At 70.8% G+C, this 57,671-nt stretch carries 44 protein-coding genes, 1 pseudogene and 1 riboswitch (2 of these 46 cut by a window edge); of the genes and pseudogenes, 34 read left to right on the top strand and 11 right to left on the bottom strand.

Annotated features, from left to right (window positions below):
* The 4 genes in view from ACIP63_RS25410 to ACIP63_RS25425 are tightly spaced (at most 60 nt apart) and all read left to right on the top strand, a layout consistent with a single transcriptional unit that may run on beyond the window.
* Positions 1 to 1,291, top strand: the 3' portion of a protein-coding gene (locus tag ACIP63_RS25410) for an IucA/IucC family protein (protein ID WP_401519707.1). It extends 632 nt beyond the left edge of the window; 1,291 of the gene's 1,923 nt are visible here — the last part of the coding sequence; the start codon falls outside the window, past its left edge; the stop codon is at positions 1,289 to 1,291.
* Between the two features lie 31 nt (positions 1,292 to 1,322).
* Complete coding sequence (locus ACIP63_RS25415; protein ID WP_401519710.1) at positions 1,323 to 2,042, top strand: GNAT family N-acetyltransferase; 720 nt, start codon at positions 1,323 to 1,325, stop codon at positions 2,040 to 2,042.
* Positions 2,043 to 2,102: 60 nt separating this feature from the next.
* Positions 2,103 to 3,953 carry an IucA/IucC family protein gene (locus ACIP63_RS25420; RefSeq protein ID WP_401519713.1) on the top strand — a complete coding sequence of 617 codons (1,851 nt, stop codon included), beginning with the start codon at positions 2,103 to 2,105 and terminating at the stop codon, positions 3,951 to 3,953.
* A 50-nt stretch (positions 3,954 to 4,003) separates the two neighbouring features.
* Positions 4,004 to 5,971, top strand: coding sequence for an ATP-dependent DNA helicase (locus ACIP63_RS25425; RefSeq protein WP_401519715.1), 1,968 nt, complete (start codon positions 4,004 to 4,006; stop codon positions 5,969 to 5,971).
* Between the two features lie 69 nt (positions 5,972 to 6,040).
* Here the strand turns inward: ACIP63_RS25425 and lexA are convergent, their stop codons facing one another.
* Positions 6,041 to 6,838 (bottom strand): transcriptional repressor LexA, encoded by a 798-nt coding sequence (gene lexA, locus ACIP63_RS25430; protein WP_104789571.1) that lies wholly within the window; start codon positions 6,836 to 6,838, stop codon positions 6,041 to 6,043.
* Between the two features lie 533 nt (positions 6,839 to 7,371).
* On the opposite strand from lexA, the gene nrdR reads away from it, so the two are divergent.
* Complete coding sequence (gene nrdR, locus ACIP63_RS25435) at positions 7,372 to 7,887, top strand: transcriptional regulator NrdR (RefSeq protein ID WP_401519720.1); 516 nt, start codon at positions 7,372 to 7,374, stop codon at positions 7,885 to 7,887.
* Between the two features lie 156 nt (positions 7,888 to 8,043).
* Positions 8,044 to 10,953: a vitamin B12-dependent ribonucleotide reductase gene (locus ACIP63_RS25440; protein ID WP_401519723.1), complete on the top strand. Its 2,910-nt coding sequence runs from the start codon at positions 8,044 to 8,046 to the stop codon at positions 10,951 to 10,953.
* Positions 10,954 to 11,082: 129 nt separating this feature from the next.
* Here ACIP63_RS25440 and ACIP63_RS25445 read toward each other — a convergent pair whose 3' ends face one another.
* Complete coding sequence (locus ACIP63_RS25445) at positions 11,083 to 11,616, bottom strand: TerD family protein (protein WP_401519726.1); 534 nt, start codon at positions 11,614 to 11,616, stop codon at positions 11,083 to 11,085.
* A 202-nt stretch (positions 11,617 to 11,818) separates the two neighbouring features.
* Between ACIP63_RS25445 and ACIP63_RS25450 the strand changes: the two genes are divergently transcribed.
* The 6 genes from ACIP63_RS25450 (at position 11,819) to ACIP63_RS25475 (ending at position 18,053) form a co-directional block, all read left to right on the top strand.
* Entirely contained in the window at positions 11,819 to 12,424 is a 606-nt protein-coding gene (locus ACIP63_RS25450; RefSeq protein ID WP_401519729.1) for a YdbC family protein, read from the top strand.
* 92 nt (positions 12,425 to 12,516) lie between these two features.
* Complete coding sequence (locus ACIP63_RS25455; RefSeq protein WP_401519732.1) at positions 12,517 to 13,176, top strand: histidine phosphatase family protein; 660 nt, start codon at positions 12,517 to 12,519, stop codon at positions 13,174 to 13,176.
* Between the two features lie 12 nt (positions 13,177 to 13,188).
* Positions 13,189 to 14,100: an ADP-ribosylglycohydrolase family protein gene (locus ACIP63_RS25460; protein WP_401519734.1), complete on the top strand. Its 912-nt coding sequence runs from the start codon at positions 13,189 to 13,191 to the stop codon at positions 14,098 to 14,100.
* Positions 14,101 to 14,345: 245 nt separating this feature from the next.
* Positions 14,346 to 16,163, top strand: a complete 1,818-nt coding sequence (locus tag ACIP63_RS25465) for a DUF4153 domain-containing protein (protein WP_401519737.1) — start codon at positions 14,346 to 14,348, stop codon at positions 16,161 to 16,163.
* 482 nt (positions 16,164 to 16,645) lie between these two features.
* Positions 16,646 to 17,356, top strand: coding sequence for a ribonuclease HII (locus tag ACIP63_RS25470; RefSeq protein WP_401519740.1), 711 nt, complete (start codon positions 16,646 to 16,648; stop codon positions 17,354 to 17,356).
* Between the two features lie 58 nt (positions 17,357 to 17,414).
* Positions 17,415 to 18,053, top strand: a complete 639-nt coding sequence (locus ACIP63_RS25475) for a hypothetical protein (RefSeq protein ID WP_401519743.1) — start codon at positions 17,415 to 17,417, stop codon at positions 18,051 to 18,053.
* 62 nt (positions 18,054 to 18,115) lie between these two features.
* Here ACIP63_RS25475 and ACIP63_RS25480 read toward each other — a convergent pair whose 3' ends face one another.
* Positions 18,116 to 18,748: a hypothetical protein gene (locus ACIP63_RS25480; protein ID WP_401519746.1), complete on the bottom strand. Its 633-nt coding sequence runs from the start codon at positions 18,746 to 18,748 to the stop codon at positions 18,116 to 18,118.
* A 216-nt stretch (positions 18,749 to 18,964) separates the two neighbouring features.
* Positions 18,965 to 21,136: a RecQ family ATP-dependent DNA helicase gene (locus ACIP63_RS25485; RefSeq protein ID WP_401519749.1), complete on the bottom strand. Its 2,172-nt coding sequence runs from the start codon at positions 21,134 to 21,136 to the stop codon at positions 18,965 to 18,967.
* A gap of 124 nt (positions 21,137 to 21,260) precedes the next feature.
* Here ACIP63_RS25485 and ACIP63_RS25490 point away from each other — a divergent pair, with 124 nt between their 5' ends.
* The 6 genes from ACIP63_RS25490 to ACIP63_RS25515 all read left to right on the top strand — a co-directional run bounded on the left by ACIP63_RS25490 (position 21,261) and on the right by ACIP63_RS25515 (position 29,277).
* A complete protein-coding gene (locus ACIP63_RS25490) occupies positions 21,261 to 22,610 on the top strand; it encodes a DUF4192 domain-containing protein (protein ID WP_401519752.1) in 1,350 nt (449 codons plus the stop codon).
* A 130-nt stretch (positions 22,611 to 22,740) separates the two neighbouring features.
* A complete protein-coding gene (locus ACIP63_RS25495; RefSeq protein ID WP_401519755.1) occupies positions 22,741 to 23,505 on the top strand; it encodes an NUDIX hydrolase in 765 nt (254 codons plus the stop codon).
* Positions 23,506 to 23,638: 133 nt separating this feature from the next.
* The gene (locus tag ACIP63_RS25500; protein ID WP_401519758.1) at positions 23,639 to 25,399 is read left to right on the top strand and encodes an ATP-binding cassette domain-containing protein; all 1,761 of its coding nucleotides are present in this window, start codon (positions 23,639 to 23,641) and stop codon (positions 25,397 to 25,399) included.
* Between the two features lie 160 nt (positions 25,400 to 25,559).
* Positions 25,560 to 26,447, top strand: coding sequence for a FadR/GntR family transcriptional regulator (locus ACIP63_RS25505; RefSeq protein WP_401519761.1), 888 nt, complete (start codon positions 25,560 to 25,562; stop codon positions 26,445 to 26,447).
* Positions 26,448 to 26,770: 323 nt separating this feature from the next.
* Entirely contained in the window at positions 26,771 to 28,318 is a 1,548-nt protein-coding gene (locus tag ACIP63_RS25510) for an RNA polymerase sigma factor (protein ID WP_401519764.1), read from the top strand.
* A 128-nt stretch (positions 28,319 to 28,446) separates the two neighbouring features.
* The gene (locus ACIP63_RS25515) at positions 28,447 to 29,277 is read left to right on the top strand and encodes a S1 family peptidase (RefSeq protein WP_401519766.1); all 831 of its coding nucleotides are present in this window, start codon (positions 28,447 to 28,449) and stop codon (positions 29,275 to 29,277) included.
* Positions 29,278 to 29,482: 205 nt separating this feature from the next.
* On the opposite strand, the gene ACIP63_RS25520 is transcribed toward ACIP63_RS25515, so the two are convergent.
* Positions 29,483 to 29,716, bottom strand: coding sequence for a hypothetical protein (locus ACIP63_RS25520; protein WP_104789587.1), 234 nt, complete (start codon positions 29,714 to 29,716; stop codon positions 29,483 to 29,485).
* A gap of 433 nt (positions 29,717 to 30,149) precedes the next feature.
* Here ACIP63_RS25520 and ACIP63_RS25525 point away from each other — a divergent pair, with 433 nt between their 5' ends.
* From ACIP63_RS25525 to ACIP63_RS25535, 3 genes are all read left to right on the top strand, one after another.
* On the top strand, positions 30,150 to 32,273 hold the full coding sequence (locus tag ACIP63_RS25525) for a type IIA DNA topoisomerase subunit B (protein ID WP_401519768.1): 2,124 nt from the start codon (positions 30,150 to 30,152) through the stop codon (positions 32,271 to 32,273).
* A gap of 287 nt (positions 32,274 to 32,560) precedes the next feature.
* On the top strand, positions 32,561 to 33,025 hold the full coding sequence (locus ACIP63_RS25530; protein WP_401519771.1) for a DUF485 domain-containing protein: 465 nt from the start codon (positions 32,561 to 32,563) through the stop codon (positions 33,023 to 33,025).
* Positions 33,022 to 34,614 (top strand): cation acetate symporter, encoded by a 1,593-nt coding sequence (locus ACIP63_RS25535; protein ID WP_401519774.1) that lies wholly within the window; start codon positions 33,022 to 33,024, stop codon positions 34,612 to 34,614. Before ACIP63_RS25530 ends, ACIP63_RS25535 begins: the two co-directional genes overlap by 4 nt.
* A 34-nt stretch (positions 34,615 to 34,648) precedes the next feature.
* Here the strand turns inward: ACIP63_RS25535 and ACIP63_RS25540 are convergent, their stop codons facing one another.
* Together ACIP63_RS25540 and ACIP63_RS25545 are read right to left on the bottom strand one after the other, a co-directional pair.
* On the bottom strand, positions 34,649 to 35,326 hold the full coding sequence (locus ACIP63_RS25540) for a response regulator (protein ID WP_401519776.1): 678 nt from the start codon (positions 35,324 to 35,326) through the stop codon (positions 34,649 to 34,651).
* Positions 35,323 to 37,047 (bottom strand): ATP-binding protein, encoded by a 1,725-nt coding sequence (locus tag ACIP63_RS25545; RefSeq protein WP_401519779.1) that lies wholly within the window; start codon positions 37,045 to 37,047, stop codon positions 35,323 to 35,325. The genes ACIP63_RS25540 and ACIP63_RS25545 overlap by 4 nt, the downstream gene beginning before the upstream one ends.
* A gap of 157 nt (positions 37,048 to 37,204) precedes the next feature.
* Here ACIP63_RS25545 and ACIP63_RS25550 point away from each other — a divergent pair, with 157 nt between their 5' ends.
* Positions 37,205 to 38,215, top strand: a complete 1,011-nt coding sequence (locus ACIP63_RS25550) for a LacI family DNA-binding transcriptional regulator (RefSeq protein ID WP_401519782.1) — start codon at positions 37,205 to 37,207, stop codon at positions 38,213 to 38,215.
* A gap of 27 nt (positions 38,216 to 38,242) precedes the next feature.
* Here ACIP63_RS25550 and ACIP63_RS25555 read toward each other — a convergent pair whose 3' ends face one another.
* Entirely contained in the window at positions 38,243 to 39,571 is a 1,329-nt protein-coding gene (locus tag ACIP63_RS25555; protein WP_401519785.1) for a citrate/2-methylcitrate synthase, read from the bottom strand.
* Positions 39,572 to 39,713: 142 nt separating this feature from the next.
* Here ACIP63_RS25555 and ACIP63_RS25560 point away from each other — a divergent pair, with 142 nt between their 5' ends.
* Positions 39,714 to 40,877 (top strand): citrate synthase/methylcitrate synthase, encoded by a 1,164-nt coding sequence (locus ACIP63_RS25560; protein WP_401519788.1) that lies wholly within the window; start codon positions 39,714 to 39,716, stop codon positions 40,875 to 40,877.
* 20 nt (positions 40,878 to 40,897) lie between these two features.
* Positions 40,898 to 41,959: a CobW family GTP-binding protein gene (locus tag ACIP63_RS25565; protein WP_401519791.1), complete on the top strand. Its 1,062-nt coding sequence runs from the start codon at positions 40,898 to 40,900 to the stop codon at positions 41,957 to 41,959.
* A 24-nt stretch (positions 41,960 to 41,983) separates the two neighbouring features.
* Here ACIP63_RS25565 and ACIP63_RS25570 read toward each other — a convergent pair whose 3' ends face one another.
* The gene (locus ACIP63_RS25570) at positions 41,984 to 44,434 is read right to left on the bottom strand and encodes a DNA topoisomerase (ATP-hydrolyzing) subunit A (RefSeq protein WP_401519794.1); all 2,451 of its coding nucleotides are present in this window, start codon (positions 44,432 to 44,434) and stop codon (positions 41,984 to 41,986) included.
* 246 nt (positions 44,435 to 44,680) lie between these two features.
* Between ACIP63_RS25570 and ACIP63_RS25575 the strand changes: the two genes are divergently transcribed.
* From ACIP63_RS25575 to ACIP63_RS25590, 4 genes are all read left to right on the top strand, one after another.
* Positions 44,681 to 46,033 (top strand): pitrilysin family protein, encoded by a 1,353-nt coding sequence (locus ACIP63_RS25575; RefSeq protein ID WP_362940958.1) that lies wholly within the window; start codon positions 44,681 to 44,683, stop codon positions 46,031 to 46,033.
* Positions 46,034 to 46,059: 26 nt separating this feature from the next.
* Positions 46,060 to 47,442 (top strand): M16 family metallopeptidase, encoded by a 1,383-nt coding sequence (locus tag ACIP63_RS25580; RefSeq protein ID WP_401520719.1) that lies wholly within the window; start codon positions 46,060 to 46,062, stop codon positions 47,440 to 47,442.
* Positions 47,443 to 47,633: 191 nt separating this feature from the next.
* Positions 47,634 to 47,802: riboswitch (cyclic di-AMP (ydaO/yuaA leader) on the top strand.
* Between the two features lie 12 nt (positions 47,803 to 47,814).
* Positions 47,815 to 48,606: a M23 family metallopeptidase gene (locus ACIP63_RS25585; RefSeq protein WP_401519798.1), complete on the top strand. Its 792-nt coding sequence runs from the start codon at positions 47,815 to 47,817 to the stop codon at positions 48,604 to 48,606.
* Between the two features lie 223 nt (positions 48,607 to 48,829).
* The gene (locus tag ACIP63_RS25590) at positions 48,830 to 49,528 is read left to right on the top strand and encodes a GntR family transcriptional regulator (RefSeq protein WP_401519801.1); all 699 of its coding nucleotides are present in this window, start codon (positions 48,830 to 48,832) and stop codon (positions 49,526 to 49,528) included.
* A 171-nt stretch (positions 49,529 to 49,699) separates the two neighbouring features.
* Here ACIP63_RS25590 and ACIP63_RS25595 read toward each other — a convergent pair whose 3' ends face one another.
* On the bottom strand, positions 49,700 to 49,981 hold the full coding sequence (locus ACIP63_RS25595) for an HPr family phosphocarrier protein (protein WP_356710256.1): 282 nt from the start codon (positions 49,979 to 49,981) through the stop codon (positions 49,700 to 49,702).
* A gap of 165 nt (positions 49,982 to 50,146) precedes the next feature.
* Here ACIP63_RS25595 and ACIP63_RS25600 point away from each other — a divergent pair, with 165 nt between their 5' ends.
* The 6 genes and pseudogenes from ACIP63_RS25600 to ACIP63_RS25625 form a co-directional block, all read left to right on the top strand.
* On the top strand, positions 50,147 to 53,029 hold the full coding sequence (locus tag ACIP63_RS25600) for a GNAT family N-acetyltransferase (protein WP_401519804.1): 2,883 nt from the start codon (positions 50,147 to 50,149) through the stop codon (positions 53,027 to 53,029).
* Positions 53,030 to 53,090: 61 nt separating this feature from the next.
* Positions 53,091 to 53,687, top strand: coding sequence for a DUF5998 family protein (locus ACIP63_RS25605; RefSeq protein ID WP_401519807.1), 597 nt, complete (start codon positions 53,091 to 53,093; stop codon positions 53,685 to 53,687).
* Complete coding sequence (locus tag ACIP63_RS25610; protein ID WP_401519809.1) at positions 53,687 to 54,874, top strand: alkaline phosphatase family protein; 1,188 nt, start codon at positions 53,687 to 53,689, stop codon at positions 54,872 to 54,874. Before ACIP63_RS25605 ends, ACIP63_RS25610 begins: the two co-directional genes overlap by 1 nt.
* A gap of 57 nt (positions 54,875 to 54,931) precedes the next feature.
* Positions 54,932 to 55,582 carry a thymidine kinase gene (locus ACIP63_RS25615; protein WP_401519811.1) on the top strand — a complete coding sequence of 217 codons (651 nt, stop codon included), beginning with the start codon at positions 54,932 to 54,934 and terminating at the stop codon, positions 55,580 to 55,582.
* A 205-nt stretch (positions 55,583 to 55,787) separates the two neighbouring features.
* Positions 55,788 to 56,240: an aldo/keto reductase gene (locus ACIP63_RS25620; RefSeq protein ID WP_401519814.1), complete on the top strand. Its 453-nt coding sequence runs from the start codon at positions 55,788 to 55,790 to the stop codon at positions 56,238 to 56,240.
* Positions 56,241 to 56,462: 222 nt separating this feature from the next.
* Positions 56,463 to 56,667, top strand: a pseudogene (locus ACIP63_RS25625) (IS110 family transposase); the annotation flags it as partial.
* Between the two features lie 225 nt (positions 56,668 to 56,892).
* Here the strand turns inward: ACIP63_RS25625 and ACIP63_RS25630 are convergent.
* Positions 56,893 to 57,671, bottom strand: partial view of a helix-turn-helix transcriptional regulator gene (locus ACIP63_RS25630; RefSeq protein WP_401519817.1) — the 3' portion only. Its footprint extends 178 nt past the window's final position; only the last 779 of its 957 coding nucleotides appear in the window; the start codon falls outside the window, past its right edge; the stop codon is at positions 56,893 to 56,895.

The raw sequence follows: 57,671 nt of genomic DNA on the forward strand, positions 1-57,671 counted from the left end.
CCCCACGCCCAAGAGCCGCGAAGGCCTCTCCGAGTCGGAGACGCTGCTCTACTCACCCGAGCTGCGCGGCTCCTTCCCGCTCCACTGGATGGCCGTGGACCGTTCCGTGCTGGCCACGGAGTCGGCGTGGACGAAGGCCGGCCGGCCGGTCTCGGCGGAGGCGCTCCTCGCACCACACTCCGAGGGGCTGGACCTCCCCGAAGGAACCGCGGCCCTCCCGCTCCACCCCTGGCAGGCCGCGGAGGTCCTGCGCCGCCCCGAGGTCGTCGCCCTGTGCGAGAAGGGCCTCCTGCACGACCTCGGCCCGTACGGCGAACGCTGGCACCCCACCTCGTCCGTCCGTACCGTGCACCGCCCCGGCTCCGACCTCATGCTGAAGCTGTCCCTGGGCGTACGCATCACCAACTCCCGCCGGGAGAACCTCCGTAAGGAGCTCCACCGCGGAGCCGAGGTGCACCGGCTGCTGCGCACCGGCCTCGCCGACCGCTGGCAGGAGGCGCACCCGGGCTTCGACATCGTCCGGGACCCGGCCTGGCTCGCCGTCGACCAACCGGACGGCAGCCCCGTCCCCGGCCTCGACGTGATGCTCCGCCACAATCCCTTCGGCCCCGCCGACGATGCCGTGTGCATCGCCGGACTCACCGCCCCGCGGCCGTGGCCCGGCCGTCCCGGCACGCACTCGCGGCTCGCCGACACGGTCTTCTCGCTGGCCGCGCGTACGGGCCGGACGACCGGGGCGGTGTGCGCCGAGTGGTTCCTGCGCTACCTCGACCGCGTCGTCCTCCCCGTCCTCTGGCTCGACGCCCACGCGGGTGTCGCCCTGGAGGCCCACCAGCAGAACACGCTCGTACTCCTGGACCCGGACGGCTGGCCCGTGGGCGGCAGGTACCGCGACAACCAGGGCTACTACTTCCGGGAGTCCCACCGGACCGCACTCGAGCGCCGGCTCCCGGGCATCGGTGCCGTCAGCGACACCTTCGTCACCGACGCCGTCACGGACGAACGGCTCGCCTACTACCTCGGCATCAACAACGTGTTCGGGCTGATCGGCGCCTTCGGTGCCCAGCGGCTCGCCGACGAGCAGCTGCTCCTCGCCGCGTTCCGCCGTTTTCTCGAAGGCACGGTCAAACTGGGATCCTCCCTGCCCGCCTACCTCCTGGAGACCGGCCAGCTCCGCTGCAAGGCCAACCTGCTGACCCGGATGCACGGCCTCGACGAACTCGTCGGCCCGGTCGACACCCAGTCCGTGTACGTCACCATCGCCAATCCGCTGACCAGCGGCACGGCATGACGGTCTGAACCAGCGAGAGGAGAGCGCCACGGTGCACCAAGCCGATGCCCACACCGGGACCGGTGCCGTCCCGCCCGACGGCACCGGCACCGAGGACACCCTTGAGCTGCGGCTCACCGAGGAGCTCCTCGCCCTGCTCGGTGACGGCTCGGCGGCGGCCGCCGCGAGGACCGACGCCTTCGCCCTCGTGGGAGACCCCGGCGGGTGGAGCCCCGTCACCACTCCCGCCGGGGCGTTCCAACTCGTCCCGGTGGAACCCGAACGCGACCTGGCGGTGATCAGCCGCTGGATGAACGACCCTGCGGTCGCCGCCTTCTGGGAGCTCGCAGGACCGGAGCAGGTCACCGCCGCGCACCTCCGCCGGCAGCTCGAAGGGGACGGCCGCAGCGTCCCCTGCCTCGGAGTCCTCGCCGGTACCCCCATGAGCTACTGGGAGATCTACCGCGCGGATCTGGACCCGCTCGCCCGCCACTACCCGGCACGGCCCCACGACATGGGAATCCACCTTCTCATCGGCGGTGTGGGCGACCGAGGACGGGGCATCGGCACCGTACTGCTCAGGGCCGTCGCCGATCTCGTACTCGACAACCGGCCGCACTGCGGACGTGTCGTCGCGGAGCCGGATCTGCGCAACACCCCTTCCGTTTCCGCATTCCTGCGCGCCGGCTTCCGCTTCTGCGCGGAAGTGGACCTTCCCGACAAGCGAGCCGCCCTGATGGTCCGCGACCGAGCGCACCGTGACCGCCTGTGAACAACTCGCCGCACCGCACAGCCTGCTCGAACCCCATCGGTCCCACCCGGAGGAGTCCCCGTGCCGACATATCCTGCGAGCCATCATCCGGCGAAGCCTCATACGCCGCTCGACACTCCGGAACTCAACCGGACCGACTGGGACCGGGCTGCGGCGAGGCTCCTCGCCAAGATGCTCGGTGAGTTCGCCTACGAGGAAGTCATCGAGCCCGTACCCGGGACGGACGACCGAGCGGGGCGGACCGGCGACTACACCCTGACGCTCGACGACGGCGCGACCCTGGGCTTCCACGCCCGGCGTGGTGTCTACGGAAGCTGGCGTGTCGACCCGGCGACGATCCGCGAGTTCTCCGCCGGGGGCACCGGGGCCGGCGGCACCCCCTTCCGGGACCCCCTGAGATTCCTCGCCCGAGGACGCCGTCTACTCGGTCTCGACGGTGCCACGCTCGGCCACCTCATCCGCGAGCTCACCGCCACTCTCACCGCCGACGCCCGCCTCGACCACACGGCGCTCACCGCGGCGCAGCTCGCCGAGCTCCCGTACGCCGAGCTCGAAGGACACCAGACAGGACACCCCTGGCTCGTGGCGAACAAGGGCCGTCTCGGATTCTCCGCCACCGACGCCGCCTGCTTCACACCGGAAGCGCGGTCCGCGACAGCGCTGCCCTGGATCGCCGTCAGCACCCGCATAGCGGGTTACCGGGGAGTGGGCCGTGTCGCCGCCCCCGGGGACCTCTACGACCAGGAGCTGGACCCGGGTATCCGGGAATCCTTCGCCGCGATCCTGCGCGGACGGGGGCTCGACCCCGCGGAATACCTGTTCCTCCCCGTGCATCCATGGCAGTGGGACGAATGGATCGTCCCCCTCTTCGCCCCCGCGATCGCGGACGCCGAGATCGTTCCTCTGCACACCGACGACGACCTCCGGCTGCCGCAGCAGTCCATCCGCACCTTCACCAACGTGGGACGGCCCGACCGGCACACGGTCAAGCTGCCCCTGTCGATCCTCAACACCCTGGTCTGGCGGGGCCTGCCGACCGAACGCACGCTCGCCGCCCCGGCCGTCACGGCGTGGGTCCAGGGGCTGTGCGAAGGCGACCCGTACCTCCGGGACACCTGCGGTGTCATCCTGCTCGGCGAGGTCGCCTCGGTGGCCGTCGAGCACCCGCTCTACGACCACCTCCCCGAGTCTCCGTACCAGTTCAAGGAGATCCTCGGAGCGATCTGGCGGGAGCCCCTCCAGCCGCGGCTGGCACCCGGCGAACGCGCCCGCACGCTGGCCTCGCTGCTGCACACGGACCCCGACGGCCGTTCCTTCACCGCCGAGCTCGTCGACCGCTCGGGGCTGGCCCCCGCCGCCTGGCTGGCCCGGCTCTTCACCGCGCTGCTGCCACCGCTGCTGCACTTCCTGTACCGCTACGGCACGGTCTTCTCCCCGCACGGCGAGAACGCCATCGTCGTCTTCGACGAGCACGACGTACCTGTGCGGCTCGCGATCAAGGACTTCGTCGACGACGTGAACGTCAGCGCCCGGCCGCTGCCGGAGCACGACACGATGCCCGCGCACGTCAGGGACATCCTGCTCACGGAGGACCCCTCCTTCCTCACCCAGTTCATCCACTCCGGTCTCTTCGTGGGCGTCTTCCGCTATCTGTCGCCTCTGTGCGAGGAACAACTGGACGTACCGGAGGGTGAATTCTGGTCACTCGTCCGTGCCGAGATCCTGAGGCACCATGCCCGGTTCCCCGACCTCAAGGAGCGGTTCGAGATCTTCGACATGCTGACGCCGACGATCGAGCGCCTGTGTCTCAACCGCAACCGTCTGCATCTGGACGGTTACCGCGACCGCCCGCAGCGCCCGCACGCCGCCGTCCACGGCTCCGTCCCCAATCCGCTCCACCCCTCCGCGTGAGTCCGGGAGCGATCGATGGTGTCAGTGGGGCGCCGTAGGGTGGACGGGCTATGACGAAGCCATCTCTCCCCGAGCTCCTCCACGCCGCCGTCACCGCCGTCGGCGGTACGGAACGCCCCGGCCAGGTCTCCATGGCCGAGGCCGTCGCCGAGGCTGTCGACGACAACGCCCACCTGCTCGTCCAGGCCGGCACCGGCACGGGCAAGTCCCTCGGCTACCTGGTGCCTGCACTGGCCCACGGCGAGCGGGTCGTGGTGGCCACGGCGACCCTGGCCCTCCAGCGCCAGCTGGTGGAGCGGGACCTTCCGCGTACGGTCGACGCGCTGCACCCGCTGCTGCGCCGTCGGCCTCAGTTCGCGATGCTCAAGGGCCGGTCGAACTACCTCTGTCTGCACCGGCTCCACGAAGGGGCACCGCAGGACGAGGAGGAAGGGCTCTTCGACCAGTTCGAAGCGGCGGCGCCGTCGAGCAAGCTGGGCCAGGACCTGCTGCGTCTGCGGGACTGGTCGGACGAGACGGAGACCGGCGACCGGGACGACCTGACGCCGGGTGTCTCGGACCGCGCCTGGTCCCAGATCTCCGTCTCCTCGCGCGAGTGCCTCGGCGCCACCAAGTGCGCGTACGGCGCCGAGTGCTTCGCTGAGGCGGCCAGGGAGAGGGCCAAGCTCGCCGATGTCGTCGTCACGAACCACGCCCTGCTCGCGATCGACGCCATCGAAGGCGCCCCGGTGCTCCCCAAGCACGAGGTGCTCATCGTCGACGAGGCCCATGAGCTGGTCTCCCGGGTCACCGGGGTCGCCACCGGTGAGCTCACCCCTGGCCAGGTCAACAGGGCGGTGCGCCGAGCGGCGAAGCTGGTCAACGAGAAGGCGGCCGACGCCCTGCTGACCGCGTCCGAGGGATTCGAGCGGGTCATGGAGCTGGCGCTCCCCGGACGCCTCGAAGAGGTGCCCGAAGACCTCGGCTACGCACTGATGGCCCTGCGTGACGCCGCGCGTACGGTGATCTCCGCTCTCGGGGGGACCCGCGACAAGAACGTCCAGGACGAGGACGCGGTACGCAAGCAGGCCATGGCGTCGGTCGAGTCCATCCACAGTGTCGCGGAGCGCATCACCCAGGGCTCCGAGTACGACGTCGTCTGGTACGAGCGCCATGACCGCTTCGGGGCGTCGGTGCGGGTCGCGCCGCTGTCCGTGTCCGGGCTGCTGAGGGAGAAGCTGTTCGCCGACCGCTCGGTGGTGCTGACCTCGGCCACCCTCAAGCTCGGCGGCGATTTCAACGGAGTGGGGGCCTCACTCGGTCTCGCGCCCGAGGGCACGGCGGGTGACGACATCCCGCAGTGGAAGGGGCTCGACGTCGGCTCGCCCTTCGACTACCCGAAGCAGGGCATTCTGTACGTCGCCCGGCACCTGGCCACGCCCGGCCGGGAGGGCTCCCGCACCGACATGCTCGACGAGCTCGCGGAGCTGGTGGAGGCGGCGGGCGGCCGCACCCTGGGCCTGTTCTCGTCCATGCGGGCGGCCCAGGCCGCAGCCGAGGAGCTGCGTGGCAGGCAGGACAAGCCGATCCTGCTGCAGGGCGAGGAGACACTCGGCGAGCTGATCAAGAATTTCGCGGCGGACCCCGAGACGTGCCTGTTCGGGACGCTGTCCCTCTGGCAGGGCGTCGATGTCCCCGGTCCGAGCTGTCAGCTCGTGATCATGGACCGGATTCCGTTCCCCCGGCCGGACGACCCGCTGATGAGCGCCCGGCAGAAGGCGGTCGAGGACGCGGGCGGCAACGGGTTCATGGCGGTGGCGGCGACCCATGCGGCGCTGCTGATGGCACAGGGCGCGGGCCGGCTCGTGCGGGCCATGGGCGACAAGGGCGTGGTCGCGGTGCTGGACCCCCGGCTGGCCAACGCGCGGTACGGGAGCTATCTCCGCGCCTCGCTGCCCGACTTCTGGTACACCACGGACCGCAACCAGGCGCGGCGCTCGCTCGCGGCCATCGACGCGGCGGCCAAGACCGCTCAGTGAGCACCGCGGACGCGCCAGGGCCCCGGGATCGGCGCAGGGATCCCGGGGCCCAGTCCGAACCGGCGGAACTCACACCCGCCGCAGCACCGCCACGACCTTGCCCAGGATCGTCGCCTCGTCACCGGGGATCGGCTGGTAGGCGGAGTTGTGCGGGAGCAGCCATACATGGCCGTCCTCGCGCTTGAACCGCTTGACCGTGGCCTCGCCGTCCAGCATGGCTGCCACGATGTCGCCGTTCTCCGCGACCGGCTGGCGCCGGACCGTGACCCAGTCCCCGTCCATGATCGCCGCCTCGATCATCGAGTCACCGACGACCTTCAGCACGAAGAGCTCGCCGTCACCGACGAGCTGGCGGGGGAGCGGGAAGACGTCCTCGACGGACTCCTCGGCGAGGATCGGCCCGCCGGCGGCGATCCGGCCGACCAGCGGCACGTACGACGCCGCGGGCTTCCCGGTGGTGTCGGTCGGCTGGGTGCTGGGCTGGTCCGAGCCCCGGACCTCGTAGGCGCGCGGCCGGTGAGGGTCGCGGCGCAGGAAGCCCTTGCGCTCCAGAGCCATCAGCTGGTGGGCGACGGACGAGGTGCTCGAGAGCCCCACCGCCTGGCCGATCTCGCGCATCGACGGGGGATAGCCCCGCCGCTGCACGGAATCCCGGATCACCTCGATCACACGCCGCTGCCGGTCAGTGAGCCCGGAGCTGTCCGCCCGGATTCCAGGAGGTCGGCCGGGCAAGGAGCGTGCGGGGCGTGTGGGCTCCGGCCCCTCCGCGTTCATGACTGAGTCATTCATGGCATGCACCGGCTCAAGTCGGCTCTGGGAGCGGTGGTCCTGGGCAGTGATGGTGGCACTGTCTGCGGTGGTGGTCACGTCGGCCCCTCTCGAATGGTCTCCCTAGTTAGGCAACGGTAGTAGCTTTCGAAAGGTTGCGCCAAACACACGTTCGAGTGAAAAACAAATAAAGGGCTGTCGCGCGCTTGCCGAGAGGTGTATGAGCTGAATGCGGCGGACCGGAATCGTGCGCGGTTCCCGGGAGCCACGCTAGCGTTCCGCCGGTCCGTTCCCGTGCGCGGGGGTGGGTCCCCGGCGTGCCGCGGTGGGCCCTCCGGGGCTCGTCCCGGGCTGCCTGCCGGACGGCCCCCGCAGCCCGGGCGTGTGTGCGTTTCCCGTACCCTCGTGCCGGGCCGTAGGCTGCCACCCGGCCTCGGGGGAGCGCGACACGCGCGGGGGTGAAGGTGGAGCAAAACCCTAGATGTAGTGGTCGCCTTGCTGTCGCCGCCCATAAGTAGTGGTCCCCGGTCCGCCGGGGTCGAGTTCATCGCCTATGCTGGTGACTGTCCTCAGGGGCCCTGAACAGGGCACGGAGGGCTATTCAGTCGTGCTGTGAGGGAGGGTTCGGAGACATGCACTGCCCCTTCTGCAGGCACCCCGACAGTCGGGTCGTGGACAGTCGCACGACGGACGACGGGACGTCGATCCGACGGCGCCGTCAGTGCCCCGACTGCTCCCGTCGCTTCACGACGGTGGAGACCTGCTCGCTGATGGTGGTCAAGCGCAGTGGCGTGACCGAGCCCTTCAGCCGCACCAAGGTCATCTCGGGGGTCCGCAAGGCATGCCAGGGCCGGCCCGTCACCGAGGACGCACTGGCGAAGCTCGGCCAGCGGGTCGAGGAAGCCGTGCGGGCCACGGGGAGCGCCGAGCTGACGACGCACGACGTGGGTCTGGCCATACTCGGTCCCTTGCAGGAGCTCGACCTCGTCGCGTACCTGCGTTTCGCATCGGTGTACCGGGCGTTCAACTCCCTCGAAGACTTCGAGACCGCGATCACGGAGCTCCGTGAAGAGCGGCCCCGCGCAGAGCAATGCGGGAGCGGCGAGACCCTCGAGGTCCCCGCGCCCGCCGCAGTCGCCGCTGATTGATCACCGAGCCGGCCGCCAGGGGCGGCGGAGCCGGCGGCAGGCGGCACCAGACCTGTTCCGAGACGCCCCGCGTGGCGTCAGGAGCATCAGACACACACTGTGCCCTGGGAAGAACTGGGCACTTCAGGGCGTTTTTGCCCACATATGGGAGGCGGCATGACAGAGACGGCGAGCGGCCCGGCACGAGGTTCCCGCACCAAGGGAACCAAGTCGACTGCGACCAAGCAGGGCCTGCGCATCGAGCGCATCCACACGACTCCCGGCGTGCATCCGTACGACGAGGTCGCGTGGGAGCGCCGTGACGTCGTCATGACCAACTGGCGCGACGGCTCGATCAACTTCGAGCAGCGTGGCGTCGAGTTCCCCGACTTCTGGTCGGTGAACGCGGTCAACATCGTCACCAGCAAGTACTTCCGGGGTGCTGTCGGCACGCCGCAGCGCGAGACCGGTCTGCGACAGCTGATCGACCGGATCGTGAAGACGTACCGGAAGGCCGGCGAGGACTACAACTACTTCGCCTCTCCCGCCGACGCCGAGATCTTCGAGCACGAGCTGGCGTACGCCCTCCTGCACCAGATCTTCAGCTTCAACTCCCCGGTCTGGTTCAACGTCGGAACGCCCCAGCCGCAGCAGGTCTCGGCCTGCTTCATCCTGGCCGTCGACGACTCCATGGAGTCGATCCTCGACTGGTACAAGGAAGAGGGCATGATCTTCAAGGGCGGCTCCGGTGCCGGCCTGAACCTGTCCCGCATCCGCTCCTCCAAGGAGCTGCTCTCCTCCGGCGGCAACGCCTCCGGCCCGGTCTCCTTCATGCGGGGTGCCGACGCCTCCGCGGGAACGATCAAGTCGGGTGGCGCCACGCGCCGCGCGGCCAAGATGGTCATCCTCGATGTCGACCACCCCGACATCGAGAACTTCATCGAGACCAAGGTGAAGGAGGAGGAGAAGATCCGCGCCCTGCGCGACGCGGGCTTCGACATGGACCTGGGTGGCGACGACATCACGTCCGTCCAGTACCAGAACGCCAACAACTCGGTCCGCGTGAACGACGAGTTCATGAAGGCCGTCGAGTCCGGCGGGAAGTTCGGCCTGCGCGCCCGTATGACCGGTGACGTCATCGAAGAGGTCGAGGCCAAGTCCCTCTTCCGCAAGATGGCCGAGGCGGCCTGGGCCTGCGCCGACCCGGGCATCCAGTACGACGACACCATCAACCAGTGGCACACCTGCCCGGAGTCCGGCCGGATCAACGGCTCGAACCCCTGCAGCGAGTACATGCACCTGGACAACACCTCGTGCAACCTCGCCTCGCTGAACCTGATGAAGTTCCTCAAGGACGACGGTGAGGGCCACCAGTCCTTCCAGGCCGAGCGCTTCGCCAAGGTCGTCGAGCTGGTCATCACCGCGATGGACATCTCGATCTGCTTCGCGGACTTCCCGACCCAGAAGATCGGCGAGAACACCCGCGCCTACCGCCAGCTGGGCATCGGCTACGCCAACCTGGGCGCCCTGCTGATGGCCACCGGGCACGCGTACGACAGCGACGGCGGCCGTGCGCTCGCCGGCGCGATCACCTCGCTGATGACCGGTACGTCCTACCGGCGCTCCGCCGAGCTCGCCGCGGTCGTCGGCCCGTACGACGGCTACGCCCGCAACGCCGAGCCGCACCAGCGCGTCATGAAGCAGCACTCGGACGCCAACGCCGTGGCCGTCCACGCCGACGACCTGGACTCGCCGGTCTGGGCCGCCGCCACGGAGGCCTGGCAGGACGTGCTCCGCCTGGGCGCGAAGAACGGCTTCCGCAACGCCCAGGCGTCGGTCATCGCCCCGACCGGCACCATCGGTCTCGCGATGTCCTGCGACACCACCGGCCTCGAGCCCGACCTCGCCCTGGTCAAGTTCAAGAAGCTCGTCGGCGGCGGCTCGATGCAGATCGTCAACGGCACGGTCCCGCAGGCCCTGCGCCGTCTCGGCTACCAGCCGGAGCAGATCGAGGCGATCGTCGCCCACATCGCCGACAACGGCAACGTGATCGACGCCCCCGGTCTCAAGACCGAGCACTACGAGGTCTTCGACTGCGCGATGGGTGAGCGTTCCATCTCGGCCATGGGCCACGTCCGGATGATGGCGGCCATCCAGCCGTGGATCTCCGGCGCGCTGTCCAAGACGGTGAACCTGCCGGAGACGGCCACCGTCGAGGACGTCGAGGAGGTCTACTTCGAGGCGTGGAAGATGGGCGTCAAGGCGCTCGCGATCTACCGCGACAACTGCAAGGTCGGCCAGCCCCTCTCCACCAAGAAGTGGGAGGAGAAGAAGGACGACGTGACCGCGAAGACCGAGGACACCATCCGTGCCGCGGTCGAGAAGGTCGTCGAGTACCGCCCGGTCCGCAAGCGTCTGCCCAAGGGCCGTCCCGGCATCACCACCTCCTTCACGGTGGGCGGAGCCGAGGGTTACATGACCGCCAACTCCTACCCGGACGACGGTCTCGGTGAGGTCTTCCTGAAGATGTCCAAGCAGGGTTCCACCCTCGCGGGCATGATGGACGCCTTCTCGATCGCGGTCTCGGTCGGTCTGCAGTACGGCGTGCCGCTGGAGACCTACGTCTCCAAGTTCACCAACATGCGCTTCGAGCCGGCCGGTATGACGGACGACCCGGACGTGCGGATGGCGCAGTCGATCGTCGACTACATCTTCCGCCGCCTGGCGCTCGACTTCCTGCCCTTCGAGACGCGCTCCGCTCTCGGCATCCACTCGGCCGAGGAGCGTCAGCGTCACCTGGACACCGGTTCGTACGAGCCCGCTTTCGGGGAGGGCGACCTCGACCCGGAGAGCCTGGCCCAGTCCGCTCCTGTGCACGTGGAGCCGCTGAAGGCCGTCGCGTCGCCCGAGGAGAGCGCCGCGGAGAAGCCGGCCCCCAGGACCGCGCACACCTCGGCCGAACTGGTCGAGATGCAGCTCGGCATCAGCGCGGACGCGCCGCTGTGCTTCTCGTGCGGTACGAAGATGCAGCGCGCCGGGTCCTGCTACATCTGCGAGGGCTGCGGCTCGACCAGCGGCTGCAGCTGAGGGTGAGCGGAGCCGTACCGGACGGGATGTCCGGTGCGGTCCGCCCGGGCAGCTGACCAGCAGCTCACGAGGGGGACCGGCCGGTGGCCGGTCCCCTTCGGGCTGCCGGCCGTGGCGAGCGGGACCCGGTCATGCGCCCGGGCGGTTCCCCATCTCCGTGGCGAACGAGCCGGGATCGCCGTCGAACCCGCGGACGGAGCCGTGGAAGCCCCAGGCCCCGGAGGTGTCCCGGACGAATTCCGCGACGACAGCCGCGGTGGCTGCCGGCACCGCGGAGAAGTCGTCCTCCGCCAGGTTCGTGTAGCCCTCGCGGATCTGTACGGCCGTGTGCTCTATCTGACCGAAGGTCTTGTGTCCGTCGCGCTGCTGGATGGCCACGCCGACCACCACCCTGGCGTACGCGTCCGACAGCCGGTCCAGTTCGAGGGTCATGACCTCGTCGAAGCCGAAGCCCTGTCCCGTCCGGCTGTCCCGGTTCAGCGTGATCGTCCCGTCCGGTGACCTGCTGTCGAAGTGCACGAGATAGACGGGACTGCCGTAGGGCGCTTCCGCCCCGTAGGTGGCCGCGATGATGTCGAGGTCGTTGGCGGGCTCACCGAAGTCGCTGGGGTCCCATTTGACCCTCACCTCGACCTTCTCTATGTCCTTGTTGGGAGTGCTCATCGGACGTGCCTCCTCGCTGCTGGACCGACGGACCGCTTGCCTCCTCAGATCATGTCCGTAACTGTCCGTGGAACCAACCGCGTTGCAAACGGGCGTCGTATTCGGGCCATCGTGTGGCCGGAGTTGTGCGTTGCCGGTGCCGACGGGCCCTTGCCGCCCCGGAGCGTGACCCGCGCCACGCCGAGCGCCGTACGATGGCGCGGTGCTGGTCAAGTGGATTCGCTGCACCGTGGTGGACCGCCGCGGTTTCGAGCGGGGGCAGCGGAAGTGGGCGGCGCTGCTCGGTGAGCCGGGATTCCGGAGTCAGAGCGGCGGGTGGAGCCGAGGGCAGCCCGAAGTCGCCCATGTGTTCGCGTTCTGGGAGAACCGGGTCTTCTACGACTCCTTCATGGCCCGCGGGCACGACCGGCTGGCCGCCGCACAGTCCGGCATGTACAAGGACATGCAGGTCAAGCTCTTCGAGTACCGCTTCGACGTGAAGACCGGATTCGTGCCGGACTTCACCGACGCGGATGTGGTCAGGGTCGCGCACAGCCAGGTGCACGAGGACCGCGTCGACCATTTCGCGCTCATGCAGCAGCGGGTGTGGAACCCGGCCATGGCGGGTTCTCCCGGGATGCTGCGGGGAGTCTTCGGCCAGGCCCCGGGGCACGAGTTCCTGGTGCTGTCGATGTGGCAGTCGAGCGCCGAACGCGGCAAGTACCGGCCGGAGAGCGTCGCCCGGCTCTCGGCACGGGCGGAGACCGAGCGGGACGTCGAGTCGCTGACGGGTGACGTGGTGCAGCTCGAACCCTCGTGGACGGTCTGACCCGGCCCCGTACGGCCGTTTCCTTGGTCACATACGCCCGATGGAGCCCGCACAATTGCTCGATCGGGCCGGACGGCATCTAGGGTCGGTACATGGCACGACCGCAACGCATCGTTCTCGTCCGGCACGGTGAGTCCGAGGGCAATGCCGACGACACGGTCTACGAACGTGAACCCGACCACGCGCTCAGGCTCACGGCGAGAGGGCTGCGTCAGGCAGAGGCGGCGGGCTCCCGGCTGCGTGAGACGTTCGGCGACGAGCGTGTCAGCGTCTACATCTCGCCCTACCGGCGCACCCACGAGACGTTCCGGGCCTTCGGCCTCGAACTGGAGCACGTGCGTGTCAGGGAGGAGCCCCGGCTGCGCGAGCAGGACTGGGGCAACTGGCAGGACCGTGACGACGTCAGGCTCCAGAAGTCATACCGGGACGCGTACGGGCACTTCTTCTACCGCTTCGCGCAGGGCGAGTCCGGCGCCGACGTGTACGACCGGGTCGACGCGTTCCTGGAGAGCCTCCACCGCAGCTTCGAGGACCCCGGGCACCCGCCGAACGTCCTGCTGGTCACCCATGGGCTGACCATGAGGCTCTTCTGCATGCGCTGGTTCCACTGGTCGGTCGCCGAATTCGAGTCACTGTCCAATCCCGGGAACGGCGAATCCAGGACGCTGCTGCTGGGTGAGGGCGGCCGCTATACGCTCGACCGGCCCTTTCAGCGGTGGCGCACCCCTGAGCCGTACGGCATCACCGGTTAGAGTGGCAGAGCGATGACCGCTGACTCCGCTTCCGAACGTTTCGAACGCGCTCTGGCCAGCCTGCGTGGACTGTCCGTGGGAGATGCCCTCGGCTCCCAGTTCTTCGTCCCGGCCCATTACCCCCTGCTCAAGAGCCGCGACCTGCCGCCCGGCGACTGGCAGTGGACCGACGACACCGAGATGGCCTGCTCCGTGCTCGCCGTGCTGGCCGCGCACGAACGCGTCGACCAGGACGAGCTCGCCCACTCCTTCGCCCGGCACCACGACTTCGACCGGGGCTACGGGCCCGCGGTGAACAGGCTGCTCAGGCTGGTGAGGGAAGGCGGCGACTGGCGGGAGCTGGCATCGGCGCTCTTCCAGGGCCAGGGCTCCTGGGGGAACGGTTCGGCGATGCGTATCGCACCGCTCGGCGCCTGGTACGCGGACGATCCGGAGCAGGCCACCCACCAGGCCGAGATCTCCTCGTACACCACCCATCAGCACCGCGAAGCCGTCGTGGGGGCCATGGCCGTCGCGGCGGCCGCCGCCCTCGTCGCCGCGCCGGGAGGGCCGCCGACACCGGAGGACCTGATCGACGGCGTCGTCGCCCTCGTCCCGCGCAGCGCTGTCGGCGCCGGGCTGCGCAGGGCGCGCGACATGCTCGACTACCGGGACGCCGGGACGGTCGCGGCAGTGCTCGGCAACGGCCGCCGTACGAGTGCGCACGACACCGTGCCCTTCGCCCTCTGGTCGGCGGCCCGGAGCCTCGGTGACTTCGAAGAGGCCTTCTGGGTGACGGCACAGGCAGGCGGCGACGTGGACACCACCTGCGCCATCGTCGGCGGGATCGTCGCCGCTCGGCCCGGCGGCACCCCTCCGGCCGACTGGCTGGCCCGGACGGAACAGCTGCCCGACTGGATGCCCCTCGCTCCGGCGCGCCGCTGACCGAACGCGGGATGTGCGCTCAGCGGCTTTCGCGGCCGGCGTGCCCCCTTCACGCCACGGCATGTCACTCCTACTGTCACGGTCCTGCCACAGCAGCGGCCCCGAACGGTTGAACCGGCCGGGCGCGACTTACTCTTTCGGCCACGCCGCCCTCATCGATCTTGGTGGGCGTGCGCCTGGAGATGCCGGGGCAGGCGCGCCGCGATGTGGCGGCGCGAGCGGGCCCCGGTGGGGGGAGGGGTCCGATGTCCGATCAGTCGTCCGAAGCGTCCAGCCGGTCCGATGCGTCCAGCCGGTCCGAGGCGTCACCGGAGTCCGGCGACGCGGCGGAATCCGTTGCGGCCGGCGGCTCCGGCGCGTCCGGGGCGGGGAGCGAGGCGCCCCGCACGGCGCCCGGGAGTCCCGGACGGGCCGACGTGGCGGGCAAGCCTGCGAGGGCTTCCACGCAGGTGCCGCCGCAGCAGGCGGGCCCCGATGTGCCGAAGGTGCCCTCCTATCTCCAGCCGCCGTCCCCGGCGGACGTCTGGCGGCGCCCCGGACGGCATCAGCCGGTCGGCGTGCTGTCGCGGCTGAGGCCTCCGTCCCCGCGCGCGATCGGGCCCGCCACGCTCTGGGCGGTCCTCGCCACGGGCCTGCTCAGCGCCCTGCTGCTCGGTGACGGCCTCGGGCCCAACCTGCTGATCGTGGCCGTGCCCGCCGCCCTGGGGGCGTTCTTCGCCGCACGCTCGGCGGGACGCAGGCTGCGACCCTGGACCGCGGTGTGGGCGGTGGGCGGCCTGGCGCTGCTGGCGATTCCGGCGCTCCGGGAAGCGGGGTGGCCGGTCTTCCTCGCCGTGGTGTCGGCGCTCGCCCTCGGCTCGCTCGCCCTGCACGGAAGCCGCAGCTGGCCGGGCGTGCTGCTCGGTTCGCTGGGGCTGTTCCCCTCGGTCGCGGCCGGTGTGCGATGGGGGTGGCACGGGGTACGTGACCGAGCGGACGACTCCCGGGGGCGGGTGCGCACCGTGGTGCGCAGCACGGCGGTGGCGGTGGTCCTGCTCGTCGTGTTCGGCGCGCTCTTCGCCTCCGCGGACGCCGCCTTCGCCGACCTCCTGGGCAGCCTCACCCCCGACGTGTCCGTCGGTGACAGCCCCTGGCGGCTCTTCCTCTTCGCACTCGGCCTCGTCGGAGCACTCGCCGCCGCGTACAGCGCTGCGGCGCCGGTGCGCTGGGACGGGATCACCGTACGGCCGGGAAAGGCCAGGAACAGGGCGGAGTGGGCGCTTCCCCTGATCGTGCTCAATCTGCTCTTCGCCGCGTTCATCACGCTTCAGCTCGTCGTCCTGCTCGGCGGGTACGACAAGGTGCTCGACGAGACCGGCCTGCTGCCCGCCGAGTACGCCCGGCAGGGCTTCTGGCAGCTCCTCTGGGCGACCGTGCTGACCCTGCTCGTCATCGCCCTCGCCCTGCGCTGGGCCCCGCGGGGCGGACCGCGCGACCGGGTCCTGGTCCGGAGCGTCCTCGGCGCACTGTGCGTGCTGACGCTCGTAGTCGTGGCCTCGGCCCTGCGCCGCATGGACCTCTACGTGGACGCCTTCGGGCTGACCCGGCTGCGGATCTCCGTGGCTGCTGTGGAGCTCTGGCTCGGAGTGGTGCTGGTCCTCATCCTCGCGGCCGGAGTCTTCGGCGCCAGGCTGCTGCCGCGTGCGGTCGCCGCGAGTGCGGCCGTCGGCGTGCTCGCCTTCGGCCTGCTCTCGCCCGACGGACTGATCGCCGAACAGAACGTCGAGCGGTACGGCAGCCACAGGACGATCGACCTCGAATACCTCGAAGGGCTCTCCGCGGACGCCGTACCGGCCCTGGACGGGCTGCCGGAACCTCTGCGGTCCTGTGTGCTGGAGAAGTACCAGCGCGACCTCGCCCTCCTGGACACCCCGTGGTACGCCTCCAGCTGGGGAGAGGTCAGGGCCCGGGACATCCTGGAGGAACATCCCGTACAGGACCGTGGGGCCGACTGCCGCGGCCTCGGGACGGAGACCGACGAGCGGGACGCGTACGAGGAGGAGGACTCCTACGACCCGTACTGAGTATGTCCGCCCCGAACACCTGGTCGCGGCAGGGGTGTTCGGGGAGCGCGCCCGTGCCGGTGAGGCAGGTGACGCGTCGGCGCACGTCGCAGTGCCGTGTGTGTCGTGCGTGCCGCTCCCGGGGCACCTTTCGCTCCGGTGTGCCAGGGGATGATGTTCGCGTTTGCGCAGTTCTCCTGTGAGGCGGCCTGGTCGACAGTGGAGCATGGGGCGGCTCCAGCCCCGTTCAGATGTCGTGAGTGGTGACGCGGCCGGGCGCCGAGGATGTTCGCAGCGGAATGTGCGGAAGTGAAGATCGCTGTAGGTGTGCCACCCTGCGCGACCGGCCTGTACGTGCGGCCGCTCCTCCGCTCCCGGCCCCGCCGCCGGCCCTCGTCGCGCACCGCACGGGGTGTTCCGGACATGGCCGGACACGTGCCGAAGCGCTGCACGGTGCCCCGGGGTGTTCTTGCCGTGCCCATCGGCGTAACCTGGCAGGCGCCATGCCGTACGAACCACCCACGCACACCGTCGAGCGCTCACTGCGCGCTACGTCCGGTGCCAGGACCGTCGCCGGTGTCGACGAGGTCGGACGCGGAGCGTGGGCCGGCCCCGTCACCGTGTGCGCGGCCGTCACCGGTCTCCGTAGAGCCCCTGAGGGACTCACCGACTCCAAGCTGATCAGTCCCAAGCGCCGGGCGGAACTCGCCCCGTTGCTCCAGAAATGGGTCACTGCCTACGGACTGGGGCAGGCGTCACCACTGGAGATCGACGACCTCGGCATGACCGCGGCGCTCCGTCTCGCGGCCGTCAGGGCGCTGGACGCTCTGCCCGTGCGGCCGGACGCCGTGATACTCGACGGCAAGCACGACTACCTCGGAACGCCCTGGAACGTCCGTACCGTGATCAAGGGCGACCAGTCCTGCATCGCCGTGGCCGCGGCCTCGGTGATCGCCAAGGTCCACCGGGACACGATGATGGCCGAACTGGGCGCGGACACCGGGGAGTACGCAGACTTCGCCTTCGGCGCGAACGCCGGTTATCCGTCACCGGTACACCGGGCCGCGCTGGAGGAGCGGGGACCTACGCCTCACCATCGCCTCAGCTGGGCCTACCTCGACGCGCTGCCCAGATGGCAGCACCTGAAGAAGGTCCGATTCTCCGCCGAGGCGGCGGCACTGGAAAGCGGGGGCCAGCTCGGCTTCGACTTCTGATCGCACAGGCGCACCCCACCGCCGACGTGTTCGCGTCGGCTGCGAAAGACAACCATTCATGCCTCTCATCCCCGAGGAGCCTCAGATTCCCGAGAGCGCCCAGGGTCCCCGCGTCACTCCGGCCGCCGGCCGTACCGCGCCGACCCCCCGTCCCGTACCCGGCCCGCGTTCCGCGGCCACACCGCGTCCCGGAAGCCCGGGCCGTGGTCCCGCGAGGCCCGCGCCCCCGGCGCAGCGCCCGCACCCCGCAACCGCCTCACCCGCTGCGCCGGCCCCTGCCGGGCAGAAGCTGTCCGAGGAACGTCCGGCAGCACAGTTCCAGCTGATCCCGGCCCCGGCCGGCGGTGCGGTCGACGCCGCCGACGAGGCCGTCGACCTGCTGCTCGACTCCGGGCGGGCACCTGGCGACATCCTGGTGCTCACCACCGGCGAACCGCACCCCTGGGCCGCGCACGAACTCTCCTTCGGAGAAGCCAGGTACTGGGCCCAGCACGACGCGGGTGACGACGTCTTCTTCGCCCGCACGGCCGACGCCGGCCGTTACACCAACCGTCCCGTCGTCGTCGTCGCGGTCAACGGTGACCTCGACGACGCGGCTGCCCGGGAGCTGTCCGGCGTGCGGGAGCGCGCCGGCGCGCTGCTGATCGTGTGCGGAGACCCGCAGCAGGTCAACTCCGCACTCGGCGCGGGAGTCTGAGGCGTACGTCCGTGGGTCCCGGCCGTCCGAGAGGGCGGCCGGGACCCACGTCCCGTTTCAACTCAACGGGCGGCGCTCCGCAGCAGTGCCTCGGCCGCACCGCCCCCGGTGCGGAGCGGACCGGGCTCCTGGTCGGCGGAGGCGTCCGCCAGCGCCGACGGCGTCGACAGCAGCGTCGGCCTGCGGCCGCCCCGGCCCTCACCGAGGACCTGCCAGCCTCCACGCGTCAGAGTGATGTAGGCCCCGCAACGGAGGCCGTGCAGCGTGCAGGCGTCCCTGAGCCCCCACATCCACGCCCCGTCCTCCTCCGTCCAACGCTCGTCGCCCTCACGGCAGTAGAGCAGCACGGCGGTACGCACCGGGGTGCGGCGGCGCAGATCGTGCGGGATCACCCGGCGCAGGTGCGCCAGGAGGGCGTTGCGGAACTCCCAGCCGTCCGTGGCCACGGTGGACCGCCGGGCGAACGAGGCGCTCGCCGTGAGCCGTTCCTCATGATCGAGGACGGCGACGACGGCAGTGGCCGGAGTCGGCCGGTGCCGGGCGTGGAGGCCGCTGACGACCTCACGCGGACTGCGCAGCAGAGGTATGCCCGCCGCGGCCCACTCGGCCGGTTCGAGCATCCTGGCGACGTGGTTGACGGAGCCCGCGGACGCCGACAGTGAAGTGGCTGCGGACGGAGCGAATCCGAAGGTCACGGTCCTCCCTTCGCTACGCGCCCACGGTGCGGGCAGGGTCGAGTGAGGGCGCGCCGCGGCACAGCCCTTCCGGGCCCGCGAAGAGACCGTGCGGGGAGCGATTCCAATTCTTCCTGTCGCATCGGCAGGCGGCAACGAGCAATTGGCGCGGCTGACTGGTATCTGACGGAATGACACAGATATCCCTGCCCGTTCGGCGACGAACGAAGCCAATCGTCAGGCCTGGACTGCGAGGACCAGCGGAAACACTCCCTCCGCCCCCGCGCGCCGGAGCAGCCGCGCCGCGACGGCGAGGGTCCACCCGGTGTCGGAGAGATCGTCCACGAGCAGGACGGGTCCTCCCGCGGACGCGAGCGACTCCGCCAGCGCGGGCTCCACGACGAGGGCCTCGTGCAACGCCCTCACCCGCTGCGCGCTGTTGGTCTGGGACATGCGCAGGTCCTCGCTGCCCGGAGCGTAGGTGACCGTGCCCAGCAGGGGCATCCGGCCGACCTCGGCGATACGGCTGCCGAGTGAGTGGACCAGCTGGGGCCTGCGGCGTGAGGCGACCGTGACGACCCCGACCGGCCGGGGTGCCGCGTCCGGGGCTCCGGAGGCCCAGCCGCCGGGGCCTTTCGCCCAGTCGGTGATCACCGTGACGACCGCGCTCGACACGTCGTCGGGGACCGGGGAGTCCTGTGCCTGCGCCGCCAGCAGCGGACGGAGTCTGTTGCCCCAGCCGATGTCCGAGAGCCTGCCGAGCGCGCGGCCGGGGAGGGCCAGTTCGCCGGCGGGGATGCGGCCCTTGAGATCGATCCCCACCGCGGAGAGCCCCGTGGGCCACATCTTGCGCGGCTCCACCTCCACACCCGGCCTGCCGAGCTCGCCGCGCGCCCCGTCGAGGGCGGCGGTGGAGACCTTGTCGTCGAACCGCGCACCCGCGCAGTTGTCACAGCGCCCGCACGGCGCGGCCTCCTCGTCGTCCAGTTGGCGCCGGAGGAACTCCATGCGGCATCCGGTCCCCGACGCGTAGTCGCGCATCGCCTGCTGCTCGGCCGACCGCTGCCGCGCGACCCAGGCGTAGCGCTCGGCGTCGTACACCCACGGTTCGCCCGTGGAGATCCAGCCGCCCTTCACCCGCTTCACCGCGCCGTCGACGTCCAGCACCTTGAGCATCGTCTCGAGACGGGTGCGCCGCAGGTCGACCAGCGGTTCCATGGCGGGCAGCGACAGGGGCCGGCCGGCCTGGGCGAGGACGTCGAGGGTCCGGCGGACCTGCTCCTCCGGCGGGAAGGCGACCGAGGCGAAGTACTGCCAGATGGCCTCGTCCTCCCTGCCCGGCAGCAGCAGGACCTCGGCGTGCTCGACCCCACGCCCCGCGCGCCCGACCTGCTGGTAGTAGGCGATGGGCGAGGACGGCGACCCCACGTGCACGACGAAGCCGAGGTCGGGCTTGTCGAACCCCATGCCCAGCGCGGACGTGGCCACCAGCGCCTTGACCCGGTTGGCCAGGAGGTCGTCCTCGGCCTGCTGCCGGTCGGCGTTCTCCGTCCGGCCGGTGTACGACACGATCGTGTGTCCGCACTGGCGGAGGTAGGCCGTGATCTCCTCGGCGGCCGCGACCGTGAGCGTGTAGATGATGCCCGAGCCCGGCAGCTCCCCGAGATGGTCGCCCAGCCAGGCCAGACGGTGCGCCGCGTTGGGCAGTTGGAGCACCCCGAGGCTGAGGCTCTCCCGGTCCAGGGCGCCCCGCAGCACCAGCGCGTCCGTGCCCGCCCCCGTGCCGAGCTGCTCCGCGACGTCCGCGGTCACGCGTGCGTTGGCGGTGGCCGTCGTGGCGAGCACGGGAACGCCCGCCGGAAGATCGGCGAGCATGGTCCGCAGCCTTCGGTAGTCCGGCCGGAAGTCATGGCCCCAGTCGGAGATGCAGTGCGCCTCGTCGACCACCAGCAGACCCGTGGCCGCGGAGAGGCGCGGCAGCACCTGGTCCCGGAAATCGGGGTTGTTGAGCCGCTCGGGACTGACCAGCAGCACGTCCACCTCGCCCGCCGCCACCTCCGCCTGGACGGTGTCCCACTCCTCGGTGTTGGAGGAGTTGATCGTGCGGGCGGTGATACCGGCCCTGGCCGCCGCCGCCACCTGGTTGCGCATGAGGGCGAGCAGGGGCGAGACGATGACCGTCGGCCCGCTGCCCTGGGCCCGCAGCAGCGATGTCGCCACGAAATACACCGCGGACTTGCCCCACCCGGTCCGCTGGACGACCAGGGCTCTGCGCCGGTCGGCGACGAGGGCCTCGATGGCCCGCCACTGGTCCTCGCGCAGCCGGGCGGTGCCGGTGGCGTCCCCGACCAGACGGGCGAGTACGGAGTCGGCCGAGGCCCTGAGGTCTGCGCGGTCTGCGTTGGTCATGCCCCCATGCAACCCGATGCCTACGACAAACCGCGAACGGTGGTCCGTGCCTGTGGACAAAGCCCTGTGGACAAAGTTATCCACAGGGGTCGCGGAAATCCGCGGCCCGCGGGACGGTCGTGCCATGAACAAGCACGACGAAACCACCGGACCGTCCGAGGCTCAGCAGGTCACCCTGCGGGGTCCCGCCGAACTCGCCGACGCCCTTCCGTACCTGATGGGTTTCCATCCGAACGACAGCGTGGTCATGGTGGCCCTGCACGGCGGCCGGGGCCGCTTCGGCGGCCGGCTCAGGCTGGGCATCCCGCGGGAACCGGAGGAGTGGGCGCCGGTCGCCGACCAGCTGGCGCGATGCCTGATCGCGGGAAGCGAGAGGCGCGAATCCCGCCCTGACGCGATTGTCGTCTTCCTCTGCCAGGACCCGGCGGAGGGAGAGAGCGCACCGCAGACCATGGAGCGGCTGAGGCCGCTCGCCCAGCGCCTGCGTACGGCCTGCGGGGCGCTCGACGTTCCCGTCCTCGAAGCGCTCTGCATCTCCGACGGCCGCTACTGGTCCTACTGCTGCCCCGACGACCGCTGCTGTCCGCCCGAGGGCAATCCGCTGGCGCTCCCGGGGACCACGGTGATGGCGGCCGCAGCCGCGTACGCCGGTGTCCAGGTGCGTGGGTCGCTGCGGGACATGGAGGCGCGCCTCGTGCCGTGGGACTCCGCGGCGGCACAGGAGCAGGAGCGGGCCCTGGACTCGGCGGGTGCCGTCCTGGTCTCCCGCATCCTCGACGCCGACGGGCGCGGGGAGGTGGCGCGGGAGACTCTCGCGCTCGCGCGGGACCTCATGGATCGCATGGGGAACGCACCGCCCTCCGGCCCTGCGGGGACGGACGGCGGTGACGACGTCCTGATCGCGCCCGACGAGGCGGCGGCGCTGATTCTGGGCCTCCAGGACCGCGAGACCAGGGACCGGGCCGCCGAGTGGATGGAGGGTCCCGAGGCGGAGACGGCACTCCGGCTGTGGCGCGCTCTCGCCCGCCGGTGTGTCGGGCCGTACGTGGAACACGCCGCGGCGCCGCTCACGCTGGCCGGCTGGGTCTCGTGGTCCACCGGCGACGAGGCGGGCGCCAGGGTGGCACTCGGGCTCGCTCTGCGCGCGGACCCCGACTACACCTTCGCCCAGCTGCTGCACCAGGCGTGCAATCAAGGACTGGATCCGGAGACGCTGCGTCGCTGTCTCCGTGGGGAGCGCACGCTGCGCGAGAGCGGAGGCGCCGGCGCCCCGCAGGAACGCGGCAGCGGGCGCCGTCCGGAGCGAAGGACCGAGTCCCGGCCCCCGCGCACTCCGGCCGTGAGGCGCAAACGGAGGGCGACGGAGCGGCCGGCGCCAGGCGTCGCCTCCCGTCCGGGCTCGTCCGTGAGCCGGGGCCGGGCCCGTGACACCACCCGGCGGCTGGGTCAGCGTGGTGCCAGGAGCCGCGACTGAGGGACATGCCGTGAGGGTGGACGGAAGCCCTCTGCCGGACCGGCCACCGGGGGAGGCAACAGGGAGCCGGGCGCGGAACCGATGTCACGAAGGGAGTGTTTATCGTCAGGAAGACGACTATGATTTGCGCATGCCGCCCTACGACCCGTCGACCTTCCCGCCCTTCGCTGTCACCGTCGACCTGGTTGTCCTCACGGTGCGACGTCACGCCCTCTGCGCGTTGGTGGTACGCCGTGGCGAATCGCCGTTCCGGGGGCGGTGGGCACTACCCGGCGGATTCGTCAGGGCCGATGAGGACCTCGCTGCCGCGGCGGCGCGTGAACTCGTCGAGGAGACCGGGCTCTGTGCTCACGATCCGGCCGCCCCCGACCTCGGGAACGGCGCCCATCTCGAGCAGCTCGCCACCTACGGCGACCCGGGGCGCGACCCCCGGATGAGGGTCGTCAGCGTCGCGCACCTCGCGCTCGCGCCCGACCTCCCGGCTCCTCGTGCGGGCGGGGACGCGAACAGCGCCCGCTGGGCACCGGTCGAGGACCTGCTCGGGCCGGGGGGCGGCTTCGCCCGCGACGGCGAGCAGTCAGCGCCGCTGGCCTTCGATCATGCGAGGATCCTCGACGACGGTGTGGAGCGGGCCCGTTCGAAGATCGAGTACTCCTCACTGGCCACGGCGTTCTGCCCGCCGGAGTTCACGGTCGGGGAGCTGCGCAGGGTGTACGAGGCGGTGTGGGGTGTCGTCCTGGACCCCCGGAACTTCCATCGCAAGGTCACGGGCACGCCCGGCTTCCTGGTGCCGTCCGGCGGCACGACCACGCGCCAGGGGGGCCGGCCCGCCCAACTGTTCAGGGCCGGTGCGGCGACCGTGCTCAATCCTCCGATGCTGAGGCCGGAAGTCTGAGCGGGGGCCCGCGCCGCGCGCACGTGCGGAACGCCATAGAAGCACCGGTGCGCAAAAAGTCTGAAATGTCGCGTTATCTTGCTGGGGTAATCCACCCTGCCGCCGAGCGGTCTCACCCTCAGCGAGAGAAGCGATGCTCCAGGCCATCGGACTCACCAGCGCCCCCCACCGCGACCGTCCACCCTTCGTGGACGACCTGACCTTCGAAGCCCCGCCCGGCAGCGTCACCGCACTCCTCGGCGCACCTGGCTCCGGCAAGACCACCGCCCTCCGGCTGATGCTCGAACTCGAAGCGGGCAGGGGCGTCACCTACTTCAAGGGCCGCCCGCTGCACCGCATCGGTCATCCCGCCCGCGAGGTCGGGGTGCTGCTCGGGGACGTGCCGGGGCACCCTGCGCGCACCGCGCGCGGCCAGCTCCGCATGCTCTGTGCCGCAGCGGGAGTTCCCGCCTCCCGGGCGGACGAGCTGCTCGAAGTCGTCGGCCTCGCAGGGTTGGGGGACCAGCGCATCGGAACCCTCTCGGCCGGCATGGACCGGCGGCTCGGTCTTGCCTCGGCGCTGCTCGGCGACCCCCATACGCTCGTACTGGACGAGCCCACCAAAGGCCTTTCGCCGCGCGAGAGGAGCTGGCTCCACGGTCTGCTCCGCGCACACGCGGCCGAGGGCGGCACGGTCCTGCACACGACCGGCGATCCGAAGGAGGCCGCTCGCGCGGCCGACCGCGTGGTCACCATCGACGAGGGGCGCCTCGTCGCCGATCAGGCGGTCGCCGACTTCTCCCGCACCCGTCTGCGGCCCCGGGTCGCCGTGCGGACGCCGCACGCGGCCCGGCTGGCCGCAGTGGTGAGCCGCGAAGCCCGCGCCGCCCAGCGCTCCGTCGAGGTGGTCGCCGAGGACGGCAGCCGGCTCTCGGTGTACGGCAGCAGCTGCGCGGAGGTCGGGGACACGGCGTACCGGCACGGTCTCCCCCTCCATCAACTCGCCGACGAGACCGGGGACGCGGGCCCGGTGGCCGCCCCGGGCCGAGGGCCGGGCGGCGGCCAGGTGAGGGCCGTCCTGCCGGGTCCCGCCTCGGCCGTGGCGGTCTCGAAGCTGCCGCCCCCGATCCCCGTGCGTCCGGCCCGCGGTCCGCTCCGGCCCATGCGGTACGAGCTGCGCCGCCTCTTCGGCGTCAGGACAACCGTCCTGATCATGGCGGCCGTTCTGCTCGTGTCGGCGGCCCTCTCCGTGCTGCTGGCCCGCTCCGGGAGGACGCCCCTGCCGGATCTGCTGGTGGCCTGGCCTGACCTGCTGCCGCTTCCGCCGGCCGCGTTCGCGGCCGGGCTGCTGGGCGCCCTCTCCTTCGGCGACGAGTACCGCTACCCGGCGCTCGCGGCCGGGCGGGGGACGGTCCCGCGCCGTCTCGGGCTCCTGGTGGCCAAGCTGGTGGTCTCGGCGGGCGTCGCGCTGCTCCTCGCCCTGCTCTCCGTACTGGCGGACGCCGAAGCCCTGCGCCTCGTCTACGGCGGCGACTTGGTGACCGTGCCGGCAAACGCGCCGCAGCTCGCCGCCAGTTGGGCGGGCCTGTCGGTCGGGTGCGCCTGGGCGGGGCTGCTCGGGGCGGGGGTGTTCCGGCTGACCGCCGCCGGAGTCGCTGCCGTACTGGCGGTCCCGGTCCTCGTGGTGCCGCTGATGCAGAGGCTTCTCTCGGGACCGTCCGCGCGTTCGATCACAGGACTGCCGGGCCGGCTGCGTGAACTGGGCTGGGCGCAGTGGCCGTACGAGACGGACCGCTGGGCCATGGCCGCGGTGCGGGTCGTGGCCCAACCCGTGGGGCTGGCGCTTTCCCTGTCGTTGTCTGCCTTGATCTGCGCGTATGTGTTCACCAGCCTTCGAGGGAGAGCTCGTTGGTGATCGTTTGGCCCGACGCCTGCGGCTACTTACAGGCAACTCTCCTGAAAAGATGCGATTTCTACCGATAACGCGTCAATTGAGAGGCGGGTGCCGATCACCCTTTCGTGTGCTTTTCAGCAAAGACCTCAAGGGGCGGGTGAGCCGCGCCGACAAAGGATGCGTGAGTACCCTTGCGCACACCATGATGACCGCCGCCCGCTCCGCCGACTCCGGCCTCGCCGGTCCGGGCGAACTCGACCGCTACCCGTACACGGAGGCGCCGGCCGGCGAGCGCGCCGCCCTCCGTTCCTGGGGTGGTGCCGAATCCGAACTGGGGCGGGCGAGCCGACGCGGCGCGGCCAGTCGCGGCCGTGGACTTCACGGCCAACTGGTCCAGCAGCTGGGCCAGATGATCGTTTCCGGTGACCTCGGTGCCGACCGGCCGCTCGTCCCGGAGGAGATCGGCCAGCGATTCGAGGTGTCCCGCACCGTGGTGAGGGAGTCCCTGCGCGTTCTCGAGGCCAAGGGCCTGGTGAGCGCCCGGCCCAACGTGGGCACGCGGGTCCGCCCCGTGAGCGACTGGAACCTGCTGGACCCCGACATCATCGAATGGCGCGCCTTCGGCCCGCAGCGTGATGACCAGCGCCGCGAACTGGAGGACCTCCGCTGGACCATCGAGCCGCTGGCCGCCCGGCTGGCCGCCGGTCACGGGCGCGAGGACATTCAGCAGCGCCTCGGCGACATGATCGAGATCATGGGGCACGCGATGGGGCAGGGAGACGCCATCACGTTCTCCAGGGCCGACGCGGAGTTCCACGCCCTGCTGATCCAGGCGGCGGGCAACCGCATGCTCGAACACCTCTCCGGGATCGTGTCGGCGGCCCTGCACGTCTCGGGCGGGCCCGTCACGGGCTGTGACCGGCCCGCCGAGGCGTCCCTGGGGCACCACGCACGGATCGTGGAAGCCCTCGCGTCGGGCGATTCCGCCGGCGCCGAGGCCGCCATGCGACAGCTGCTGGTCGGCCACACCGATGGCGAGCGAGTGGTTCCCGCGCCTCGCGAGCACTGAACGCGCCAGGCCGGGGTATGCGGACCATGTGCTGCCGGGCCCAGGCGGTTCGGCGGCAGGTTCGAGCGGAGATGTGACCTCTGGGTCTGTTTGTCGCGAATGAGGTGTGACTGGGGCCACGCGAATTGGGCGTAACACTCCTCGAAACAGTGCGATGACTTAAGAGGTGACCGCCGCGGAAGGAATACAGCAGCCACGCAGTGCGCTGTGCAGTTCTGAGGCCAAGCCCGCGCCGTCGGCGACATCCCCAGCCGACGGTCGTCGGTTCCAGCCCTCTCCAGGGCCGGGCCGGAAGCCGTTTCCATCGTTCCGAGAGGTTGTTCGTGTCGGCCAGCACATCCCGTACGCTCCCGCCGGAGATCGCCGAGTCCGAGTCTGTGATGGCGCTCATCGAGCGGGGAAAGGCTGATGGGCAGATCGCCGGCGATGACGTGCGTCGGGCCTTCGAGGCTGACCAGATTCCGCCAACCCAGTGGAAGAATGTTCTGCGCAGCCTCAACCAGATCCTCGAGGAAGAGGGTGTGACGCTGATGGTCAGTGCCGCGGAGTCGCCTAAGCGCGCCCGCAAGAGCGTCGCAGCGAAGAGCCCGGTCAAGCGCACCGCCACCAAGACTGTCGCGGCCAAGACCGCCGTGACGCGGACCGTCGCGGCATCTGCCGCCCCGGCGGCCGAGAGCGCGGATGTGGCGGCCGACGACATTGCCGTTGCCGCTCCTGCGAAGAAGACGGCAGCCAAGAAGACGGTTGCCAAGAAGACCGCCGCGAAGAAGACCGCGGTCAAGAAGACCGCCGCCAAGAAGTCCGGCAAGCAGGACGACGAGCTCCTCGACGGTGACGAGGCGGTCGAGGAAGTCAAGGCCGGCAAGGGTGAGGAAGAGGAGGGCGAGGGCGAGAACAAGGGCTTCGTCCTCTCCGACGACGACGAGGACGACGCGCCTGCGCAGCAGGTGGCCGTCGCCGGCGCCACGGCCGACCCGGTCAAGGACTACCTGAAGCAGATCGGCAAGGTCCCCCTCCTCAACGCCGAGCAGGAGGTCGAGCTCGCCAAGCGCATCGAGGCCGGCCTCTTCGCCGAGGACAAGCTCGCGAACTCCGACAAGCTCGCGCCGAAGCTCAAGCGCGAGCTGGAGATCATCGCCGAGGACGGCCGCCGCGCCAAGAACCACCTGCTGGAGGCCAACCTCCGCCTCGTGGTCTCGCTGGCCAAGCGCTACACCGGTCGCGGCATGCTGTTCCTGGACCTCATCCAGGAGGGCAACCTCGGTCTGATCCGCGCGGTCGAGAAGTTCGACTACACCAAGGGTTACAAGTTCTCCACGTACGCCACGTGGTGGATCCGCCAGGCGATCACCCGCGCCATGGCCGACCAGGCCCGCACCATCCGTATCCCGGTGCACATGGTCGAGGTCATCAACAAGCTCGCGCGGGTGCAGCGCCAGATGCTCCAGGACCTGGGCCGTGAGCCCACCCCGGAGGAGCTGGCCAAGGAGCTCGACATGACCCCCGAAAAGGTCATCGAGGTCCAGAAGTACGGTCGCGAGCCGATCTCCCTCCACACCCCGCTGGGTGAGGACGGGGACAGCGAGTTCGGAGACCTGATCGAGGACTCCGAGGCGGTCGTGCCGGCGGACGCGGTGAGCTTCACGCTGCTCCAGGAGCAGCTGCACTCCGTGCTCGACACGCTCTCCGAGCGTGAGGCGGGCGTCGTCTCGATGCGTTTCGGTCTCACCGACGGCCAGCCGAAGACGCTGGACGAGATCGGCAAGGTCTACGGCGTGACGCGTGAGCGCATCCGCCAGATCGAGTCCAAGACAATGTCGAAGCTGCGCCACCCGTCGCGTTCGCAGGTCCTGCGCGACTACCTCGACTAGATCGCGGACACACATGGCCGGGGCCCGGAACCTGAAGAGGTTCCGGGCCCCGGCCATGTGCGCATGCGGTCGGCACCGGGGCGGATGACGCTGAGTGGGCACTGTTCACCTCGGCGTCAGGAGTCTCCATGCCCCGCCTTCTCGTCCGTGTCCTTCCCGCCGCGTTCGCCCTTGCGGTCGCGGCGGCGCTGATACCCCTCGGCCCTCCGGCGCCCGCCGCGGCGGACAGCATCATCGTGGGCGGGAGGCCGGTGGCCGTCGCGGACAGCCCGTGGACCGTGGCCCTGTCGAGCCGTGACCGGTTCGGAGGAACCCGCGCGGGCCAGTTCTGCGGGGGAGTGGCGGTCGCACCCACCAAGGTGCTCACGGCGGCGCACTGCCTCAGGGAGGACGTCCTGGGGGCCGCCGTCCCGGAGGTCCGGGATCTGCGGGTCATCGCCGGACGGGACGAGCTGAGCGGGCCGGGCGGCCAGGAGATCCCCGTGCGATCGACGTGGGTCAATCCGGGGTACGACCCGCACACGAACGCCGCCGACCTGGCGGTCCTCACCCTGGCCGGGACGTTGCCCAAGGGCAGCGTCATCCCGATGGCCGGGGCCGGGAACGCGGCGTACGAGCCGGGCACCGAGGCCACCGTGTACGGCTGGGGGGACACCACCGGGTACGGCGCCTACGCCTCAGGGCTGCGCGCGGCCACGGTGCGGGTGCTGGCGGACACCGACTGCGCCCGCGCTTACCCAGGCGGCACGCAGGGCGCGTACGACGCCTCATCGATGCTCTGCGCCGGTGACAGGGCCGGGGGGCGGGATGCCTGCCAGGGGGACAGCGGAGGCCCGCTGGTGGCCCGTGGGCGCCTCATCGGGCTGGTCTCGTGGGGCAGCGGCTGCGGGAGCCCCGGCAGCCCCGGGGTGTACACCCGGGTGTCCGCGGCGATCCGGTGGATGGCCGACCGGAGCTGAACCGCGCAAACCGGACCGCACTGAAACCGCAAAGCGGACCGCACTGAACCGCGCAGACCGGACCGCACCGAACCGCGCAGACCGCACCACCACGGTCACCGCCACATCGCGTCGGAGCACATGAGAACGGGCGGCTTTCCCCGAGGGGAGGCCGCCCGTCGGCCGGTCCTGGACCGTGCCCATAGCTCGTCGTGGATGCGAGGTGTCAGTGTTGATCCTCGTCGGCGGCACTGGCCTGCACGGCAGTGAGCCGATCTGTCTCATCCTGTATTTCCGCGGCGATCTTCTTGAGTTCCGGCTCGAACTTGCGCCCGTGGTGGGCACAGAAGAGCAGTTCACCGCCGCTGATCAGGACGACGCGCAGATATGCCTGGGCGCCGCAACGGTCACAGCGGTCTGCTGCGGTCAGCGGGCTCGCGGGGGTCAGAACAGTAGTCACGTCGCCTCTTCTCTAGCTCGACGAGCTGTCGTACCAGGGTCAACATCCAACCAGGCCGAAAACGTTCCCGCTCGTGGCATTTCTTCGAAACTTCTTCTCAGGATGGCTGTCTGTTGCCGGTTGGCGGCGAATGTGCCGTATTGCGTAGCGCTACGGTTTCGCGTTGCTTGTGTGGGCCGGTCCGCCGGCTGGCTTGCCGGTTGTTCATGAGGACGTGCCCGGAGCCTAAATGGTTCATGCCTCGAAGGGAACGTGATGTGCACGTCACCCTAACGAATGATCGAACGCGTATGCGAGGCTGGACTAGCATAAGGATTCCCCCTGGGTGGCGTTACAACCGCTCTACCAGGCCTCGGTAGGCTCTCAGCGGCTACCGAGGCCGAGCCCGATACCCACCGGGCCCCCAAATGAAATTCAGCGAGGAGCGAACCGCGTGACCGCCGATTCCGTGCCGTCCACTGCGCTGCTGACCGGAGCAGGCGGCTCAGACAGGGACAGCTCCAACTACACCGCGCGGCACCTCCTCGTCCTCGAGGGGCTCGAAGCGGTTCGTAAGCGCCCCGGGATGTACATCGGGTCCACGGACAGCCGCGGACTGATGCACTGCCTCTGGGAGATCATCGACAACTCGGTCGACGAGGCTCTCGGCGGTTACTGCGACAGCATCGAGGTCATCCTCCACGACGACTCCTCCGTAGAGGTCCGCGACAACGGCCGGGGCATCCCGGTCGACGTGGAGCCCAAGACCGGGCTGTCCGGCATCGAGGTCGTCATGACCAAGCTGCACGCCGGCGGAAAGTTCGGCGGCGGGTCCTACTCGGCGTCGGGCGGCCTGCACGGTGTCGGCGCCTCGGTCGTGAACGCGCTCTCCGCCCGGCTGGACATCGAGGTCGACCGCGGTGTCACCCACTCCATCAGCTTCCGTCGCGGTGTCCCGGGCATCTTCACCGAACAGGGGCCGGACAGCCCCTTCGACCCCGCCAACGGCCTCCGTAAGGGCAAGCGCGTCCCCAAGACGCGTACGGGTACCCGTACGCGGTACTGGGCGGACCGGCAGATCTTCCTCAAGGACGCGAAGCTCGACCTGGAGACCCTGTACCAGCGGGCACGCCAGACCGCGTTCCTCGTGCCCGGCCTCACCATCGTCGTACGCGACGAGCGGGGCATCGACGGCGAGGGCAAGACGGAGGAGACGTTCCACTACGACGGCGGGATCAGCGAATTCTGCGAGTACCTGGCGCAGGACAAGGCCGTCTGCGACGTCCAGCGCCTCAACGGAACGGGAACCTTCAAGGAGACCGTGCCGGTCCTCGACGACCGGGGGCACATGACGGCGACCGAGGTCACCCGTGAGCTGAGTGTCGACATCGCCCTGCGCTGGGGCACCGGCTACGACACCACTCTCAGGTCCTTCGTCAACATCATCGCCACCCCCAAGGGCGGCACCCACGTCAGCGGATTCGAGCGCTCCCTCACGAAGACGGTGAACGAGGTCCTGCGGTCCTCCAAGCTGCTGCGGGTGGCCGAGGACGACATCGTCAAGGACGACGCCCTGGAGGGCCTGACCGCCGTCGTCACCGTACGGCTGGCGGAGCCGCAGTTCGAGGGCCAGACCAAGGAGGTCCTGGGCACCTCGGCGGCCAACCGGATCGTGGCCAACGTGGTCGCCAAGGAGCTCAAGGCATTCCTCACGTCCACGAAGCGCGATGCCAAGGCTCAGGCCAGGGCGGTGCTGGACAAGGCGGTGGCCGCGGCACGCACCCGCATCGCGGCCCGCCAGCACAAGGACGCTCAGCGCCGCAAGACGGCGCTCGAGTCCTCCTCGCTGCCCGCGAAGCTCGCGGACTGCCGGAGCGACGACGTGGAGCGCAGCGAGCTCTTCATCGTGGAGGGCGACTCGGCCCTCGGCACCGCGAAACTGGCCCGCAACAGCGAGTTCCAGGCGCTGCTGCCGATCCGGGGCAAGATCCTCAACGTCCAGAAGTCGTCCGTCTCGGACATGCTCAAGAACGCCGAGTGCGGAGCCATCATCCAGGTCATAGGAGCAGGCTCCGGGCGCACCTTCGACATCGACGCGGCGCGCTACGGCAAGGTCATCATGATGACGGACGCCGATGTCGACGGTTCGCACATCCGCACCCTGCTGCTCACGCTCTTCCAGCGCTACATGCGGCCGATGGTCGAGGCAGGGCGGGTCTTCGCGGCCGTGCCCCCGCTGCACCGGATCGAGCTCGTCCAGCCGAAGAAGGGCCAGGACAAGTACATCTACACCTACTCCGACAACGAACTCCGGCAGACCCTGCTGGAGCTGCAGCGGAAGAACGTGCGGTTCAAGGACTCGATCCAGCGGTACAAGGGCCTCGGCGAGATGGACGCGGACCAGCTCGCGGAAACCACGATGGACCCGCGCCACCGCACCCTGCGTCGGATCAACATCGGCGACCTGGAATCCTCCGAGCAGGTCTTCGACCTGCTGATGGGCAACGAGGTCGCCCCGCGCAAGGAGTTCATCACCAGCTCCGCCGCCACCCTGGACCGCTCGCGTATCGACGTCTGAGGTTCCGCGCTTCCGTGGGTGGAGACCGTTCTCCACCCACGGTCAGCCCCTCCGAGCCGATCCCTGCCCGCCGTGCCTCCGTAGCGTCGAAGACACCGGAATCTCCACGCCGTGCACGCGCCGGGGCCGGAGCCGTGGGCTATGCCTACGGCCGGTGACTCGCACACCCACCCGGCACTTCCGTCACCTGAAATGGTGAAGCACGGCGAATGAAGTGCCCGGGATCTTCCCGGTCTGCCCATTCTTGGCTACGCGGCCGAAGAGGCTCGTGGACAAGGGAGTTGTCGGTGGAGAAGGAAGCAGGGCCGGGCGCCGCAGCGATGCGGCTCGACGACCCGTGGTACGAGGCGTCGGGCACGGTGTGGGGCGAGCCGGACGGTGCGGGGGCCGTCGAGGCCGACGGGCGGTCCCAGGAGCGGGACCGGAGCGCGGCAGAGATCTATCTGGAGGTGCAGGACAGTCCCGCATTCCGCGAAGTGCGCCGTCGCTACCGGCGGTTCGTGGTTCCCGCCGCAGCCGCCTTCCTGCTCTGGTATCTGGCCTATGTCGTCGCGGCCACCACCGCCCACGACCTGATGGCGCGTCCCGTCGCCGGCGCGCTCAACGTGGCCATGGTCGCCGGGCTCGGGCAGTTCCTCACCACCTTCCTGCTCACCTGGGCGTACGCCCGGCACGCGCGTCTGCACCGGGACCGTGCCGCTCTGGAACTGCGCTGGGACACACAGGAGATGACAAGAGGGATCAGCCGGTGAGGGGGGACCATCAGACGCTGGCGCTCCTGCTGTTCAGCGTGTTCATCGCCGTGACGCTCGGCATCACCACCTGGGTCAGCCGCAACAGGCAGGGGTCCGCCGAGGAGTTCTACGCCGGCGGACGGCTGTTCTCCTCCATGGAGAACGGATTCGCCATCGCCGGTGACTACATGTCCGCGGCGTCCTTCCTCGGCATCTCGGGGCTGATCGCCCTGTTCGGGTACGACGGCATGCTCTACTCCGTGGGGTTTCTCGTCGCCTGGCTCGTCGTTCTGCTCCTCGTCGCCGAACTCGTACGCAACTGCGGGCGGTTCACACTCGCCGACGTGGTCGCCGCCCGGATGGCGGAGCGCCCGGTGCGCACGGCGCTGGGCACCTCGTCGGTCACCGTCTCGGTGCTCTACCTGGTGGCCCAGATGGTGGGCGCGGGGAGCCTCGTCGCGCTGCTGCTCGGAGGCACGAGCGATACCGCCCGCTCCTGGACGGTGGTCGGGGTCGGAGCGCTGATGGTGGTCTACGTGACGCTCGGCGGCATGCGCGCCACGACCTGGATCCAGATCGTCAAGGCCGTCCTGCTCATGGCCGGTGCCCTCGCGCTCACCGTGCTCGTCCTTCTCCGCTTCCACGGCGACCTCAACGCCCTGCTGACCTCCGCGGCCGAACGCAGCGGCCACGGCAGGGACTTCCTCTCGCCGGGCCTGAGGTACGGGGGGAGCTGGACGGCGCGCTTCGACTTCATCAGCCTCGGGCTGGCGCTCGTCCTCGGCACGGCCGGGCTGCCGCATATCCTGTCGCGCTTCTACACCGTCCCCACGGCCCGGGCGGCCCGGCGCTCCGTCGTCTGGTCCATCGGGCTCATCGGCAGCTTCTACCTGATGACCATCGTCCTCGGGTTCGGAGCCGCCGCGCTCGTCGGATCGGCGGACGTCCGGGCGTCCAACGCCTCCGGGAACACGGCTGTCCCGCTCCTGGCGCTCGTCCTCGGAGGCGGTGAGGGCTCCACGGGCGGCACGGTGCTCTTCGCCGTCGTGGCCGCCATCGCCTTCGCCACGATCCTCGCCGTGGTCGCGGGGATCACCCTCGCCTCCTCCGCCTCCGTCGCCCACGACCTGTACGCCTCGTTCCGGAGGCCGGGCGCCAAGCAGCGCAGCGAGGTCGGCGTGGCCCGGGTGGCCGCTGCGGGCGTCGGGGTGGTGGCCATCGGACTCGGCCTCCTGGCCCAGAATCTGAACGTCGCGTTCCTCGTCGGCCTGGCCTTCGCAGTTGCCGCCTCGGCCAACCTCCCGGCGCTGCTCTACTCGTTGTTCTGGCGGAACTTCACCACCCGGGGCGCCGTCTGGGCGGTCTACGGCGGCCTGATCCCCGCTGTCCTGCTCGTCCTGCTCTCGCCGGTCGTCTCGGGGAGCGCCACCTCGCTCTTCCCCGGCGTGGACTTCGCCCTCTTCCCCTTGGAGAACCCGGGACTGGTGTCGATCCCGGCGGGCTTCCTGGCCGGCTGGATCGGCACGGTCACCTCACCCGAGCCGCCGGACCCGGCCAAGCACGCCGAGACGGAGGTCAGGTCGCTCACCGGGGCGGGGGCGGCATAGGCGGGACCTCCTTCGGGAGGGCGGGGCCGCACCCTCAGGAGCCGGTGGCCCAGATGTACCGGTGTTCGGGGCGGCCCGTCTCGCCGTACTTGAGCGAGAGCCGCACGCGGCCCGTGCGTTCGAGCAGCTTCAGATAGCGCTGGGCCGTCTGTCGGCTCATTCCGGCGCTCTCCGCGACCTCCTGAGCGGAGAGCGGCCCCTCGGCAGCCCGCAGGGCCTGGCGGACCAGCTCCGCGGTCGTCGTCGAATGGCCCTTGGGGAGGTCGGACCCGCCCGTGGCCCACAGGGCCCCGAACAGCCGGTCCACCTCCGTCTGCTCGGCTTCGCCGCCGCCCTCGAAGGTCCGGCGCAGCGCCGCGTACGCCTCCAGTTTGGTCCGAAGCCCGGCGTAGGCGAACGGCTTGACCAGGTACTGGAGGGCGCCGTGCCGCATCGCCGCCTGTACGGTCGCCACGTCGCGGGCGGCCGTCACCATGATCACATCGGCGTGATGACCGAGTGCCCGAAGCTCACGCACCACGGCCAGGCCGTTGCGGTCCGGGAGGTAGTGGTCGAGCAGGATCAGATCGATGGGCACGTCGCCGATCCTCGCGAGAGCCTCTGTCGCGGAGTGGGCCATGGCCGCCACCCGGAATCCGGGCACCTTGGCGACATAGGCCGCGTTGATCCGGGCGACCCGCACATCGTCGTCCACGACCAGAACCTCGATCACGGGGCGTCTCCTGACGTCGCGGGCCGTACGGGGGCCGACGGGCCGCCCGCGGCGGGGGAGCCGAGCCGTTCCGGGTTTGCGGGCGCCGGGACGCCCAGCCGTTCCGTGCCGCCCAGAGCCTCCGGAAGGACGACGGTGAACACCGCGCCGCCCTCGGGGGCGCTCGACACGAACACGCTGCCGCCCTGTCGCTCGGCGAGCCGCCGCACCAGCGGCAGCCCCAGGCCCCGCTTGCCGTGGGCCGGGAGCTCCTTGGTCGACCAGCCCTCCGTGAAGATGGACTCGTGATCACCGGCCGGAACGCCGGGGCCGCTGTCGCGCACCCGCAGTACCACCGTACGGCCCTCGGCCCTCAGTCCGACCTCGATCCGTGCGTCGGGCGTCCCCGCGGCCGCGTCCAGCGCGTTGTCCACCAGATTGCCGAGGACCGTGACGAGTCCGCGTGGGTCCACCAGCCGGTCCGGCAGGAGGGTCCCCGCCGCCATGCGCAGAGCGACACCGCGCTCGGCGGCCACGGTCGCCTTGCCCACGAGGAGCGAGGCCAGCAGGGGGTCGTGGACCTTCTCGGTGACCTGCTCGGCCGTGGCCCGGTGGACGCCGACGACTTCCGTGACGAACTCCACCGCTTCTTCGTGCATCTCCAGCTCCAGCAGCCCCAGGAGGGTGTGCAGCCGGTTGGCGTGCTCGTGGTCCTGGGCGCGCAGGGCGTCGATCAGGCCATGGGTGGAGTCGAGTTCACGGCCGAGGTACTCCAGTTCCGTACGGTCGCGCAGCGTGGCGACGGCCCCGCCGTCGTCGGTCGGCATCCGGTTGGCGAGGAGCACGCGGTTGCCGCGGACCGTCACCAAGTCGTCACCGACCACCCGCCCGGCCAGGACGTCGGTGGTGCGCCCCTCGCCCAGTGCCTCGTCGAGCTGCTTGCCCGAGGCCTCTGGGCCGATCCCGAGCAGCCGCTGGGCCTCGTCGTTCAGGAGCCTGATGCGCCCTGTGCGGTCGAGCGCGACGACGCCCTCACGGATGCTGTGCAGCATGGCCTCGCGCTCGGTGAGCAGCGCCGAGATGTCGGAGAACGCCAGGTCGTGCGTCTGCCGCTGGAGACGGCGGGAGATCAGATAGGCGGCGAGGGCTCCCACGGCCAGTGCCCCGCCCGCGTAGGCGAGCAGTCCGGGGATCGTGGCGAGCAGCCGGGCGCGGACACTGTCGTACGCGATGCCCACCGAGACGGCACCGACGACCCGGTCCGATCCGTCGAGCAGCGGCACCTTGCCGCGCGCCGAACGTCCGAGCGTGCCGCTGTCGATCTCCATCACGGACCGGCCGGCGAGCGCCGCACTGGGGTCGGTGGAGACGACGTCGCCGATGCGGGAGGAGTCCGTGTGCGACCAGCGCACCCCCTGCCGGTCCATGACCACGACGTATTCGGCACCGGTCGCGCGCCTGATCCGCTCAGTCGCGGCCTGGACGGCGCCGTCCGGGCGCGGCTCGGTGGTGAGCAGGGACGCGGAGATCTGCGGCTGTGCCGCCGTGGACTGCGCGATCGCCAGGGCGCGGCGCATCGCCTGGTCGTCGAGCTGGGCGCTGAGCGGTGCCAGGAAGAGGCCCGTGACGAGGACCGTGACGCCGGTGATGATGGCCAGCTGCATCAGCAGGACCTGCGAGAAGACCCGCCGCGGCCAGCCGAACCGGCGCGGTCCCCGTGGGGTGGTCCGTGGGGCGCTCATCGTACGAACGGTAAGGGGCAATCCGCGCTCACCGAAATCCCGGACGCCGATCGCCGGCCAGGCCGGGCTCTTGCCGTCCCGCCCTCCATCTGTGAGCGTTCTATGGGTATCCGTCTGGACGCAATATTCTTGCGGTTCTTGCGCTAATCTTGCGCTTATGACGCGACGACTTGCTCAGGTTGCCCAGAAAGTAGGAGTCAGCGAGGCGACGGTCAGCCGCGTGCTGAACGGCAAGCCGGGTGTCTCCGACGCCACACGCCAAGCCGTTCTCTCCGCCTTGGACGTGCTCGGCTACGAGCGCCCGACGCAGCTCCGCGGTGAGCGTGCAAGGCTCGTCGGACTGGTCCTGCCCGAGCTTCAGAACCCGATCTTCCCGGCCTTCGCCGAGGTGGTCGGAGGCGCGCTCGCCCAGCAGGGCCTGACCCCGGTGCTCTGCACGCAGACCAAGGGCGGGGTCTCCGAGGCCGACTACGTGGAGCTCCTCCTGCAGCAGCAGGTGTCCGGAGTCGTGTTCGCGGGTGGTCTGTACGCCCAGGCGGACGCCCCCCACGACCACTACAAGGTGCTCGCCGACCGCAAGATCCCGGTCGTCCTGATCAACGCCGCCATCGCGCATCTCGGGTTCCCGGCGGTCTCCTGCGACGACTCGGTGGCCGTCGAGCAGGCCTGGCGTCATCTCGTCTCGCTCGGCCACGAGCGGATCGGTTTCGTCCTCGGCCCGGCCGACCACATGCCCTCGCAGCGCAAGCTCGCCGCCGCCCGCGCGCTGGCCGCCCAGTCGGGGGCCACCGTGCCGGACGAGTGCGTCTCCCGGGCCATGTTCTCGCTCGAGGGCGGCCAGGCCGCCGCCACACGGCTGCTCGACCAGGGGATCACGGGCATCATCTGCGCCAGCGACCCGCTGGCCCTGGGCGCGGTACGCGCGGCGCGGCGCCGGGGTCTGTCGGTGCCCGGAGAGGTCTCCGTCGTCGGCTACGACGACTCCGCGTTCATGAACTGCACCGAACCGCCGCTGACCACGGTGCGCCAGCCGATCGAAGCCATGGGCAGGGCCGCGGTCGAGCTGCTCTCCGTGCAGATCGGGGGGCGCTCGGTGCCGTCGGACGAGCTGCTCTTCGAGCCGGAACTGGTCGTCCGTGGTTCCACGGCCCGTCCGCCCCGGTCGTAGGCCGGTGAGAATTTCCGCCGGCTGTAGCTAATTTGCAGGACCCGCGCCCCCGGGCGTGGGCGCCTTCGGGGCAGGCAGCGGCCGGGGAGGGCGCGGGCCGTTGTACTGCCCGCTGGGACGCATGCGCAGCGGCCGTTCCGTGTACTCCTCCATCGCGTGGGCGATCCAGCCCGCCGTGCGGGACACGGCGAACACGGTCTCACCCGTTTCGGCGGGCATGCCGTACGCCACCGAGAGGGCGGCCAGGGCCAGGTCGACGTTGGCGTGCAGAGGTGTGTGGCGGGCGGCGGTCGCGACCACGTCACGGGCCGCCGCCACCGCCGGGGCCGCCTGCGGAATCTCGTCCAGCAGCGAGAAGAGCTCGCCCGCCCGCGGATCCTCGTTCCGGTACAGGCGGTGGCCGAGCCCCGGTACCGGTCGGCCGGCGCGCAGGTGGTCCGCGACGACCGGAGCCGCGCCGCCCCGGTCCACGACCTCGGCCAGCATCCGGTGTGCCGGCCCGCTCGCGGCGCCGTGCAGGGGGCCCTCCAGCACGCCGAGTCCCGCGGAGACCACGGCGTACGGGTTCGCGTGGGTCGAGGCGGCGACCCGTACCGCCAGGGTCGAGGCCGCGAGGTCGTGGTCGGCCAGCAGCGCGAGCGCGGTGTCGAGCACGGCCAGCGCGGCCGCGTCCGCGGGCCGGGCGGAGAGCTTCGGCCACAGCCGGGCGGCCAGAGAGCCCTCGGCCCCCACCTCGCCCTCGGCCTCGTCCCCGGCTGCCGGCAGCGCGCCGACCAGGGTGGGGATCAGGTTGCGCGCGCTGTTGAGCACCCCCTCGGGGGAGAGGTCGAACCGCAGAGGGTCGGCGGACGCGGCCGCGGCGACGGCGGCACGGAGCCGGTCCGTCGCGCTGCTGTGCCGCGGCATCGAGGCGGCCGTCCGCCGGGCCGCGGTGAGGGACTCGCGCGCCGCGGTGAAGCGGATGCCAGGCCGGAGCTCGCCGGTCCAGATCCACTCGGCGACCTCCTCGTAGCCGTGGTGACGGGCGAGTTCGGTCGCGTCGACGCCGCGGAAGAAGTAGCGGTCCGGCTCGATGAGCGTGATGCCGGTGCGGAAGACCAGATCACCCCCGGCGGACGGCGAAGGCTCCCTGCGCCCCGTGCGGCGGGCCAGCGCGTCGACCTCCGTGGCGTCGAACGTGCTGCCGCGCCCGCCGGGGGTCCGTTTGCTGGTCAGCTGCCCCCTGCTCACATAGGCGTACACGGTCTCGGGCTTCACCCCGAGGCATTCGGCCGCCTCCCGGGTGGTGAGCCTGCGGGGCGCCCCCTCGGCTCCCGAGTCGTGCGTACCGGTTCCGTGCGCCGAGTCATGCGTCATGGCGCCCACCGTATCCATGTCCATGTATTGCCGGATCACCTCCAACGACGATTCATATTGATTCGATCAATATTGACAACTTCAAAGTCAACCATGGACAGTCGAATCAATGTACAGCTCATCGGTGGAGGAGAGACCTGCCATGCCTGCCTCACATACGGAAACCGCCCCTCTCGACATGCCCCGGGGGCTCGCCGGCGTGATCGTCACCGAGACCGCGCTCGGGGATGTGCGCGGGCGCGAGGGGTTCTACCACTACCGGCAGTACTCGGCGGTCGAGCTCGCGCAGAGCCGCGGTTTCGAGGACGTCTGGTACCTGATGTTCCACGGCGAGCTGCCCGGCCGGGCCGAGAGCGCCGGCTTCGCCGCCCGCACGGCCGGCCTGCGCCGGCTGCCCGCAGAGGTGCGGGAGGCGCTGCCCGCCATCGCCCGGGCCGGGGCCCTCTCCGGCCCGCTCGCAGGCCTTCGTACGGCGCTCTCGCTGCTCGGCGCCTCGGCCGGGTTCCGTCCGGTGTACGACATCGGTGCCGGCCGCCGCCGCGAGGACGCCCTCGCCGTATGCGCGGCCGTCCCCACGGTGCTGACCTCCCTGTACCGCCTCGGCCAGGGCCTGGAGCCGGTCGAGCCACGCGACGACCTCCCGTTCGCCGCGAACTACCTGTACATGCTCACCGGCGAGGAGCCGGACGCCGTACGGACCTCGGCCGTCGAGCGGTACCTCGTCTCCACCGTCGACCACGGTTTCAACGCGTCCACGTTCACCGCCCGGGTGATCGCCTCCACCGGCGCCGATGTCGCCGCCTGCCTCGTCGGAGCCGTCGGTGCGCTCTCCGGCCCCCTGCACGGCGGCGCGCCCAGCCGGGCGCTGGACACCCTGGACGCCATCGGCACCCCGGACCGGATCGACGCCTGGATCCGTGAACGGGTCCTCGCGGGGGAACGGATCATGGGATTCGGGCACCCCGTCTACCGCACCGAGGACCCGCGCTCACGGATGCTCCGCTCGGTCGCGCAGAGCTTCGGGGGCCCGCTCGTCGACTTCGCCGTCGAGGTCGAACGCCAGGTGGAGGCGATCCTCGCCGAGCTCAAGCCGGGACGCGAGCTGCACACGAACGTGGAGTTCTACGCCGGTGTCGTCATGGAGCTCTGCGGGCTGCCGCGCGAGATGTTCACCCCCACCTTCTGTGCCGCGCGCATGGTCGGCTGGAGCGCCAATATCCTGGAGCAGGCGGAGGACTCGAAGATCATCCGCCCGGCGGCCCGCTATGCCGGGCCCCCGCCTCCGCAGCCCGTACCGGCGCTCTGAACGACCCGAGGAAGGCCCCGTTGACCCCGCCCCACGCCCCGCAGATCCCGGTCGTCGTCCTGGCGGGGTTCCTCGGATCCGGCAAGACCACACTGCTCAACCATCTGCTCCGCAACAGGGCGGGCAACAGGATCGGGGTCATCGTCAACGACTTCGGCTCCATCGAGATCGACGCCATGACCGTCGCGGGGCAGGTCGGATCGACGGTCTCACTGGGCAACGGCTGTCTGTGCTGCGCGGTCGACGCGAGCGAGCTCGACACCTACCTGGAGACGCTGACCGGGCCCGCCGCGCGCCTCGACGTGATCGTCATCGAGGCCAGCGGTCTCGCCGAGCCCCAGGAACTCGTACGGATGCTGCTGGCCAGCGACAATCCGCACATCCGGTACGGGGGACTGGTCGAGGTCGTCGACGCGGCCGAGTTCCCCGCCACGCGGGAGCGCCACCCCGAGATCGACCGCCACCTCGCGGCCGCCGACCTGATCGTCCTGAACAAGACCGACCGGGTCTCGGACGCGGAACTGGCGGCGGTGCGGGAGACGGCCGGGACGGCGGGCGCCGGGGCGGCGGTCATCCGCGCCGCGTACGGCAGGATCGACCCGGAGCTGCTCTTCGACCCCGTGCTCCGGCCGGACGAGGACGACTCGTTCCGCCAGCTGACGTTCGAGGACCTGCTCCCCGAAGCCGACCGCGCGCACGAGGAGCACCTGCACACGGCGTACGAGAGTGTCTCCTTCACCGCGGACGTGCCGCTCAGCCCCCGCCGCTTCATGGCGTTCCTCGACTCCAGGCCGGCGGGCCTCTACCGGATCAAGGGGTTCGCCGACTTCGGTGCGGGCGACCCCGGCAACCGGTACGCCCTGCACGCCGTCGGGAGGTTCCTGCGCTTCGTGCCGGAGCGCTGGGCCCGTGACGAACCGCGACGCACCCAGCTGGTGCTGATCGGCTCCGGTATCGACGCCGAGGCCCTGCGCAAGGAGCTGGAGGCCTGCCAGGACGCGTGGCAGGACGCCAACGAGGAGCTGGAGCGCAGCATGTGGGGCGTCCTGCGGTACGTACGGCAGCCGGACGACGAGGACTGAGCCCCCGCCGCCCGGCCGGGTGCCCTACAGAGGCCCGGCGATCACCGCGACCGGACTCGTCAGCGGTGTGCCCGAACCGTCACGGCGCGGATCCGGGTCCGGGAGCTCGGCCGGTGCGCCGTTCTTCTGGGCCGCCCGTGCCGGGGTCTCGCCCGCCCAGGCGAACACCAGGACGTCCTCCCCCTTGAGGAAGCGCTGGCAGCGCACCCCGCCGGTGGCCCTGCCCTTGCGTGGGTACTGGTCGAACGGGGTGAGCTTCCAGGTCCGCTCGGAGTCGTCCAGCGTGCCGTGCGATCCGGCGACGGTGAACACCGCCGCGTCCGCGGAGGGATCCACCGCCGCGAACGAGAGAACGGTGGCGCCCGCCGCGAGCTTGACCCCTGCCATGCCGCCCGCGGGGCGTCCCTGCGGACGCACCGACGCGGCGGGATAGCGCAGGAGCTGGGCGTCGGACGTGATGAAGACCAGGTCCTCCTCGCCCGTACGCAACTGCTTGGCGCCGACGATCCGGTCACCGTCCTTCAGCGAGATGACCTCCAACTCCTCCTTATTGGCGGGGTAGTCGGGCACCACGCGCTTCACCACGCCTTGCAGGGTGCCGATGGCCAGGCCCTGCGCCTCCTCGTCGAGGGTGGTGAGGCAGATCAGATCCTCGTCCGGCTCCAGCGTCAGGAACTCCGAGATCTGGGCGCCGCCCGACAGGTTCGGAGCGGCATGGGTGTCCGGCAGCTGCGGCAGGTCGATCACCGAGAGCCGGAGCAGCCGTCCGGCGGACGTCACCGCGCCCACGTCCCCGCGCGCCGTCGCGGGGACGGCCGAGACGATGGCGTCGTGCTTCGTGCGCCTGGCGTCCTCGGCCTGGGGGACCGGCTCGGCGTTGGCCGTACGGGCCAGGAGGCCGGTCGAGGAGAGCAGCACCTGGCACGGGTCGTCCGCGACCTCCAGCGGCACCGAGGCGACCTGTGAACCCGCCGACTCCAGCAGCACCGTGCGCCGCTCGGTGCCGAACTTCTTCGCCACCGCGGCCAGTTCGGCCGAGACCAGCTTCCGCAGCTCCGCGTCCGACTCCAGGATCGCGGTCAGCTGAGCGATCTCCTCGTCGAGCTTGTCGCGCTCGCTCTCCAGCTCGATCCTGTCGAAGCGCGTGAGCCTGCGCAGCGGGGTGTCCAGGATGTACTGGGTCTGGATCTCGCTCAGCGAGAAGCGCTCCATCAGGCGCTCCTTCGCCTGCGCCGAGTTGTCGCTGTCCCGGATGAGCCGGATGACCTCGTCGATGTCGAGCAGGGCCACGAGGAGACCCTCGACCAGGTGCAGCCGGTTACGCCGCTTGGTCCTGCGGAACTCGCTGCGCCGGCGCACCACGTCGAAGCGGTGGTCGAGATAGACCTCGAGGAGCTCCTTGAGCCCCAGGGTCAGCGGCTGCCCGTCGACCAGCGCGACGTTGTTGATGCCGAAGGACTCCTCCATCGGCGTCAGCTTGTAGAGCTGCTCCAGCACGGCCTCCGGCACGAAGCCGTTCTTGACCTCGATCACCAGACGCAGACCGTGCGCCCGGTCCGTGAGGTCCTTGACGTCCGCGATGCCCTGGAGCTTCTTCGACCCGACGAGGTCCTTGATCTTGGCGATCACCTTCTCCGGACCGACGGTGAAGGGAAGTTCGGTGACGACGAGACCCTTGCGACGGGGCGTGACGCTCTCTATGGCGACCGTGGCGCGGATCTTGAACGTGCCGCGCCCCGCGGCGTAGGCGTCCTTGATGCCGCCGAGGCCGACGATCCTGCCGCCGGTGGGCAGGTCGGGACCCGGGACGAAGCGCATCAGCGTCTCGAGGTCCGCACCCGGGTGCCGGATGAGGTGGCGGGCGGCGGCGATGACCTCGCCGAGGTTGTGCGGGGGCATGTTGGTCGCCATGCCGACCGCGATACCGGAAGCGCCGTTGACCAGGAGGTTCGGGTACGCGGCCGGGAGGACGACCGGCTCCTGCTCCTGGCCGTCGTAGTTCGACTGGAAGTCGACGGTGTCCTCGTCGATCGACTCCGTCATCAGCGACGTGGCGTCGGCCATCCGGCACTCGGTGTACCGCATGGCGGCCGGCGGGTCGTCGTTGCCCAGCGAGCCGAAGTTGCCGTGCCCGTCGACGAGGGGCAGGCGCATCGAGAACGGCTGTGCCATGCGCACCAGTGCGTCGTAGATCGACGCGTCACCGTGCGGGTGCAGTTTGCCCATCACTTCGCCGACGACGCGTGCGCACTTCACGTAGCCGCGGTCGGGGCGGAGCCCCATCTCGTTCATCTGGGACACGATGCGGCGGTGCACGGGCTTCATGCCGTCGCGGGCGTCGGGCAGAGCCCTGGAGTAGATCACCGAGTACGCGTACTCGAGGAAGGAGCCCTGCATTTCGTCGACGACGTCGATGTCGAGGATCTTCTCCTCGAAGTCGTCCGGCGGCGGGGTTTTCGTGCTGCGGCGGGCCATCGCGGCTGCGACTCCTTCACAGATTCTGTCGGGCAACCTCAGGTTCTGACGCGGACCATTGTGGCCCGCCGTACTGACAACACCGACCTCGACCCGTCCGAAGCGGTCCTCGGGGCCTCCGCGGAGCCCCCGTGCACGGCAGTATCTACGACAACATTCACCCGGCGGGAACTTCGCCAGGTGCCCGTGCGCTTGCCTAGAGTGGCAGGTCCGGCAGGAAATCCTGTACCGATCGAAGGGACGTACATGCCCATGGGTCACACGGCCACAGCCCAGGCCGGTTCCGGCGGCTTGACGGCGACCGAGCACCGTCTGGCCAACGGCCTGCGCGTGGTGCTCTCCGAGGACCATCTGACCCCCGTCGCCGCGGTCTGCCTCTGGTACGACGTCGGCTCCCGCCACGAGGTCAAGGGGCGCACGGGTCTGGCTCACCTCTTCGAGCACCTGATGTTCCAGGGCTCGGGCCAGGTCAAGGGGAACGGGCACTTCGAGCTGGTGCAAGGGGCCGGTGGCTCCCTGAACGGCACGACCAGCTTCGAACGCACCAACTACTTCGAGACGATGCCCACGCACCAGCTGGAGCTGGCCCTGTGGCTCGAGGCCGACCGGATGGGCTCACTGCTCGCCGCGCTCGACGAGGAGTCCATGGAGAACCAGCGGGACGTCGTGAAGAACGAGCGCCGCCAGCGCTACGACAACGTCCCGTACGGCACGGCCTTCGAGAAGCTCACCGCTCTCGCCTACCCGGCCGGCCACCCGTACCACCACACGCCGATCGGCTCGATGGCCGACCTGGACGCGGCGACGCTGGAGGACGCGCAGGCGTTCTTCCGTACGTACTACGCGCCGAACAACGCCGTGCTCTCCGTGGTCGGGGACATCGACCCGGAGCAGACGCTCGCCTGGATCGAGAAGTACTTCGGCTCCATCCCCTCGCACGACGGCAAGCAGCCCCCGCGCGACGGCACGCTGCCCGGCATCATCGGCGAGCAGCTGCGCGAAGTGGTCCAGGAGGAGGTCCCCGCGCGTGCGCTGATGGCCGCCTACCGGCTGCCGCACGACGGCACCCGCGAGTGCGACGCCGCTGACCTGGCCCTGACCGTGCTCGGCGGCGGTGAGTCGTCCCGTCTGCACAACCGTCTGGTGCGCCGCGACCGTACGGCGGTGGCCGCCGGGTTCGGGCTGCTCAGGCTCGCCGGAGCGCCGTCGCTCGGCTGGCTGGACGTCAAGACGTCCGGTGGCGTCGAGGTGCCGCAGATCGAGGCGGCCGTCGACGAGGAGCTGGCACGCTTCGCCGAGGAGGGCCCCACGCCGGAGGAGATGGAGCGCGCCCAGGCGCAGTTGGAGCGCGAGTGGCTCGACCGCCTCGGCACGGTCGCCGGCCGCGCGGACGAACTGTGCCGGTACGCCGTCCTGTTCGGCGACCCGCAGCTCGCCCTGACCGCGGTGGGCCGTGTGCTCGACGTGACGGCCGACGAGGTCAAGGCAGCCGCCCGGGCGCACCTGCGCCCCGACAACCGTGCGGTCCTGGTCTACGAGCCGGTCGAACCGGCCGACGAGACCGAGGGCACCGACGCGCCCGAGGGGGCCGACAAGTGACCGACGCCGCCGTGACTGGAGTAGCGATGGAGTACCACCCGCAGCCGACCGCCGGCGAGGCCAGGCCCTGGGCCTTCCCCGCGCCCGAGCGCGGCGCCCTGCCCAACGGGCTGACCGTGCTGCGCTGCCACCGGCCCGGCCAGCAGGTCGTCGCCGTGGAGATCTTCCTCGACGCCCCGCTGGACGCGGAGCCCGAGGGCCTGGACGGTGTGGCCACGATCATGGCGCGCGCGCTGTCCGAGGGCACGGACAAGCACTCCGCGGAGGAGTTCGCCGCCGAGCTGGAGCGGTGCGGCGCCACGCTGGACGCCCACGCGGACCACCCGGGTGTCCGCGTCTCCCTGGAGGTGCCGGTCTCCCGGCTGACCAAGGCCCTCGGCCTGGTCGCGGAGGCCCTGCGGGCCCCGGCCTTCGCGGAGAGCGAGATCGAGCGCCTGGTGGGCAACCGCCTCGACGAGATCCCGCACGAGCAGGCCAACCCGGCCCGGCGCGCGGCCAAGCAGCTCTCCAAGGAGCTCTTCCCCGCCACCGCACGGATGTCGCGCCCGCGCCAGGGCACCGAGGAGACGGTCCGGCGGATCGACGCCGCCGCCGTACGCGCCTTCTACGACGCCCATGTCCGCCCGTCCACGGCGACGGCGGTCGTCGTCGGCGACCTCACCGACGTGGACCTCGACGCGCTGCTCTCCGACACCGTCGGTGACTGGTCGGGCAATGCGGGCCAGGCCCGGCCCGTGCCCCCGATCACCGCGGACGACACCGGCCGTGTGGTCATCGTGGACCGTCCGGGAGCCGTGCAGACGCAGCTGCTGATCGGCCGGATCGGCGCGGACCGGCACGACAGCGTGTGGCCCGCCCAGGTCCTCGGCACCTACTGCCTGGGAGGCACTCTGACCTCGCGCCTGGACCGCGTGCTGCGTGAGGAGAAGGGCTACACCTACGGCGTCCGGGCCTTCGGACAGGTGCTGCGCTCGACGGCGCCCGGCTCCTCGTCCGGGGCGGCGGGTGCCGCGATGCTCGCCATCAGCGGCTCGGTGGACACCGAGTCCACCGGTCCCGCGCTGGACGACCTCTGGAAGGTCCTGCGCACCCTCGCGGCCGAGGGACTCACCGACGCCGAGCGGGAGACCGCCGTGCAGAACCTCGTGGGCGTCGCCCCGCTCAAGTACGAGACGGCGGCGTCCGTCGCGGGCACCCTGGCCGACCAGGTGGAGCAGCACCTCCCGGACGACTACCAGGCGAAGCTGTACGCACGCCTGGCCGACACCGGCACGGTCGAGGCGACCGCCGCCGTGGTCAACGCGTTCCCGGTCGACCGGCTGGTCACCGTCCTGGTCGGGGACGCCGCTCGGATCAAGGAGCCCGTGGAGGCGCTCGGTATCGGTGAGGTGTCGGTCGTCAGCGGCTGACGGAACCGGACATGACGGGCCCCGGCGGCTGTACTCCCGCCGGGGTTCTGTCATTTGTCCGTATTGCAGGGAAAGTCGTATTTCGTCCTGTGGGATGTGCGACAAAAGGCCCTTTCCGTTTGGCGGGGGAAAGTCTCCCGATCTAGCGTCGGCGCGGCTGTCCGCCGGACGATTGCCGCGCCCGCGGCGCCGGACAGCCATCGCCGAGTCCCCGTCAGGCGCGAGCCTGGGGAGCCGGGGACCCATGAAGTCCCTGGGGTGAATCGGATCCCTGTACCTCGTCGGAGGCTCAGGGGCCCGTAGGAGACCTTCCTGCTCCGAACCCGTCAGCTAACCCGGTAGGCGAGAAGGAAGGAAAGGACCAGCCCCTCCATGGCGTTCATCCGTGCCACCGGGAAGCACCGTGCCCCGAGCCGCCTGACGCGCAAGAGCGCCAAGGTCGCCGGCGTCGCCGCCCTGGCCACCACCGGCGTACTCGGTGCCACGGCCTCCCCGGCCCTCGCCGCGGACTCCGAGGTCACCGCGGGCAGCACCGGCCTGACCCAGACGGTCGCCCTCGACACCACTCTCGCGGCCCAGATCGAGGCTCAGGCGAAGGCCCAGAAGCACCAGGCCGACGTCGCCGCGAAGGCCGCGGCCGAAGCGAAGGCCAAGGCGAAGGCGAAGGCCGAGGCCGAGCGCAAGGCGGAAGCCCGCGCCAAGGAGGCCCGCGAGGAGAAGGCACGCGCCGCCCGCGCCGCCGAGCGCGCCCGGCTCAACGCCTTCCACCTCCCCGTCGCCGGTTCCCACGTCACCACCGGCTACAAGTCCGGTGGCGCGCTCTGGTCCTCCGGCTCCCACTCCGGCGTGGACTTCCAGGCCGCGTCCGGCACCTCGGTCGTCGCGGTCGGCGCCGGTACGGTCGTCGAGGCCGGCTGGGGCGGCGCCTACGGCAACAACATCGTGCTCAGGATGAAGGACGGCACGTACACCCAGTACGGCCACCTCTCCTCGATCGGCGTCTCCGTCGGCCAGAGCGTCGGCTCCGGCGAGCAGATCGGCCTCTCCGGCTCGACCGGCAACTCCACCGGGCCGCACCTGCACTTCGAGGCCCGTACCACCCCCGAGTACGGCTCGGACATGGACCCCGTCGCCTACCTCCGCGCCCACGGCGTCCAGGTCTGACCCCGCGCCGCCACCGCGATCTCTGACGAAGGCCCCGGCATCCGCCGGGGCCTTCGCCGTGCCCCGGGGCCGACGCGTGCCGAAGCCCCCGCGGAAGTGCTCCCTGGCCAAAAGATATCCATGGATTCCACCCCGCCATCGGAAATTCCGGCCGGTTGCAATAGAGTCACAGAACAGGCGTCGATCGGCCGCGTTTCGCGGGGATTAAGGCGGAGGTTCGGACATGCGCATTCCCGCGCATTCGGTATGCACGGCAATCCGTGACGACATCGTCTCCGGTGTCTTCGAACGCGGCAGCCGCCTCACCGAAGAGGTGCTCGCGCGTCGCTACGGCGTCTCCCGCGTCCCCGTACGCGAGGCGCTGCGCACCCTGGAGTCCGAAGGGTTCGTCGTGACCCGCCGGCACGCGGGTGCCTGTGTCGCCGAGCCCACCGAGCAGGAAGCGGCCGACCTTCTTGAGATACGCATGCTCCTGGAGCCCCTCGGGGCCGCACGTGCGGCGCAGCGCCGCACCGAGGCGCATCTCAAAGTGCTCCGCGGCCTGGTCAGGCTGGGCCAGGAGCGGGTGCGCCGGGGCGAGGGGGAGGACCTGCGCTCCCTGGGGGGCTGGTTCCACGAGACGCTGGCGCAGGCCTCGGGGAGCCCCGCGCTGATCGCTCTGCTCACCCAGCTCCGGCACAAGATCGCCTGGATGTACGCGGTCGAGCAGCCGGCCCGCCCCGCGGACTCCTGGGCCGAGCACGGCGCTCTGGTCGACGCCGTGGCCCGCCGCGACGCGGAGCGGGCCCGGGCGCTCGCCACCCAGCACGCCGAGCGGGCCACGGCGGCCCACCGGCTGCGGCGCGCGCCGGGGCACACGCCCGGCCAGACCCGGGTGAGGACTTCGCAACACCCCGTAAACATCGCGGGAGTCCGTCATTAACAATTGCGCCGTATACAAAGAGGGGTAATTGTCGAAGGGCTTTCTTTTTGCTGCCCTGACCCATTTTCCGGAGCTCTGCCCGCTTCGGTTCGGGGAACAGAAAAGCCGCGGCTCCCGGTCGGGGGTGCCGCGGCTTTTCCGCGAAAAAATTCCGGCTCGAAGTGGCCGGAATCAGACGGTCTCCGGGAGCTCCTCGAGCCCTTCGGCGACCAGCTTGGCCAGGCGGTCCAGGGCGGCCTCGGCGTTGTCCGCCTCGGATGCGAGCACGATCTCCTCGCCGCCCTGGGCGCCCAGGCCGAGCACCGCGAGCATGGAGGCGGCGTTCACCGGGTTGCCGTCGGCCTTGGAGATCGTCACGGGGACGCCGGAGGCCGTGGCGGCACGGACGAAGATGGAAGCGGGGCGGGCGTGCAGGCCCTCGGCCCAACCGACGTTGACGCGGCGCTCAGCCATGGTTCTGCCCTTCACGTAACAATGGGTTGTCTAGACCAGTCTCTCATGCAGTGCGCGCTGCCGTGCCCGGCACCGCCACCGGCCTGCCCGCCGTCCGCCGGCACCCCCAGCGTGCCCTTGCCGGGATCCCGCCGCTACCGGTGCCACGAGCCGTAGGCTTTGCCCATGGAGCCCACTCCGGAGCAGAGTCCGCATCACGCGTACCCCGACCACTGGGAGGCGGACGTGGTGCTCCGCGACGGTGGCACCGCGCGGATCAGGCCCATCACCACGGACGACGCCGAGCGGCTGGTCAGCTTCTACGAGCAGGTGTCCGACGAGTCGAAGTACTACCGCTTCTTCGCCCCGTATCCCCGACTCTCCGCCCGTGACGTGCACCGCTTCACCCATCACGACTACGTCGACCGGGTGGGACTGGCCGTCACGATCGGCGGCGAGTTCATCGCCACCGTCCGCTTCGACCGGATCAACGAGCAGGGCCGGCCCGCCTCGGCCCCCGCCGACGAGGCGGAGGTCGCCTTCCTCGTGCAGGATGCCCACCAGGGCCGCGGCGTGGCGTCCGCCCTCCTCGAACACATCGCGGCGGTGGCCAGGGAGCGGGGGATCCGCCGTTTCGCCGCAGAGGTGCTGCCCGCCAACAACAAGATGATCAAGGTGTTCCGGGACGCCGGCTTCACCCAGCAGCGCAGCTTCGAGGACGGCTCCGTCCACCTCACCCTCGATCTGGAACCCACGGCCGAGTCCCTCGCCGTCCAGCGCGCCCGTGAGCAGCGGGCCGAGGCGCGCTCCGTGCAGCGCCTGCTGACCCCCGGCTCCGTCGCGGTCGTCGGCGTCGGCCGGGAGCCCGGCGGTGTGGGCCGGACCGTGCTGCGCAACCTCCTGGCCTCGGGCTTCACCGGGCGCACGTACGCCGTGAACACCTCCTTCGCGGCCGGTACGGGAACACTCGACGGGGTGCCCGCGCACCGCTCGGTGGGCGAGATCGGCGAGCGGGTCGACCTCGCGGTCGTCGCCGTTCCGGCCGACCGGGTGCCCGAGGTCGTGGCCGACTGCGGCGAGAACGGCGTCCAGGGCCTCGTGGTCCTCTCCGCCGGTTACGCCGAGCGAGGCACCGAAGGCCGGGAACGGCAGCGCGAACTGGTCCGGCAGGCACGCTCCTACGGGATGCGGATCATCGGCCCGAACGCCTTCGGCATCATCAACACGTCCGGCACGGTCCGCCTCAACGCCTCCCTCGCCCCCGAGTCGCCCAAGGCCGGGCGCATCGGGCTCTTCACCCAGTCGGGCGCCATCGGCATCGCCGTCCTGTCCGGTCTTTACCGCAGGGGCGCCGGCCTGTCGGCCTTCATCTCCGCGGGCAACCGCGCCGACGTCTCCGGCAACGACTTCCTTCAGTACTGGTACGAGGACCGGGACACCGACGTCGCCCTGCTGTACCTCGAATCACTGGGCAACCCGCGCAAGTTCACCCGGCTCGCCCGCCGGACGGCCGCCGTGAAGCCGGTGGTCGTGGTGAAGGGCGCCCGGCACAGCGGATCCAATCCGCCGGGCCACGCGGTGCCCGTCAGCCGTATCCCCGACGCGACGGTCTCGGCGCTGATGCGCCAGGCGGGCGTGATCCGCGTCGACACCGTGACGGAGATGGTCGACGTCGGCCTCCTCCTCGCCGGCCAGCCCCTGCCGGACGGCCCCCGCGTGGCCATCCTGGGCAACTCGGAGTCGCTCGGCCTCCTCGCCTACGACGCCTGCATGGCGGAAGGGCTCCGCCCGCGCCCGCCCCGCGACCTCACCACGGTGGCGAGCCCGCAGGACTTCCGTGACGCGCTGGCCGAGGCTCTCGCCGACCGGACGTGCGACGCCGTGATCGTGACCGCGATCCCCTGGGTGGGCGAGAACGGCGAGGCGGAGACCGGTGACGGCGAGGTCCTGGCCGCCGCCCTGCGCGAGGCGGCGGCCGACAGCCCCGCCAAGCCCGTGGCCGTGGTGCACGTGGAGATGGGCGGACTGGCGCATGCCCTCGCCGCCGCCACGAGCACGGCCGCCCCGCGCGAGACCCGGCGGCCGGCCGGCCCCGCGGCAGCCCCGACCCCGCCCGCCTCCGCCCCCCGGGCCGACGACGCGGGCGCCCCGGCGCCGACCGCGCCCGACAGGAGTGCGGGCGGCTCCTCCGCCGGGCGCATTCCCGCCTACCCCGCCGCCGAGCGAGCCGTCCGCGCGCTCGCCGAGGCGGTGAAGTACGCCCAGTGGCGACGCCAGGCGGCCGCCCCCGGCAGGGTGCCCGAATTCCTGAACGACACCATCGACGAGCACGGGACCGCCGCGCTGATCGAGACGCTGCTCGGCCCGGCCCCCGACCCGCGCGGCCGTCCGCTGACCCATGACGAGGCCCGTGAGCTGCTCGCCCGCTACGGCGTCACCGTACGGCCGGCGCTCCCCGCCCCCGATCGGGAGGCAGCCGTCGCCGCCGCCGAGAAGATCGGCTACCCGGTGGCCCTCAAGACCACCGCCCCCCATCTCCGGCACCGCGCCGACCTCGGCGGCGTCCGGCTCGATCTCGCCGGCGAGGACGCGCTGCGCCGGGCGTACGACGAACTGACCGATCTGCTGGGCACGCCCGCCGAACTCAGGCCCGTCGTCCAGGCCATGGCGCCCAGGGGTGTCGACACCGTCGTCAGGGCGTCCATCGACGCTGCCGCCGGTGCCGTCCTCTCCTTCGGCCTGGCCGGCGCGCCCTCCGAGCTCCTGGGCGACACGGCCCACCGTCTCGTACCCGTCACCGACCGAGACGCGGCCGAGCTGATCCGCTCCATCAAGGCGGCTCCGGTGCTGTTCGGCTGGCGCGGGGCCGCTCCGGCGGACACCGCGGCGCTCGAAGAGCTCCTGCTGCGGGTGTCCAGGCTGGTCGACGACCACCCCGAGGTGGTCTCGGTCTCGCTGGAACCCGTCGTCGTCGCCACGCACGGCCTGACGGTGCTCGGAGCGAGCGTCCGGCTGGCCCCGCCCCCCGCCCGCGGCGACCTCGGCCCCCGCCGGCTCCCCAGCTACTGAACGCCCACGGACCCCCGCACAGCGTCCCCGGCAGTCACCGGCCCCCCGTAGGATGGTTCCCATGGCAAAGACCGGTACGACGACCCAGGGGCTGCGCGCGGCGATCGAGCGCAGCGGCTACTACCCGGCCCTCGTGGCCGAGGCGGTGGAGGCCGCCGTCGGCGGGGAGCCGGTCGCTTCGTACCTGGTGCACCAGGAGACCACCTTCGACTCCAACGAGGTCCGGCGCCACGTCACGGTCCTCGTCCTGACGGACACGCGCTTCATCGTGAGCCACACCGACGAGCAGGCCGCCGACACCAGCTCCCCGACGCCGTACGCCACGACGTCCACCGAGTCGGTCAAGCTCGACCGGATCTCTTCCGTCGTGGTCAGCCGCGTCGTCGCCAACCCCGAGAAGTACGTGCCCGGCACGCTGCCCCGCGAGGTCGTCCTGACCATCGGCTGGGGCGCCGTCGCCCGCATCGACCTGGAGCCCGCGGCCTGCGGCGACCCCAACTGCGAGGCCGACCACGGCTACACCGGCAGCTCCACCGCCGACGACCTGAGCCTCCGGGTGAGCGAGGCCGGGGACGGACCGGACACCGTGCGCCAGACCCTCGCCTTCGCCCAGTCCCTCTCCGAGGCCACGGCCTCGACCGCGGCGACTCCCCGCTGATGGTCCAGCCCGCATGGCAGGACCCCGTCCTGCTCGCCCCCGAGAGCGCGCCCGTACCCGAATACGGAACCGGCTCGCTCGCGGACCTGCTGCCGACGCTGGTCGCGGGACAAGGCGTACCCGGCTTCGAGGCGACGATCCCGGAGCTCACCCCCGCCGACCGTAACTGCGTCTTCCTGATCGACGGACTCGGCTGGGAGCAGATCAAGGCCCACCCGGACGAGGCCCCCTTCCTGCACTCGCTGCTCCCGACCTCCCGCGGCGGCACCGGCCGGCCGGTCACATCGGGCTTTCCGTCCACCACGGCGACCTCGCTCGCCTCCGTCGGTACGGGCCTGCCGCCGGGCGAGCACGGCCTGCCCGGCTACACGGTGCGCAATCCGGCGACGGGCGCGCTCATGAACCAGCTCCGCTGGAAGCCGTGGACCGACCTCAAGGCCTGGCAGCCCCACCCGACCGTCTTCAAGCTCGCCGACGCCGCCGGAGTGCGCACGGCTCAGGTCTCCGCCCCCGACTTCGAGCAGACGCCCCTGACCAAGGTGGCGCTCAGCGGGGGTTCCTTCCTCGGCCGGCTCACCGGCGAGGACCGGATGGACCTCGCGGCGGAGCGGCTCGCCGCAGGCGACAGGTCCCTCGTCTACACGTACTACAGCGAGGTCGACGGCCAGGGGCACCGCTTCGGCGTCGACTCCGACGCCTGGCGCGGCCAGCTCATGTACGTCGACGGGCTCGCCCGGCGCCTCGCCGAGCAGCTGCCGCCCCGCTCGGCGCTGTACATCACCGCCGACCACGGCATGATCGACATCCCGTTCGACGAGCACTCCCGGATCGACTTCGACGAGGACTGGGAGCTGAGCGCCGGGGTCGCCCTGCTGGGCGGCGAGGGCCGCGCCCGCCACGTGTACGCGGTGCCCGGGGCCGAGGCCGACGTGCTGACCGTCTGGCGCGAGGTGCTCGGCGAGCAGTTCTGGGTGGCGAGCCGTGACGAGGCCGTCGCGGCGGGCTGGTTCGGCCCCCGGATCGACGAGCGGGTTTACGGCAGGATCGGCGACGTGGTGGCCGCGGCCCACGACGACGTGGTGATCACCGCCTCGGCCAAGGAGCCCCACGAGTCCGCGATGGTGGGGATGCACGGGTCCCTGACCCCCGTGGAGCAGCTGGTTCCGCTCCTCGAAGTACGCTCGTAGCCGACCTCTTCCGTTTCCCCGCACCCGCACACTCCTCCGAAAGGCACGCCCCCTCTCATGCCCGAGCTCGTGTTCTTCTCCGGGACGATGGATTGCGGAAAGAGCACCCTGGCTCTCCAGATCGGCCACAACAGGTCGGCGCGCGGCCTGCGGGGAGTGATCTTCACCCGTGACGACCGGGCGGGGGAGGGGAAGTTGTCGTCGCGGCTCGGACTGGTGACGGAGGCGGTCGAGGCTTCCCCTGGCATGGATCTGTACGGCTATCTCGTGGGCCGGATGTCGAAGGGCGACAAGGTCGACCATGTGATCGTGGATGAGGCCCAGTTCCTCGCCCCCGAGCAGATCGACCAACTGGCCCGTGTCGTCGACGATCTCGGCCTCGACGTGTTCGCGTTCGGCATCACCACGGACTTCCGCACCAAGCTCTTCCCCGGCTCGCAGCGGCTGATCGAGCTGGCGGACCGGATAGAGACGCTCCAGGTCGAGGCCCTGTGCTGGTGCGGTGCCCGTGCCACGCACAACGCCCGGACGGCCGGCGGGGTGATGGTGGTCGAGGGGGAGCAGGTCGTGGTCGGGGACGTCGACCAGCCCGCCACGGACGTCGGCTACGAGGTCCTCTGCCGCCGTCACCACCGCCGCCACATGACGAGCGCCACCGCCCACGCGGGCGCGCTGTCGCCCGACGTCCTGCCGATCAGCCACGGCTGACGTGAACCGCAGCCTTGCGACCTGCTCGGCGCGCCCCCGTCTTCGCAAGCTCACCGACAAACCACCAGAAAGCCACCGGCAATCGCGCCGGGGCCTCGGGGACCGACTGGATCCGCCGAAGCCGAAGCGCCCACGGCCCAGGGAACCTGCCGATCTCGACGCCCACCGCGGCGGATGACGTAACCGACTGAGCCCACCCGCTGCGGTGCACGCGGCCGGTTCAGCCTGCCGGCAGCAGCTCTTCCCCACCCTGGACGAACTCGGCATCGGCTTCGTCGCTTACTCCCCCCTCGGCCGCGGGTTCATCACCGGCACCGCCAAGCCCGCCGGCCAGTACGAAGCCACCGACATGCGTAACGGCGACCCGCGCCGGCAGCCGGGCAACTTCGAGAAGAACGTCGAAGCCGTCGACCGGCTGGCCGAGCTCGCGGCAGCCAAGGGTGCCACCGTCTCCCAGCTGGCCCTGGCATGGCTCCTGACCCGGGGCGAGCACGTCGTACCGATCCCCGGCACCCGCAGCCCGAAGCGCATCGAGGAAAACGCCGGCGCTGCCGACCTCACCCTCACCGACGCCGACCTCAAGGCCATCGCCGAGATCCTGCCCCTGGGCGGCTTCGGCGCCCGCTACGCCGACGGGCACGTGCCCACCTGGATCTGACGGATCCACCCTGGGACAGATGCCACTCAGGTCGGCTCGGCGAGATCAGCGCTGGGGGGCAACGAACGGCGGATCCGATCAACGGCCCCAACTACCGGCTCAAGAACGGCCTCCAGGCCATCGGACGCGAGACGGACGTGGCCTGACAGGTGGGGACGGAGAGAGCTACACGACTGGGGATCTGAGTCCGTACGCCGACACCGGGCATGGGGCCCAAGCTCGCTGCAACGCGTCTTCCGTATCTCCGCGCTGGTCAGCTCCTGGAGCGGTCCCAAACTCCAAGCGGTTCTACGACCGTAAGAGAGCCGAGGGCACGAGCCACGTCCAGTCCGTCCTCGCGTTCGCCCGCCGATGCGTCAACGCCCTGTGGGCCCTCATTCGTAACCGACGGAGCTACCAAGTCACATCACCCGTCACCGAGGTTGCTCGACAACAGCGTCAGGAAGCCATTGGTGTTCCCGAGGGGCACGGTCTGCCCGATCGATCTCGCCGTCAGCGGGGCTGGCACGGGGCAGGCACGGTTTCCAGTGATCATGAGGTGCCGAATCCCTGATCACCACGACGGAGGGTGTGCCTGCCCTCTCCTCCTCGTTCGTCCCGGGCCCTCTGGGTCAACTCGCCGATGCCGCACCGACCGCTCCCGGTGACCTTCCTAGTCTGCTGACCTGTCGGGCCCAGGTGCCTGATCCCCGGCGCGACCAGGGTTGGGTGAGCTCTGAGTTGCTGTCCAACTGGCGAGGAGTTTAAGGCGGTCCTCCGAGGGGGTGCCCGGCTCGGCCGTGTAGATGATCAGGTCGTGGACGGCCCGTTGAGGCAGGGGCAGGTCCAGAGAGCGGAAGGTCATCTCCAGACGGCCGACTTCGGGATGATCCAGTCGCTTGATGCCTTCGTGACGGATTCGGACGTCGTGACTGGCCCACATGGTGCGGAAGTCGGTGCTGAGCGTGGACAGTTCGCCGACGAGCTCACGCAGGGCCCGGTCGTGAGGTTCACGTCCCGCTTCGGCGCGGAGCATTGCGACCGTGGCCCTGGCGCCTTCCTCCCAGTCGACGAAGAAGTCGGGGGAGCCGGGGTCGAGGAAGAAGTAACGGGGAAAATTGGCGCAGCCCCGACCGCTGATGGTGTCGCTGTCGAACATCGGTGAGTACAGGGCCCTGCACAGCGCATTGCTCGCGACGATGTCCAGACGGCCGTTGCGGACGAAGGCGGGGGCCATGGTCATGGAGTCCACCATCCATTGGACGGGAGACGGGATCTCGACGTCCTTGCGCCGGTGCGACCTGCGGTGGGCGGGGCGAGCCGCTTTGGCCAGATAGAGCAGGTAGGCGCGCTCGTGCTCATCGAGGAGCAGTGCCCGCGCGACCGCTTCCAGCACGTCCTCGGAGACACCGCTGATGTGGCCCTTCTCCAGCCGCGTGTACCACTCGGTGC

Origin of the sequence: Streptomyces sp. NPDC088746 (assembly GCF_044751065.1) — a bacterium.
Lineage (GTDB): Bacteria > Actinomycetota > Actinomycetes > Streptomycetales > Streptomycetaceae > Streptomyces.

What these genes read in the sequence shown, in the direction of transcription:
- ACIP63_RS25515 (WP_401519766.1), top strand. Translation starts at nt 28,447, where the DNA reads ATGCCCCGCCTTCTCGTCCGTGTCCTTCCCGCCGCGTTCGCCCTTGCG.
- ACIP63_RS25555 (WP_401519785.1), bottom strand. Translation starts at nt 39,571, where the DNA reads ATGACGCATGACTCGGCGCACGGAACCGGTACGCACGACTCGGGAGCC.
- ACIP63_RS25490 (WP_401519752.1), top strand. Translation starts at nt 21,261, where the DNA reads ATGAACAAGCACGACGAAACCACCGGACCGTCCGAGGCTCAGCAGGTC.
- ACIP63_RS25440 (WP_401519723.1), top strand. Translation starts at nt 8,044, where the DNA reads ATGACAGAGACGGCGAGCGGCCCGGCACGAGGTTCCCGCACCAAGGGA.
- ACIP63_RS25475 (WP_401519743.1), top strand. Translation starts at nt 17,415, where the DNA reads ATGCCTCTCATCCCCGAGGAGCCTCAGATTCCCGAGAGCGCCCAGGGT.
- ACIP63_RS25600 (WP_401519804.1), top strand. Translation starts at nt 50,147, where the DNA reads ATGGAGCCCACTCCGGAGCAGAGTCCGCATCACGCGTACCCCGACCAC.
- ACIP63_RS25500 (WP_401519758.1), top strand. Translation starts at nt 23,639, where the DNA reads ATGCTCCAGGCCATCGGACTCACCAGCGCCCCCCACCGCGACCGTCCA.
- ACIP63_RS25545 (WP_401519779.1), bottom strand. Translation starts at nt 37,047, where the DNA reads ATGAGCGCCCCACGGACCACCCCACGGGGACCGCGCCGGTTCGGCTGG.
- ACIP63_RS25570 (WP_401519794.1), bottom strand. Translation starts at nt 44,434, where the DNA reads ATGGCCCGCCGCAGCACGAAAACCCCGCCGCCGGACGACTTCGAGGAG.
- ACIP63_RS25585 (WP_401519798.1), top strand. Translation starts at nt 47,815, where the DNA reads ATGGCGTTCATCCGTGCCACCGGGAAGCACCGTGCCCCGAGCCGCCTG.
- ACIP63_RS25550 (WP_401519782.1), top strand. Translation starts at nt 37,205, where the DNA reads ATGACGCGACGACTTGCTCAGGTTGCCCAGAAAGTAGGAGTCAGCGAG.
- ACIP63_RS25465 (WP_401519737.1), top strand. Translation starts at nt 14,346, where the DNA reads ATGTCCGATCAGTCGTCCGAAGCGTCCAGCCGGTCCGATGCGTCCAGC.
- ACIP63_RS25445 (WP_401519726.1), bottom strand. Translation starts at nt 11,616, where the DNA reads ATGAGCACTCCCAACAAGGACATAGAGAAGGTCGAGGTGAGGGTCAAA.
- ACIP63_RS25460 (WP_401519734.1), top strand. Translation starts at nt 13,189, where the DNA reads ATGACCGCTGACTCCGCTTCCGAACGTTTCGAACGCGCTCTGGCCAGC.
- ACIP63_RS25615 (WP_401519811.1), top strand. Translation starts at nt 54,932, where the DNA reads ATGCCCGAGCTCGTGTTCTTCTCCGGGACGATGGATTGCGGAAAGAGC.
- ACIP63_RS25580 (WP_401520719.1), top strand. Translation starts at nt 46,060, where the DNA reads ATGGAGTACCACCCGCAGCCGACCGCCGGCGAGGCCAGGCCCTGGGCC.
- ACIP63_RS25590 (WP_401519801.1), top strand. Translation starts at nt 48,830, where the DNA reads ATGCGCATTCCCGCGCATTCGGTATGCACGGCAATCCGTGACGACATC.
- ACIP63_RS25560 (WP_401519788.1), top strand. Translation starts at nt 39,714, where the DNA reads ATGCCTGCCTCACATACGGAAACCGCCCCTCTCGACATGCCCCGGGGG.
- nrdR (WP_401519720.1), top strand. Translation starts at nt 7,372, where the DNA reads ATGCACTGCCCCTTCTGCAGGCACCCCGACAGTCGGGTCGTGGACAGT.
- ACIP63_RS25455 (WP_401519732.1), top strand. Translation starts at nt 12,517, where the DNA reads ATGGCACGACCGCAACGCATCGTTCTCGTCCGGCACGGTGAGTCCGAG.
- ACIP63_RS25605 (WP_401519807.1), top strand. Translation starts at nt 53,091, where the DNA reads ATGGCAAAGACCGGTACGACGACCCAGGGGCTGCGCGCGGCGATCGAG.
- ACIP63_RS25485 (WP_401519749.1), bottom strand. Translation starts at nt 21,136, where the DNA reads ATGACCAACGCAGACCGCGCAGACCTCAGGGCCTCGGCCGACTCCGTA.
- ACIP63_RS25425 (WP_401519715.1), top strand. Translation starts at nt 4,004, where the DNA reads ATGACGAAGCCATCTCTCCCCGAGCTCCTCCACGCCGCCGTCACCGCC.
- ACIP63_RS25470 (WP_401519740.1), top strand. Translation starts at nt 16,646, where the DNA reads ATGCCGTACGAACCACCCACGCACACCGTCGAGCGCTCACTGCGCGCT.
- ACIP63_RS25495 (WP_401519755.1), top strand. Translation starts at nt 22,741, where the DNA reads ATGCCGCCCTACGACCCGTCGACCTTCCCGCCCTTCGCTGTCACCGTC.
- ACIP63_RS25575 (WP_362940958.1), top strand. Translation starts at nt 44,681, where the DNA reads ATGCCCATGGGTCACACGGCCACAGCCCAGGCCGGTTCCGGCGGCTTG.
- ACIP63_RS25595 (WP_356710256.1), bottom strand. Translation starts at nt 49,981, where the DNA reads ATGGCTGAGCGCCGCGTCAACGTCGGTTGGGCCGAGGGCCTGCACGCC.
- ACIP63_RS25610 (WP_401519809.1), top strand. Translation starts at nt 53,687, where the DNA reads ATGGTCCAGCCCGCATGGCAGGACCCCGTCCTGCTCGCCCCCGAGAGC.